At 68.1% G+C, this 44,037-nt stretch carries 44 protein-coding genes and 1 pseudogene; 18 read left to right on the top strand and 27 right to left on the bottom strand.

Features of this window, described 5'->3' with window-relative positions; translation table 11 throughout:
• Positions 1-391 precede the first annotated feature (391 nt).
• Complete coding sequence (gene metK / locus IPF36_RS15410; RefSeq protein WP_133098160.1) at positions 392-1,555, bottom strand: methionine adenosyltransferase; 1,164 nt, start codon at positions 1,553-1,555, stop codon at positions 392-394.
• A 311-nt stretch (positions 1,556-1,866) separates the two neighbouring features.
• Between metK and IPF36_RS15405 the strand changes: the two genes are divergently transcribed.
• The 4 genes from IPF36_RS15405 (at position 1,867) to IPF36_RS15390 (ending at position 5,466) form a co-directional block, all read left to right on the top strand.
• Positions 1,867-2,748 (top strand): lysophospholipid acyltransferase family protein, encoded by an 882-nt coding sequence (locus tag IPF36_RS15405; RefSeq protein ID WP_195428599.1) that lies wholly within the window; start codon positions 1,867-1,869, stop codon positions 2,746-2,748.
• Positions 2,745-3,638: a lipid A biosynthesis lauroyl acyltransferase gene (locus IPF36_RS15400; RefSeq protein ID WP_195428598.1), complete on the top strand. Its 894-nt coding sequence runs from the start codon at positions 2,745-2,747 to the stop codon at positions 3,636-3,638. The genes IPF36_RS15405 and IPF36_RS15400 overlap by 4 nt, the downstream gene beginning before the upstream one ends.
• A gap of 53 nt (positions 3,639-3,691) precedes the next feature.
• Positions 3,692-4,558 (top strand): diaminopimelate epimerase, encoded by an 867-nt coding sequence (gene dapF, locus IPF36_RS15395; protein WP_135704231.1) that lies wholly within the window; start codon positions 3,692-3,694, stop codon positions 4,556-4,558.
• A gap of 98 nt (positions 4,559-4,656) precedes the next feature.
• Complete coding sequence (locus IPF36_RS15390; protein ID WP_133098156.1) at positions 4,657-5,466, top strand: polyphosphate kinase 2 family protein; 810 nt, start codon at positions 4,657-4,659, stop codon at positions 5,464-5,466.
• Between the two features lie 48 nt (positions 5,467-5,514).
• On the opposite strand, the gene IPF36_RS15385 is transcribed toward IPF36_RS15390, so the two are convergent.
• Together IPF36_RS15385 and pyrE are read right to left on the bottom strand one after the other, a co-directional pair.
• The gene (locus IPF36_RS15385) at positions 5,515-6,840 is read right to left on the bottom strand and encodes a patatin-like phospholipase family protein (RefSeq protein ID WP_135704230.1); all 1,326 of its coding nucleotides are present in this window, start codon (positions 6,838-6,840) and stop codon (positions 5,515-5,517) included.
• 83 nt (positions 6,841-6,923) lie between these two features.
• Positions 6,924-7,631, bottom strand: a complete 708-nt coding sequence (gene pyrE / locus IPF36_RS15380; RefSeq protein ID WP_135704228.1) for an orotate phosphoribosyltransferase — start codon at positions 7,629-7,631, stop codon at positions 6,924-6,926.
• A gap of 27 nt (positions 7,632-7,658) precedes the next feature.
• On the opposite strand from pyrE, the gene IPF36_RS15375 reads away from it, so the two are divergent.
• On the top strand, positions 7,659-8,435 hold the full coding sequence (locus IPF36_RS15375; protein ID WP_195428596.1) for an exodeoxyribonuclease III: 777 nt from the start codon (positions 7,659-7,661) through the stop codon (positions 8,433-8,435).
• Positions 8,436-8,444: 9 nt separating this feature from the next.
• Here the strand turns inward: IPF36_RS15375 and IPF36_RS15370 are convergent.
• Positions 8,445-8,546: pseudogene (locus tag IPF36_RS15370) on the bottom strand (type II toxin-antitoxin system MqsA family antitoxin); the annotation flags it as partial.
• Positions 8,547-8,713: 167 nt separating this feature from the next.
• Between IPF36_RS15370 and argC the strand changes: the two are divergent.
• Positions 8,714-9,661: an N-acetyl-gamma-glutamyl-phosphate reductase gene (gene argC, locus IPF36_RS15365; protein WP_135704224.1), complete on the top strand. Its 948-nt coding sequence runs from the start codon at positions 8,714-8,716 to the stop codon at positions 9,659-9,661.
• A gap of 72 nt (positions 9,662-9,733) precedes the next feature.
• On the opposite strand, the gene IPF36_RS15360 is transcribed toward argC, so the two are convergent.
• The gene (locus tag IPF36_RS15360; RefSeq protein WP_195428594.1) at positions 9,734-11,782 is read right to left on the bottom strand and encodes a S8 family peptidase; all 2,049 of its coding nucleotides are present in this window, start codon (positions 11,780-11,782) and stop codon (positions 9,734-9,736) included.
• Between the two features lie 81 nt (positions 11,783-11,863).
• Positions 11,864-12,823: a M48 family metallopeptidase gene (locus IPF36_RS15355; RefSeq protein ID WP_133098148.1), complete on the bottom strand. Its 960-nt coding sequence runs from the start codon at positions 12,821-12,823 to the stop codon at positions 11,864-11,866.
• A gap of 154 nt (positions 12,824-12,977) precedes the next feature.
• Between IPF36_RS15355 and IPF36_RS15350 the strand changes: the two genes are divergently transcribed.
• Positions 12,978-14,237, top strand: a complete 1,260-nt coding sequence (locus IPF36_RS15350) for a muropeptide transporter (RefSeq protein WP_133098147.1) — start codon at positions 12,978-12,980, stop codon at positions 14,235-14,237.
• Between the two features lie 23 nt (positions 14,238-14,260).
• Here IPF36_RS15350 and IPF36_RS15345 read toward each other — a convergent pair whose 3' ends face one another.
• The gene (locus IPF36_RS15345; protein ID WP_195428592.1) at positions 14,261-15,109 is read right to left on the bottom strand and encodes an acyl-CoA thioesterase II; all 849 of its coding nucleotides are present in this window, start codon (positions 15,107-15,109) and stop codon (positions 14,261-14,263) included.
• 101 nt (positions 15,110-15,210) lie between these two features.
• A complete protein-coding gene (locus IPF36_RS15340; protein ID WP_195428590.1) occupies positions 15,211-16,098 on the bottom strand; it encodes a DMT family transporter in 888 nt (295 codons plus the stop codon).
• 110 nt (positions 16,099-16,208) lie between these two features.
• On the opposite strand from IPF36_RS15340, the gene IPF36_RS15335 reads away from it, so the two are divergent.
• Positions 16,209-17,123, top strand: a complete 915-nt coding sequence (locus tag IPF36_RS15335) for a LysR family transcriptional regulator (protein WP_135704218.1) — start codon at positions 16,209-16,211, stop codon at positions 17,121-17,123.
• Between the two features lie 59 nt (positions 17,124-17,182).
• Here the strand turns inward: IPF36_RS15335 and metW are convergent, their stop codons facing one another.
• The 5 genes from metW to argB form a co-directional block, all read right to left on the bottom strand.
• Positions 17,183-17,794, bottom strand: coding sequence for a methionine biosynthesis protein MetW (gene metW / locus IPF36_RS15330; RefSeq protein ID WP_063241126.1), 612 nt, complete (start codon positions 17,792-17,794; stop codon positions 17,183-17,185).
• Positions 17,791-18,972, bottom strand: coding sequence for a homoserine O-acetyltransferase (locus tag IPF36_RS15325; protein WP_133098143.1), 1,182 nt, complete (start codon positions 18,970-18,972; stop codon positions 17,791-17,793). The genes metW and IPF36_RS15325 overlap by 4 nt, the downstream gene beginning before the upstream one ends.
• Positions 18,973-19,252: 280 nt before the next feature.
• Positions 19,253-19,876 (bottom strand): nucleoid occlusion factor SlmA, encoded by a 624-nt coding sequence (gene slmA / locus IPF36_RS15320; protein ID WP_133098203.1) that lies wholly within the window; start codon positions 19,874-19,876, stop codon positions 19,253-19,255.
• Positions 19,877-19,929: 53 nt separating this feature from the next.
• Positions 19,930-20,889 carry a pyrimidine 5'-nucleotidase gene (locus IPF36_RS15315; protein ID WP_195428587.1) on the bottom strand — a complete coding sequence of 320 codons (960 nt, stop codon included), beginning with the start codon at positions 20,887-20,889 and terminating at the stop codon, positions 19,930-19,932.
• 66 nt (positions 20,890-20,955) lie between these two features.
• Positions 20,956-21,873 (bottom strand): acetylglutamate kinase, encoded by a 918-nt coding sequence (gene argB / locus IPF36_RS15310; RefSeq protein ID WP_084254770.1) that lies wholly within the window; start codon positions 21,871-21,873, stop codon positions 20,956-20,958.
• A 313-nt stretch (positions 21,874-22,186) separates the two neighbouring features.
• Here argB and IPF36_RS15305 point away from each other — a divergent pair, with 313 nt between their 5' ends.
• Positions 22,187-22,417 (top strand): cysteine-rich CWC family protein, encoded by a 231-nt coding sequence (locus IPF36_RS15305; protein WP_135704214.1) that lies wholly within the window; start codon positions 22,187-22,189, stop codon positions 22,415-22,417.
• Here IPF36_RS15305 and IPF36_RS15300 read toward each other — a convergent pair.
• Positions 22,390-22,941, bottom strand: a complete 552-nt coding sequence (locus IPF36_RS15300) for a DMT family transporter (RefSeq protein ID WP_195428585.1) — start codon at positions 22,939-22,941, stop codon at positions 22,390-22,392. The two genes, IPF36_RS15305 and IPF36_RS15300, sit on opposite strands and share 28 nt — an antisense overlap.
• 94 nt (positions 22,942-23,035) lie before the next feature.
• On the opposite strand from IPF36_RS15300, the gene IPF36_RS15295 reads away from it, so the two are divergent.
• Positions 23,036-23,971: a LysR family transcriptional regulator gene (locus IPF36_RS15295; RefSeq protein ID WP_133098139.1), complete on the top strand. Its 936-nt coding sequence runs from the start codon at positions 23,036-23,038 to the stop codon at positions 23,969-23,971.
• 190 nt (positions 23,972-24,161) lie between these two features.
• Here IPF36_RS15295 and IPF36_RS15290 read toward each other — a convergent pair whose 3' ends face one another.
• On the bottom strand, positions 24,162-24,647 hold the full coding sequence (locus IPF36_RS15290; RefSeq protein WP_133098138.1) for a copper chaperone PCu(A)C: 486 nt from the start codon (positions 24,645-24,647) through the stop codon (positions 24,162-24,164).
• Positions 24,648-24,822: 175 nt separating this feature from the next.
• Here IPF36_RS15290 and IPF36_RS15285 point away from each other — a divergent pair, with 175 nt between their 5' ends.
• Positions 24,823-26,220, top strand: coding sequence for an ATP-binding protein (locus tag IPF36_RS15285; RefSeq protein WP_135704208.1), 1,398 nt, complete (start codon positions 24,823-24,825; stop codon positions 26,218-26,220).
• A 21-nt stretch (positions 26,221-26,241) separates the two neighbouring features.
• Positions 26,242-26,853, top strand: a complete 612-nt coding sequence (locus tag IPF36_RS15280; RefSeq protein ID WP_133098136.1) for a response regulator transcription factor — start codon at positions 26,242-26,244, stop codon at positions 26,851-26,853.
• 33 nt (positions 26,854-26,886) lie between these two features.
• Here IPF36_RS15280 and IPF36_RS15275 read toward each other — a convergent pair whose 3' ends face one another.
• The 5 genes from IPF36_RS15275 to IPF36_RS15255 form a co-directional block, all read right to left on the bottom strand.
• Positions 26,887-27,216 carry a hypothetical protein gene (locus IPF36_RS15275; RefSeq protein ID WP_195428583.1) on the bottom strand — a complete coding sequence of 110 codons (330 nt, stop codon included), beginning with the start codon at positions 27,214-27,216 and terminating at the stop codon, positions 26,887-26,889.
• Positions 27,217-27,454: 238 nt separating this feature from the next.
• Positions 27,455-28,786 carry an ATP-dependent protease ATPase subunit HslU gene (hslU, locus tag IPF36_RS15270; protein WP_133098134.1) on the bottom strand — a complete coding sequence of 444 codons (1,332 nt, stop codon included), beginning with the start codon at positions 28,784-28,786 and terminating at the stop codon, positions 27,455-27,457.
• Positions 28,787-28,823: 37 nt separating this feature from the next.
• Positions 28,824-29,360 carry an ATP-dependent protease subunit HslV gene (gene hslV, locus IPF36_RS15265; protein ID WP_012351483.1) on the bottom strand — a complete coding sequence of 179 codons (537 nt, stop codon included), beginning with the start codon at positions 29,358-29,360 and terminating at the stop codon, positions 28,824-28,826.
• A 254-nt stretch (positions 29,361-29,614) separates the two neighbouring features.
• Positions 29,615-30,601, bottom strand: coding sequence for a tripartite tricarboxylate transporter substrate-binding protein (locus IPF36_RS15260; RefSeq protein ID WP_135704206.1), 987 nt, complete (start codon positions 30,599-30,601; stop codon positions 29,615-29,617).
• Between the two features lie 291 nt (positions 30,602-30,892).
• Positions 30,893-31,792: an alpha/beta fold hydrolase gene (locus IPF36_RS15255; protein ID WP_195428581.1), complete on the bottom strand. Its 900-nt coding sequence runs from the start codon at positions 31,790-31,792 to the stop codon at positions 30,893-30,895.
• A 147-nt stretch (positions 31,793-31,939) separates the two neighbouring features.
• Between IPF36_RS15255 and IPF36_RS15250 the strand changes: the two genes are divergently transcribed.
• From IPF36_RS15250 to IPF36_RS15225, 6 genes are all read left to right on the top strand, one after another.
• On the top strand, positions 31,940-32,446 hold the full coding sequence (locus IPF36_RS15250) for a Fur family transcriptional regulator (RefSeq protein ID WP_133098131.1): 507 nt from the start codon (positions 31,940-31,942) through the stop codon (positions 32,444-32,446).
• 30 nt (positions 32,447-32,476) lie between these two features.
• The gene (locus tag IPF36_RS15245) at positions 32,477-33,562 is read left to right on the top strand and encodes a GTP-binding protein (protein ID WP_195428579.1); all 1,086 of its coding nucleotides are present in this window, start codon (positions 32,477-32,479) and stop codon (positions 33,560-33,562) included.
• 605 nt (positions 33,563-34,167) lie between these two features.
• Complete coding sequence (dksA, locus tag IPF36_RS15240) at positions 34,168-34,587, top strand: RNA polymerase-binding protein DksA (RefSeq protein ID WP_008642844.1); 420 nt, start codon at positions 34,168-34,170, stop codon at positions 34,585-34,587.
• Between the two features lie 290 nt (positions 34,588-34,877).
• Positions 34,878-36,149, top strand: coding sequence for a GTP-binding protein (locus IPF36_RS15235; protein WP_195428578.1), 1,272 nt, complete (start codon positions 34,878-34,880; stop codon positions 36,147-36,149).
• Positions 36,139-36,558, top strand: a complete 420-nt coding sequence (locus tag IPF36_RS15230) for a hypothetical protein (protein WP_255519786.1) — start codon at positions 36,139-36,141, stop codon at positions 36,556-36,558. Before IPF36_RS15235 ends, IPF36_RS15230 begins: the two co-directional genes overlap by 11 nt.
• Before the next feature lie 164 nt (positions 36,559-36,722).
• Positions 36,723-38,891 carry a TonB-dependent receptor gene (locus IPF36_RS15225; RefSeq protein WP_133098127.1) on the top strand — a complete coding sequence of 723 codons (2,169 nt, stop codon included), beginning with the start codon at positions 36,723-36,725 and terminating at the stop codon, positions 38,889-38,891.
• Between the two features lie 133 nt (positions 38,892-39,024).
• Here the strand turns inward: IPF36_RS15225 and IPF36_RS15220 are convergent, their stop codons facing one another.
• The 7 genes from IPF36_RS15220 to IPF36_RS15190 all read right to left on the bottom strand — a co-directional run.
• Positions 39,025-39,948 (bottom strand): MBL fold metallo-hydrolase, encoded by a 924-nt coding sequence (locus IPF36_RS15220; protein WP_133098202.1) that lies wholly within the window; start codon positions 39,946-39,948, stop codon positions 39,025-39,027.
• A gap of 11 nt (positions 39,949-39,959) precedes the next feature.
• On the bottom strand, positions 39,960-40,223 hold the full coding sequence (locus IPF36_RS15215; protein WP_133098126.1) for a DUF1289 domain-containing protein: 264 nt from the start codon (positions 40,221-40,223) through the stop codon (positions 39,960-39,962).
• Positions 40,216-40,650 (bottom strand): thioesterase family protein, encoded by a 435-nt coding sequence (locus IPF36_RS15210; protein ID WP_133098125.1) that lies wholly within the window; start codon positions 40,648-40,650, stop codon positions 40,216-40,218. The genes IPF36_RS15215 and IPF36_RS15210 overlap by 8 nt, the downstream gene beginning before the upstream one ends.
• Complete coding sequence (locus IPF36_RS15205; protein ID WP_029047310.1) at positions 40,647-41,147, bottom strand: YbaK/EbsC family protein; 501 nt, start codon at positions 41,145-41,147, stop codon at positions 40,647-40,649. The genes IPF36_RS15210 and IPF36_RS15205 overlap by 4 nt, the downstream gene beginning before the upstream one ends.
• Positions 41,148-41,168: 21 nt before the next feature.
• On the bottom strand, positions 41,169-42,104 hold the full coding sequence (locus IPF36_RS15200; protein WP_195428574.1) for a hydroxymethylglutaryl-CoA lyase: 936 nt from the start codon (positions 42,102-42,104) through the stop codon (positions 41,169-41,171).
• Between the two features lie 56 nt (positions 42,105-42,160).
• A complete protein-coding gene (locus tag IPF36_RS15195; protein WP_195428572.1) occupies positions 42,161-43,102 on the bottom strand; it encodes a glyoxylate/hydroxypyruvate reductase A in 942 nt (313 codons plus the stop codon).
• 149 nt (positions 43,103-43,251) lie between these two features.
• The coding region (locus tag IPF36_RS15190) for a biotin/lipoyl-containing protein (protein ID WP_304524025.1) at positions 43,252-44,037 on the bottom strand (786 nt) is incomplete at its 5' end.

Here is a 44,037-nt window from a genome sequence, read left to right as displayed (position 1 = left end):
GGCGTCCCCGCGTTGACGCCGGCAGCAGGCGGCCTACGCCCGGCATGGGGATCGTCCAATAGTGGGTCGACGCAGCCACTATCCCAAACTCACCTGGCGTAGCAGGTTTGAGCCACCAGCCACATCGAACGGAAATCACCACCGCCCGACCCACCCACGCCGCCAAATTGATAGCCAGCCGCTCAGGCGACGCGTTTTTTGGTTACTTTTTGTCGCTCGGACAAAAAGTGACCCGCCCAGCAGGGCGGAACCAGGCGGTTCAACGGCCGACAGCATGTCATCAACGGCGACCCACCACCAAAAACAAAAAACCCCGCCGTCCCTTGCGGGCCAGCGGGGCTTGCCGAAGTCAGAAGTGCAGGAGTCCAGGATCCGGACTCCGAAGACCCACTTACAGTCCAGCAGCAGCGCGCAAGGCAGCCGCCTTATCCGTAGCCTCCCAAGAGAACTCCGGCTCTTCACGCCCAAAGTGGCCGTAAGCCGCAGTCTTCTCATAAATCGGACGCAGCAGATCCAGCATCTGCACAATACCCTTCGGCCGCAGGTCAAAATGCTCCTGCACCAGTTCCGCAATCTTGGCGTCCGGAATCTTGCCGGTACCTTCGGTGTACACCGTCACATTGATCGGCCGCGCCACGCCGATGGCATAGCTCACCTGTACCTGGCACTGGCGCGCCAGCCCCGAGGCCACCACGTTCTTGGCCACATAACGCGCCGCATAGGCAGCCGAGCGATCCACCTTGGACGGGTCCTTGCCCGAAAACGCACCGCCACCGTGCGGCGAAGCGCCACCATAGGTATCGACAATGATCTTGCGCCCGGTCAGGCCGCAGTCGCCCTGCGGGCCGCCGATCACGAAACGCCCGGTCGGGTTCACCAGATACGTGGTTTCTTTCAGCATCTCGGCCGGCAGCACCGGCTTGATGATCTCTTCGATCACGGCTTCTCGGATCTGCGCCTGCGTAATATCCGGCGAATGCTGCGTCGACAGCACTACGGTATCGACGCTGTGCGGCTTGCCGTCGACATAACGCACCGTCACCTGCGACTTGGCGTCCGGACGCAGCCAGGGCAGGCGGCCGTCACGGCGCAGCAGCGACTGGCGCTCGACCAGGCGGTGCGCGTAGTAAATCGGGAACGGCATCAGCTCCGGCGTCTCATCGCAGGCGTAGCCGAACATCAGGCCCTGGTCGCCGGCCCCCTGGTTCAGGTAGTCGTCCGAGGCGCGGTCCACGCCCTGGGCGATGTCCGGCGACTGCTTGTCATAGGCCACCAGCACGGCGCAGCCCTTGTAGTCGATGCCATATTCGGTGTTGTCGTAGCCGATGCGCTTGATCGTGTCGCGCGCGATCTGGATGTAGTCGACGTTGGCGGTCGTGGTGATTTCCCCTGCCAGCACCACCAGGCCGGTGTTGCAAAGCGTCTCGGCGGCCACACGCGCATACTTGTCCTGCGCCAGGATGGCGTCGAGGACGGCGTCGGAAATCTGGTCGGCGACCTTGTCGGGATGGCCTTCGGAAACCGATTCCGAAGTAAAAAGGAAGTCGTTTGCCACGAACTTATTCTCCAGGTTGGCTATTGCGTGCCACCCGGTCGGGTTCATGGCGGCGACGCTTTAGCGGTATTTAAAACAGCCCGGTTTGAGCTGCATCGCCCCGCAAGTTGTCAGTTAACTCGGCGATACACGCTATTATACGCGCCTGCCGGGCTCGTTGCAGCGCGCCAAAGGCGCCGAAGCAACACGCTGCCGCCACGGCATGCCGTTTGCCCGGATTTACGGCAAGCCGGCGTGGAACTGAATTCCGCGCCGGGGAAAAAATGCGCCGGATTTGACCTGTTTGCAGCCCAGACTGCAATCCACGCCCGATGACCTTTCTTTTCTGGCTGATCTCCCGTTTCCCACTGCGCTTGCTGCAGGCCGCAGGCGGCGCGCTCGGACTGCTGGCAGCACGGCTGCCCGGCCGCTACGGCCAGCGCCTGAATGAAAATTTCCGCCTGGCGTTTCCCGACGCCACGCAGGCGATGATCGATGAAGCCGCCCGCTCGGCCGGTCGCATGATGATCGAGATGCCCTATTTCTGGAGCCGCAAGAAGATCGGCACACGGCTGCATGGCTTCGACGACTACATGTGGCCGGAACTGGAAAAGCTGCAGGCCCGAGGCAAGGGCCTCATCATCCTGACGCCGCATCTGGGTTGCTTTGAAGTGCTGCCGCAGTCCCACGCGCTGGTGCGCCCGGTCACCGCGCTGTTCAAGCCGCCACACCAGCCCTGGCTGCGCGACTGGATCGAAAAGATGCGCACCCGGCCCAATATGCACATGGCGCCCGCCACGCCGCGCGGCGTGCGCATGCTGGTCAAGGCGCTCAAGCGCGGCCAGGCGGTGGGGATCCTGCCGGACCAGGTACCCAGCGGCGGCGAGGGTAACTGGGCGCCGTTCTTCGGCAAGCCGGCCTACACCATGGCGCTGGTGCACCGGCTGCAGCAGCTGACCGGCGCGCCGGTGGTCGCGGTCTTTGCGGAACGGCTGCCGAAAGGCGCGGGCTATCGCGCCCACCTGCATGTGCTCAATGAGGGCGGCATGCTGCCGGACGACCCGGCCGAAGCGGCCGCGGTGATCAACCAGGCCGTCGAGATCCTGGTGAGGCAGTGTCCCACCCAGTACCTGTGGGGATACAGCCGCTACAAGGGGCCCGCCGCCGCCCCCAGCCGCAGCACCGAGCCGACCACTGACCAATCGATTTCATGAGCCGCGTGTTCACCTGGCTCGGCATCGGCCTGCTCACGGTGCTGGGCAAACTTCCATATCCGTTCGTTGCCCGCTTCGGCGAAGCGCTGGGCAGCCTGCTCTACCTGATTCCCAGCGCACGCCGCCGTGTGGTGCAGGCCAACCTGCGCCTGTGCTTCCCGGACAAGACCGAGGCCGAGATCGACGAATTGTCGCGCCAGAGCTTCCGCACCGTGTTCCGCAGCTTTGCCGAGCGCGGCATCTTCTGGACCGGCAGCGAGGCGCAGATGCGCCGCTGGGTGCAGATCGACGACCAGGCCGACCTGGTGTCGCTGGACGGCACGCCGCATATCCTGGTCACGCTGCACCTGTCGGGCGTGGAGGCCGGTGCGATCCGGCTGACCATCCACCTGCGCGAGCATGTGGGGCGTTCCGGCGCATCGCTGTACACCAGGCAGAAGAATGATTTGTTCGATGGCTTCCTCAAGCACGCGCGCGGCCGCTTCGGCGCCAACATGATTTCGCGCAACGACAGCGCACGCGACATCCTGCGCTGCCTGAAGAAGGGCGAAGCGCTGCAGCTGATCGCCGACATGGACTTCGGCGAACGCGATTCGGAATTCGTGCCGTTCTTCGGCGTGCAGGCGCTGACGCTGACATCGGTGTCGCGGCTGGCGCGCCTGACCGGCGCCAAGGTTGTGCCGATCTACACCGAGATGCTGCCCGACTACCAGGGCTACGTGCTGCGCATCCTGCCTGCCTGGGACAACTACCCCGGCGAAAGCGTCACCGACGACACGCGCCGCATGAATGCCTTCTTCGAGGACTGCATCCGCCCGCGCGTGCCTGAGTATTACTGGGTGCACAAGCGCTTCAAGCACCGCCTGCCGGGCGAACCCGAGATCTATTGAGCGTCCGCCGAGGGCGGCAGCAACTTGCGCGAGCCGCGGCTACAATCCCCACCATGAAACTCCAGTTCACCAAGATGCATGGCGCCGGCAACGACTTTGTCGTGCTCGACGGCATCCACCAGCAGATCGACCTGACGCCCGCGCAATGGCGCGCGCTCGCCAGCCGGCATTTCGGCGTGGGCGCCGACCAGATGCTGGTGGTCGAAAAACCGTCGCGCGGCGATGTCGACTTCCGCTATCGCATCTTCAATGCCGACGGCAGCGAGGTCGAGCACTGCGGCAACGGCGCGCGCTGCTTCGTGCGTTTTGTCAGCGACAAGGGCATGACCGACAAGCGCTCGGTGCGCGTGGAGGTGATGAAGGGCGTGATCACGCTGACGCTGCAGGACGACGGCCAGGTCACCGTGGACATGGGCGCGCCCGAGCTGGAACCGGCCCAGGTGCCGTTCCGTGCCGAGGGGCTGCCGACCCGGGCTGAAGGCGTGGATACGGTCTACGGCCTGGAGGTCAACGGCCGCACCGCGTGGATCTCGGCGGTGTCGATGGGCAACCCGCATGCGGTGCAGGTGGTGGACGACGTCGAGGACTTCCCCGTGCTGCAGGACGGGCCGGTGATCGAGCAGCACGCCACCTTCCCCAACCGCGTCAATGCCGGCTTCATGCAGGTGCAGGACCGCAACACCATTCGCCTGCGCGTCTACGAGCGCGGCGCCGGCGAGACGCTGGCCTGCGGCACCGGCGCCTGCGCAGCGGTGGTCGCCGGCATCCGGCGCGGCCTGCTGGACTCGCCGGTCAAGGTGCATACGCATGGAGGCGACCTGACCATTGCCTGGGACGGCGGCACCGAACCGGTGCGCATGACCGGCCCGGCGACCACGGTGTTCGAAGGCACCATTGACCTGGCGGCCCTGCCGGCCTGACCATAGGGGCAGCGCGCCCCACGACACAGCCCGCATTGTTTCCGGCCCAGGCGGGGCGCCCATTCCCTGATCTTGCAGGTCATACCGATGGAGCGCCCATGCCGCTGGACGATTTCCGCATCACGACGGGCAAGCGATTCCGCCTTGCCGATTTCCCTCCCGGCAGCAAGCCGCTGTCGCGCGGCGGCAAGGCCGAGGACCTGGCCCTGATTGCCGAACTGAGCGAGGGCCTGGACGCTAAGCAGGACATCTTCTACGCCGAACACCGCCGCAAGCTGCTGGTCGTGCTGCAGGGCATGGACACCAGCGGCAAGGACGGCACCGTGCGCGGCGTGTTCCGCAGCTTCGATCCTCTGGGCATCCGCGTGGTCGGCTTCAAGGCGCCCACGCCCAATGAACTGGCGCGCGACTACCTGTGGCGCATTCACCTGCAGGTGCCCAGGGCCGGCGAGATCGTGGTGTTCAACCGCAGCCACTATGAAGACGTGCTGGTCACGCGCGTGCACGGCTGGATCGACAATGCCGAAACCGAACGGCGCTTCCGCCAGATCCGGGATTTCGAGGCAATGCTGACCGAGACCGGCACCACCATCGTCAAATGCTTCCTGCATATTTCGCGCGACGAGCAGAAGGCGCGGCTGGAGGCGCGGCTGGCAGACCCGGAAAAACACTGGAAATTCGACACCACCGACCTCGCCGAGCGCAAGCACTGGAAGGCCTACATGGATGCGTACGAGGCCGCGATCATGGCGACCAGCACGCAGGAATGCCCGTGGTACGTGGTGCCGGCCGATTCCAAGACGCACCGCAACCTGATGGTGGCGGAGATCCTGACGCGGGTGTTCGAAGACCTGAAGCCCGCCTACCCGCCGACCAAGCCGGAACTGGCGAACATCAAGGTCGAATAGCGCCCCGGTGCAGACGGCTGGCCGCCCGGCTCAGCCACCTCAGCCGCCTCAGCCACCATTCCCGCGATGCACGTCGTGCGTGACGAACGGGTGCTCGCGGCTGGGCATCGCCAGCCAGTGCGGATGGCGCAGCGTCTGGCGGATATCGTCCAGGCCGCTGGTCCAGTGCTCGTTCATGGTCAGCAGGCCGAACTGGTAGTCCTTGGCCATGTTCTCAAACGATTTGTCGCGGTAGATCAGCTGGATCACGTTACGGCGCGCGTCGCAGGCCTGTTCGGCGGCGCGGCGGTACCACTCGCTGTTGCGCTTGGATTGCGGCACCAGCGCCATCACCTCGTTGAGCATGCGGCGCATGTTCTGCTGCTCGCGCATGTAGTCCGTAATGGCGCGGGTGCGGCTGGAATAGCGGATCTCCTTCTCGCGCTCGGCAACATCGATCAGGTCATGCGGCAGCTTGCCGCGCGCGCTCCACAGGTCGACCTGGAAGATCAGCGCGTCGCGCCGCGGCTGCGCGGTCAGCACCTCGGCCAGCGGGGTGTTGGACACGAGACCGCCGTCCCAGTAGTACTCGCCGTCGATCTCCACCGCCGGGAAACCCGGCGGCAGCGCACCCGAGGCCATGAAATGCTCGGGGCAGAGCTTGTCGCGGGTGTTGTCGAAATAGGCGAAATTGCCCGTGCGCACATTGACCGCGCCCACCGAGACCCGCATCAGCTCGGGGCGATGGTTGATCAGGTCGAAGTCAGCGAAGCGCTCCAGCGTGGCCTTCAGCGGCGAGGTGTCGTAGAAACTGGCGCGGCCGGGTTCCGCATAGCGCATCATCAGCTCCACCCAGCTGCGCGGCTGGAAGAAGCCGCGCTGGCCTTCGACCATGGCGCGCGTGGCATGCAGGCCGTCGAACCAGACGCGCAGCGGCTCGGGCCAGCTCTCGGCGCCGTCGGTCAGCCAGGTGGGCGACAGGCTGGGCAGCCACGGCTGCGCGCAGATGTGTTCCCAGAACGCGCGCAGCTGTTCGATGCGGCGCTCGGGCGGATTGCCGGCAATCACCGCGGCATTGAGCGCGCCGATGGAAATACCGGCGACCCAGTTCGGGTAGATCCCGCCTTCGGCCAGGCCCTGGTACACGCCGGCCTGGTAGGCACCGAGCGCGCCACCGCCCTGCAGCACCAGTGCGCGCACGGCATAGGCTTCATGCGCGGGCCTGTCGGGCGCCTTGGCGTCCTGGCGCACCGGCTTGCGCGGACGCACCTGCGCGCCGCGCTCGGCCAGCGAATCGCCGTTGCCGTTGGTCTTGGCTGTTTCGCTTTCCGCTTCCTTCGCTGCCGCCGCTGCCGGCTGCCGCCCTGCCCGTTCCTGCCGCTCTTTCGCCGCCACGCACGCCCCCTGCCGATTGGATTTTCCGCCTGCCCTGGATCGTTGCAGCGCCCGGCGCATCCGCGCGCGGGCGCAAGGCTTCGTCAGACGCCGTAGCGCTGCCGATACGCCGACACGGCCTCGCGCGAAGCAGCCAGCGACTGGTCCTGCGACGCGTCGAGATAGGCCAGCAGGTCCTTCAGGCTGGCGATCGCGATCACGGGGATGCCGAATTCGCGCTGCACGTCCTGCACGGCCGAATGCGTGCCAACCTGGTCGGCGGTCCCGCTCTTTTCCATGCGATCCAGCGCGATCAGCACGGCGGCCGGCTCGGCGCCGGCGGCGCGGATCAGGTTGACCGATTCACGCACCGAGGTGCCGGCGGAAATGACGTCGTCGACGATGACGACCTTGCCCTGCAGTTTGGCGCCAACCAGCGTGCCGCCTTCGCCATGGTCCTTGGCTTCCTTGCGGTTGTAGGCGAAGCCGACGTCACGTCCCATGCCGGCCAGCGCCACCGCCGTCGCCGAGGCCAGCGTGATGCCCTTGTAGGCCGGCCCGAACAGCACGTCGAACTGCACGCCCGAGGCCAGCAGGGTTTTCGCATAAAATTGCGCCACCTCGCCGAGCATCGCGCCCTGGTTAAACAGGCCGGCATTGAAGAAGTAGGGCGACTTGCGGCCGGCCTTGGTGACAAATTCACCAAACGACAGGACGCCGGCGTCGAGCGCAAAGCGGATAAAGGTCTGGCTCAGGTCGGTGCCCTGCATGCCCTCGGGCAAGGCTGCCGGCGTGTTCTGCTGCGTCATCATTTCTCTCTGAATTCAAAATTTCCCCGAATGTTACGGATTATCAGCGCCAACCTCAACGGCATCCGCTCCGCGTCCAAGAAGGGCTTTTTCGACTGGATGGGCAAGCAGGACGCGGACATGGTCTGCGTGCAGGAACTGAAGGCACAGGCCGCAGACATGACCGAAGCGTTCCTGGCGCCACACGGTTACCACGGCTACTTCCACTATGCGGAGAAGAAGGGCTACAGCGGCGTGGGTCTGTACACGCGGCACAAGCCTGAGCGGGTCATCACCGGTTTCGGCAACGCCGAGTTCGACGGCGAAGGCCGCTATGTGGAAGTGCAGTACCCGCACCTTGCGGTGATCTCGGTGTACGTGCCTTCCGGTTCCAGCGGCGAGGAACGCCAGCTGGCCAAGTTCCGCTTCATGGAGGCTTTCCTGCCCCACCTGCTGCAGCTGAAGGCCAGCGGGCGCGAGATCGTGCTGTGCGGCGACGTCAACATCGCGCACAAGGAAATCGACATCAAGAACTGGAAGGGCAACCTGAAAAACTCGGGCTTCCTGCCGGAAGAACGCGCCTGGATCGGCGAGCTGTTCGACGTCCATGGCTACGTCGATGTGTTCCGCAAGCTCGATCCTCGCCCGGACCAGTACACGTGGTGGAGCAACCGCGGCCAGGCATACGCCAAGAACGTGGGGTGGCGCATCGATTACCACCTGGCAACGCCGAAGATCGCCGACACGGCGCAGCTGTGCTCGATCTACAAGGACGAGAAGTTCAGCGACCACGCGCCGTTGTCGATCGATTACGACTATCCGCTCTGAGCTATGTAGTCAGGCCGCCCGGACTTCTTCTAGAAGTTCCGGGTGGCGGTCAAGGAGTTTCAGCAGCTTGACGAGCGCCAGCGGGGGCAGCATCCGGCCGGTCTCGTAGCGCAAGCCGCGAACTGTGCCAAACCGCAAGAATCCAATCGGTACAAACCCCTGCGACCGGCCCCCATCCCCGCTACAATGCAGGTTCGCCCCTGCGCCCGGCAGGAGATACTTCGCATTCACGCGCGCATTCACGCGTATTCCCCCGCATTTCATAGAGCGAGTCCGCCATGGTTTTCAAAGTGTTCGTCGATGGTCAGGAAGGCACGACCGGTCTCCGGCTGCTTGACTATCTTTCCGGTCGTTCCGACGTGGAACTGCTGCGCATTGCCGATGACAAGCGCAAGGACCCGGCCGAGCGAGCACGCTTCCTGAACACCGCCGACGTCGCCTTCCTGTGCCTGCCCGACGTGGCCTCGCGCGAGGCGGTGTCGCTGGTGACCAACCCGAATACCTGCGTGATCGACGCCAGCACGGCGTTCCGTACCGCCGACAACTGGGCCTATGGCCTGCCGGAACTGGTGCGCGGCCAGCGCGAGAAGATCCGTGCCAGCAAGCGCATCGCCGTGCCGGGCTGCCACGCCAGCGCCTTCGTGCTGGCGGTGCGGCCGCTGGTCGATGCCGGCGTGCTGCCGCGTGACTACCCGGTGACGGCGTTCTCGCTGACCGGCTACAGCGGCGGCGGCAAGAAGATGATTGCCGACTTTGAAGCCGGCGGTAACCCGAAGCTGCACAGCCCGCGCCCGTACGCGCTGGCGCTGCAGCACAAGCACCTGCCCGAGATGCGCGTGCAGGGCGGCCTGTCGTCGGACCCGATCTTCAACCCGATCGTCGGCAACTTCCTGAAGGGCCTGGCGGTGACGGTGCCGGTGTTCGGCGAGCGCCTGGCGCGCAAGGTGAGCCCGGAGCAGATCGTCGACATCTACCGCAAGCACTATGAAGGCGAGCAGTTCGTGCGCGTGATGCCGTACAACAGCGAGGACAACCTCGACGACGGTTTCTTCGACGTGCAGGCCAACAACGACACCAACCGTGTCGACCTGTTCGTGTTCGGCACCCCCGAGCGCCTGAACCTGGTCGCGCGCCTGGACAACCTGGGCAAGGGTGCGGCCGGCGCGGCGGTGCAATGCATGAACGTGCATGTCGGTGCCGACGAGGCCACGGGGCTGCAGGCCTGATACGGCTGCTTCCTGGACACAACAAAAAAGCCGGCACTGCCGGCTTTTTTACTGGCCGGAAACCGGCGCGGCCTACACGCGCTGCAGCGCCCGCAACGCATCCACCAGCCCGGCCCCCTGGAATGCGCGCTCGCGCCCAAGATCCGTGGCCGCGTCGCACAGGATGGCCTTGACGGTCTCGGGCTGGCCCATCAGCTCATTGTTGCGCGACAGCAGCAGCGCGGCCACGCCGGACACATGCGGCGCGGCCATGCTGGTGCCATCCATCGACGCCAGCGTGCCGCCGGGCACGGTGGAGGTAATCTTCTCCCCGGGTGCCACGAGGTCGGGCTTGATGCGGCCATCGCCGGTGGGACCGTGGCTGGAGAAATAAGAGATGCCGTACCGGTAGGGATCGGTACGATGGGTCGCTCCCACCGTGATCACGGTGCGCGCATTGCCAGGATCGGTAATGGTCTGGCCGCGAAAGCCCGCGCCCATGTGCGCGGCCGCGTATTGCTCGTCATAGCCATAGTTGCCGGCCGCCGCCACCACGATCACGCCGTTGGCCACCAGCCGGTCGCATTCGACGCACACCGGCGTGCTGCCGCAGGCGTAGGTGCGCACGTCATGGCGCAGCGCCACGCTGAGGTTGACGCCGTGCACATATTGCCGGTCGCGGCTCTGGTTGAGCCAGCGCACATATTGCAGCGCGCCCAGGATGCCGAACTCATCGCCCCTGCCCTGCGCATCGAAAATGCGCAGGTCGAGCAGCTCGATACGCGGGCAGATGCCGCTGACATCGCCGCTTTCGGCAAGCTCGGGCGGCAGCGGCATGGGCTCCGGCCGCGCCAGGTAGGCCGAAGACGGCCAGCCGGCGCCGATGATGCCGGCCACGTGCGTGCCGTGGCTGCCGCCCGGCGGCACGTATTGCGCCAGGTCTTCCTGGCTGATTTCCAGCAGAGGCTCGATCACGGACCAGTCGATGATGCGGCCGTTGGCGAGGTCGTCGGCGATCGCCGCAATGCGCTCCCTGAGCTCGGCCTCGCCGGGGCCGCGCTTGCCCTTGGGCATGGGCGGCAGGCGGCCGCTGGTGATCGCCGACAGGCGGGTGAAATCCAGCGTCCTGACCACGCGCGACAGACGCGGTGCGATCAGGCCGTCGCTGACCGGCAGCGCTCCCTCCAGCCTGGCGGGATCGAAGAACGCCGGATGGCGCGCATCGATGCCGGAGTCGATCACCGCCCAGCGCACGCCCTGCCCGCCGGTATCGAACACGCGGATCGCCGCATCCGCCTTCACGGTCTTGCGCGACGAAAACACCGCGTGCTCTGCCGGCCGGTTGACCGAGATGCGCCACAGCGGCGCCACTGCGGCCACCTTCGCCGCATCCGCGGCATCGGCATCCGGCGGCGCCGCATGGTCGTCCTGCAAGCAGGACCATAGCGTTTCAAGCACCTGCCGGCTCGCCTGCCCGATGCGCCGGGTCAGGCCGCCGGGCGGGAAGCTGTCGTCGTCCAGTCCCAGCAAGGTCAGGGCAACATACTGCGCGGCGACATTGACCAGCCGTCCCAGCGCCTGGCCGGCCGGCGCCGGGATGCCACCGAAGCGCGTTCGGGAAGCGGCGTAGCCGATGTCCTTGAACCTCGCAATGGCTGTCTCGCTGGACACATGGGCCAGCACCGACTCGCCCAGCCAGCGCACGAAGGCGTCGCCGGTGAGGCTGCGCTCGAGCGCGTGGCGCGCGGCGGTTGACCAGCTGGCGCTGGCCATCGGCAGCCGTACCTCCCGGTGCCACCATGCCGTCAGCGGCAGCAGCCTGAGCATGTCGAAGAAATCGATCTGCGCGAGCAGGTGCGATTCATTTGCCGCCAGGAAGCGCTGGCCTGCCGCCGCCGGCTCGGCCAGCGCCGGCAGGCGGCGCAGCACCGCGGTGCGCAGGGCGGCAATGCCCGCGGCGTGGTGCGGGGTCAGCAACAGCCCGCGCGGCACCTCGAACGATTCTCCCGACGCATACAGCAGCCAGACTTCGGAGCTGACCGGCAGGTCGCTGGTGAAGCGGTCGGGCTCGGCCTCGCTGCCCGCGAAGATCAGCATATAGGCGGCCCGTTGCTCCGACGGGCTCATGCGGTTCAGGCTCATGCGGGTTCCCCTGCGGTTGTCGCATTGTCCTTCGATCCGGTGGCCGCCCTGGTTGCCGGCGCCAGGCGCCGCAAGCAGCGGCTAGCGCTTCAGCGGCTTGCTTCTGTCGTCGTCGCCCGCGTCGACCGGCGCATCGCCCAGTCCCGCCATATTGGCGCGGTACGGTGGCAGCCTGTCGACCGGGGTATTGATCGCTCGTGCGTAGAGTGGCAGCACCTCGGGCATGTGCTTTTCCAGGTCGGCAATGCGGCTGCGCCCGGACGGGTGCGTCGACAAAAAATCAGTGCCCGACTGCGACACTTTGCCCATCTTCTGCCACAGCGACACCGCGGCGCGCGGATCGAAGCCGGCGCGCGCGGCGATATCCATGCCGATCAGGTCGGCCTCGGTCTCGTCGGCTCGCGAGAAGCGCAGTGTCAGCAGGTGCGCCCCGGTGCCGAGCGCCATGTTGCCCAGGTTGCCGAAGCCGAACAGCTGCGAAATGACGTTGGCGCCGAGGTTGGTGATCTCGGACTTGGCGGCGCGCTCGCGCGCATGCTCCTGCAGCGCGTGCGCGATCTCGTGCCCCATCACCATCGCGACCTCGTCGTCGGTCAGCTTGAGCTGGTCAAGCAGGCCGGTGTAGACGGCGATCTTGCCACCCGGCATGCAGAACGCGTTGACCTGCTTCGAGCCGATCAGGTTGATCTCCCACGGCCAGTTGCGCGCGCGCTCGTTCCAGCGCACGGTCTGCGGCAGAAGCCGCTTGCCGATCGCGCGCAGGCGCCTGAGCTGCGGGTTGTCGTCGCCGGCCAGCGCGCGCTTGGCGATGGCTTCCTGCTTGAGCTGCTCGTACTCCTGCGCGGCCTGCTGCTCGATCGCCTCGGCGGGCACGATATTGCGCACCGCCGAGCCGCCGCGCTGGATGCTGATGCCTCCGGATTCGGTTTCCTGCGCCTGGGCGGGCATGCCGGACCAGGCCAGCAACGCCGCCGCCAGCGCGAGCGCGCGGACGAGCCGGACACGAATCGGACGCTGGACACATTGCTGGGGGCGGAGCATTTGCGGTTCCTCGGGCGCAGTGGAGGGATCGTGGCGGCGGACCGGTGCGATCCCTGGCAACGCTGCCGCAGCGCAAGTGGCGGGGCGGCGAACAGGTGATGCAATAATACACGGCGCCCGCGCAGCCGCGCGGCGCTCCACCCCCCGCGCATCCATGACTTTCCAGGCCTATCTCGATATCTTCCGCAACCGCCGCATCGGCGCCATGCTGACCCTGGGCTTTGCCTCCGGGCTGCCGCTGGCGCTTACCTCCGGCACGCTGCAGGCCTGGATGACGGTCGAGGGCCTGGATATCAAGACCATCGGCTTCTTCTCGCTGGTGGGCCAGGCCTATATCTTCAAGTTCCTGTGGGCGCCGCTGATGGACCGCTACACGCCGCCGCTGCTGGGCCGGCGCCGCGGCTGGCTGCTGCTGACGCAGCTGGGGCTGGTGGCGGGCATCGCCGCGATGGCGTTCTGCCCGCCGCGCGAGGCGCTGTGGACGCTGGCGGCGCTGGCTACGCTGGTGGCCTTCCTGTCGGCCTCGCAGGACATTGTCTTCGATGCCTACAGCACCGACGTGCTGCGTCCGGCCGAGCGCGGGGCCGGCGCGGCGGTGAAGGTGCTGGGCTACCGGCTGGCGATGCTGGTCTCGGGCGGCCTGGCGCTGTGGCTGGCCGACCGCGTGCTCGGCTGGCAGCAGACCTACCTGCTGATGGCGGCGCTGATGGCCGTGGGCATCCTGACCCTGCTGTGGGCGCCCGAGCCCGACGTGCCCGCGCGCGCGCCGCGCTCGCTGGAAGAGGCGGTGCTCGGCCCGCTGCGCGATTTCTTCGCGCGGCCCGGCGCATGGTGGCTGCTGCTGCTGATCGTGCTGTACAAGCTGGGCGACGCCTTTGCCGGCAGCCTGTCGACCACCTTCCTGATCCGCGGCGTGGGTTTCTCGGCCGGCGAGGTTGGCATCGTCAACAAGACACTGGGACTGGCCGCTACCATCATCGGCGCGCTGTTCGGCGGCACGCTGATGGTGCGGCTGGGGCTGTACCGTTCGCTGATGGTGTTCGGTGTGCTGCAGGCGGTATCGAACCTGGGCTACTGGATACTCGCCGTGACGCCGCCGCACCTGTGGACCATGGGCGCGACCATCGCGGTGGAAAACCTGTGCGGCGGCATGGGCACCGCGGCCTTCGTGGCGCTGCTGATGACGCTGTGCAACCGCTCGTTCTCGGCCACGCAGTATGCGCTGCTGTCGGCGCTGGCGTCGGTGGGCCGGGTCTATGTCGGGCCGACCTCCGGCTACATGGTCGAGGCCTGGGGCTGGGCGCCGTTCTACCTCGGCACCGTGGCGGTGGCGCTGCCCGGCGTGATGCTGCTCTGGGCAATGCGCAACACCGTGCACCGCTACGAAACCCAGGCGCGCGAAGCGATCGCCTGAGCCCCGCCCTGCTTGTTCCTTGCTTATTCCTTGTAGTAGACGATCTGGTGCGAGCTGGCCAGCAGCTGGCCAGCCGGGCTCCATAGCTGCGCGCGCTGGTCGAAGTACCCCTGCTGGAAGACCTGCGCCTGCGCGCTGGCCAGCACGTGGCGGTCGCCCAGCGCCGCCAGCGTGGGCGCATCGGCGTGGAAATACGTGGTCATCGACACCGTGCCGGCCGGCACGAAGCCCGCGCGCTTGAGGAAGATGCGCGGGTAGAAGCTGTCCGCCCATGACGCCACCGCGGCGAAGTCCGGCGTGCGCGCCGGCGCGTCGCGCAGCCAGAACTGGGTCAGGCTGTCGGGGTGCTCGGTGCCGGCCTCGGCGGTCGGCTTGGCGCCGCGCACCGGGCGCATGTCATAGGACTTGAGCCAGCGCACCGGCGCAAAGCCGCCCATCGCCGGCAGCGTGTCGGCGGCTGGCACCTCGGGCATCACCGCCTCGCCGCAGGCCCAGGTCTCGCGGCGCACCGCGAACACGGCGGTGGCAGTGGTGGCCACGGCATCGCCCTGGCGCAGCGTCAGGTTCCAGTGCTGGGTCGAGCGGTTGGTCCGCACCGGCAGCGCCTCGATCTCGAACGGGCCTTCGGCGATCGGGCCGGCAAAGTTGACCGACAGCGCGATCGGGTCGCCCAGCCGTTGCGGATGCAGCAGCGCCGCCTGCAGCAGCGTGGCGGCGGTGATGCCGCCAAACGGGCCGATCATGTTCCAGTAGGCCGGCGTGGTGCGGCCCAGGAAACGATTTTCGCCGGCGGCCTCCAGGGCGATGGCATCGTCGAACGCATGCAGCGCGATGGGGGCGGAGGCGGACAGGGCGGCAGCGGTAGCAGTCATGGCAAGGGCGCAAATAGAACGATCGTTCGATAGCTGCCTACACTAACCGTAGTCAGGAGTTCGGTCAACCGTCCCCGCATGCAAGCGCTCCAGAAGGCGCATCAGCCTTGTGCCCGGCGCCGCCACGCCAGGCTCCAGCCGAGCTGGTTGGCGATCACACCCAGCAGCACCAGCAGCATGCCCGCGACCTGTAGCGGCCCGAGCACGACGCCGAACACCATCACGTCGATGACGATCGCCACCAGCGGATAGACGAACGACAGCGTGGCGATCGACACCACGCTCAGCCGCTGGAAGGCGCCGTACAGCAGGGTGTACATGACGCCGGTATGGATCAGCCCCAGCGCCAGCAGCGCGGCCCAGGTGCCGGTCTGATAGCTGCCGGCCGCGGGATGCGCCAGCGGTGCCAGCATCACCACGCCCAGCACCATCTGCAGGCCCGCAATCTGCCCGGGCGGAATCGCCTGCAGCCGGCGCGTGGCCATGGTCGTGACCGCATACAGCAGTGCCGCCAGCAGCGCCAGGCCGATCCCGGCCAGCATCGCGGCGCCGGTGCCGCCGTGCTCCAGCCCGGTGATCAGCATCACGCCGGCAAAGGCCAGCACCAGCCACGGCAGCCTGGCGAACGGGAACGGCTCGCGCTGCATCGCCGAGGTCAGCAACAGCAGGAAGAACGGCTGGGTGTGGTAGACCACGGTCGCAATCGCAATGCCGCTGCAAGCATAGGCCGAGAATAGGGCCAGCCAGTTGAGCACCAGCGTGACGCCGCCCAGCGCCAGCCACCCCAGCTGCGCGCGGCTCATGCGCACCCAGCCGCGCTGCAGCGTCAGTGTGCCCAGCAGCGCGGCGCCGCCGAAGATGCAGCGGAAGAACACCACGTCCAGCGGCGGCTGCCCGCTGGTGACGACGAACCAGCCGATGGTGCCTGACAGCACCATGGCCGCGACCATGCGCCAGGCACCGCCTGGCATGGATTGAGGAGAAGGCATGGGGCACTCCGGGCATGCAATGGCGGCATTGTTGCAGCATGCCATCCACTCAACAATCCCGCTGAAGCTCAATTAGTATTTGAGTTGCGATCAAGGATTGGAGACTGGGCATGTCGGATACACCACTCAATGCGATGGCCGTCTTCGCCCGCGTGGTCGAATGCGGCAGCTTCTCCGCTGCGGCGCAGGATCTCGGCATGACGCCTTCGGGCGTCAGCCGGCACGTGTCGCGGCTGGAAGCGACGCTCGGCGCCAGCCTGCTGCAGCGGACCACGCGCGCCTTCGCGCTGACCGAGCTGGGCCAGTCGGTCTACGCCGCCTGCGCACGCATGACCGCCGCCGCGCGCGAGGTCACCGCGCTGGCCGGCGAGCACGGCGGCACGCCCCATGGCGTGCTGCGCGTCAGCGCGCCGGTCGCGTTCGGGCAGGCCTGGCTGGCGCCGCGCCTGCCGGCGCTGCTGCAGAAATACCCCGCGCTGGACCTGCAGCTGACCCTGGCCGACCGCATGGTCGACCTGGTCGAGGAGGGCCTCGACGTGGCGGTGCGCATCGCGCGCGAACTGGCGCCGGGCCTGGCGGCGCGGCCGCTGCGCGAAGTGCGCTACCGGCTGGTGGCCTCGCCGCGCTACCTGGCGGGGCACGGCACGCCCGCCGCGCCGGCCGAGTTGCCGGCGGCGCGCTGCCTGTACCTGGGCTACGGCAATTTCGGCGAGCGCTGGACGCTGCGCCACCAGGCCGGCGGCGAGGCCGTGGTGGTGCGCATCCCGCCGCGGCTGACGCTGAACAACAGCCTGGCGATCATGACGATGGTGGAAGGCGACGCCGGCATCGGGCTGGTGCCGGATTTCTCGCTGGGCAGCGCGCTGGACGAGGGCCGCGTCGTCGCCGTGCTGCCGGACTGGGACATCCTCGAGCCCTACATCGGCACGGCCTACGCGGTGTACACCCCGACGCGGCACGTGCCGCCCAAGGTGCGCGCCTTTGTCGACCACCTCGCCGCCACCGCGACCGGCCTGCCGGCCTGATCAGTCCTTGCCCAGCGCCCGCCGCAACTATCAGGGACAGTGCGGGAGGGCCAAGCCTGTCAGGCCGCGCAGACCCGGTACACCGCCAGGCTGCCGCGCCAGTTGACGCCCCAGTTAACGGTAATGCCCTCGTGCATCACCACGCGGTCGATGACGCGCAAGCCGACCGTGGGCGCCAGCTCCTCGAAATCGCTGATGGTCAGCACGCGCACGTTGGGCGTGTTGTACCACTGGTAAGGCAGCGATTCCGACACCGGCATGCGCCCGCGGAACACCGACAGCCGGTGCGGCCAGTAGCCGAAGTTCGGGAACGACACGATGCACTCGCGCCCCACCCGCAACGTGTCGCGCAGCACCTGTGCGGTGTTGTGGATGGTCTGCAGCGTCTGCGACAGGATCACCGTGTCGAAGCTCTTGTCCTCGAACAGTGCCAGCCCGCCTTCCAGGTTCTGCTGGATGACATGCACGCCCTTCTGCGCGCACGCCAGCACGCCTTCATCGCGGATCTCGATGCCGTACGCCTGCACGTCGAGCTCGTCCTGCAGCACGCGCAGCAGGCTGCCGTCGCCGCAGCCCAGGTCGAGCACGGTGGAGTTGGGTTCGATCCAGCGCGCGATCGCGCGGAAGTCGGGGCGCAGCGCCAGGATATTGGGATTGGCCAGGGCGTTCATGCGCCGATCTCCTCTGCGATGCGGTCGTAGTAGGCGCGCATCAGGTTGTGGTAGCGCGGGTCGTCGAGCAGGAAGGCATCGTGGCCATGCGGCGCGTCGATCTCGGCGTACGAGACCGGGCGCTTGTTGTCCAGCAGCGCCTTGACCAGCTCGCGGCTGCGGCTGGGCGCGAAGCGCCAGTCGGTGCTGAAGCTGGCCACCAGGAAGCTCGCCTGCGTCTGCGCGATGGCGCGGGTCAGGTCGCCGCCATAGGCCAGCGCCGGGTCGAAGTAGTCCAGCGCGCGCGTGATCAGCAGGTAGGTGTTGGCGTCGAAGTACTCGGCGAACTTGTCGCCCTGGTAGCGCAGGTAGCTTTCCACCTGGAACTCGACATCGAACGAGAAGCGGATGTCTTCCGCCTTCAGCTCGCGGCCAAACTTCTCCGCCATGTCCTCGTCCGACAGGTAGGTGATATGGCCGATCATGCGCGCCACGCGCAGCCCGCGCTTGGGCTTGACGCCATGCGCGTAGTAGTTGCCGCCGTGGAAGTCCGGATCCGACAGGATGGCGCTGCGCGCCACCTCGTTGAAGGCGATGTTCTGCGCCGACAGCTTGGGCGTGGACGCGACCACGATGCAGTGGCGCAGACGGTCCGGGTACATCAGGCTCCAGGCCAGCGCCTGCATGCCGCCGAGGCTGCCGCCCATGACCGCGGCGAACTGCGTGATGCCGAACGCGTCGGCCACGCGCGCCTGCGCGTTGACCCAGTCCTCCACCGTCACCACCGGGAACGTCGCGCCATAAGGCAGGCCGGTCGCGGGATTCACGCTCATCGGCCCGGTCGAGCCGAAGCACGAGCCCAGGTTGTTGACGCCGATGACGAAGAAGCGGTTGGTGTCGAGCGGCTTGCCCGGGCCCACCATGTTGTCCCACCAGCCCAGGTCGCGCGGGTTGTCGGCGTAGACGCCGGCGACATGGTGCGAGGCATTGAGCGCGTGGCACACCAGCACCGCGTTGGAGCGCGCCGCGTTGAGCGTGCCGTAGGTCTCGACCATCAGGTCGTAGCCGGCGAGGGACGTGCCGTTGCGCAGCTTCAGCGGCTCGGCGAAGTGCATGCGCTGCGGCGTAACCACGCCGACCGAATCGGTCGACAGCGGGGCGAGTGCGCTGGGCGCAGACGGCAAGGCGACATCAGTCATGGAATCCGGGCCCGCGGCGAACGGGCATAAAAAAACCCGACCGGCATTTGCGTGTGAAGCATCGCAGCCAAGTCGGGATTCACTGGATTCCTTGCGGGATTCCGCGTGCCGGCGATCATTGTCGTGGTGACATGGGGCGCCGACCCAACCTCTTTAGCCGCATTTATAGTGGCAGCCCGGACCGGGGTCCCTTGGTCCCGTAGCTGCCGCGCGCCCGCAAGCCAGTCATCAAATCGGCGCGACCGGGCAATTATAGAGCAATCGGCCCGGCGTGTCGGTTTCAGCCCAGCAGCACCCGCAGATGCGCCTCGGCATGGTCCGACGGCGACTTGCGGAAACCGCTCTTGGCATAGCGGTGCCACTGGCCCTGCACCGTCGCCATGATCAGCGCGGCGCGCGCCGGGATGTCGGCATCCGCGGGGAATTCGGCCTGCGTCACTGCCACCTTCAGGCACTGGCGCAGCGAGGCCTCGATGCGGTCCACCACCTGGTTGATGCGTTCCTGCAGCCGCTCGTGCTCGCCCACCAGCGCCTCGCCGGTCAGCACGCGCGTCATGCCCGGGTTCTTCTCGGCAAACGACAGCAGCATGCGCACGATCGCCTGCGCCTGGCGCAGGCCGTGCTCTTCCTTGTCGGCAATCTGGTTGATCAGGCCGAAGACGGTCTGCTCGATAAAGCCGATCAGGCCCTCGTACATCTGCGCCTTGCTGGCGAAGTGGCGATACAGCGCCGCCTCGGACACGCTCAGGCGCGCGGCCAGCGCGGCGGTGGTGATCTTTTCCCCGCGCGGATGCTCGAGCATGGTCGCCAGCGTCTGCAGGATCTGGATGCGGCGCTCGCCCGGCCGCGGGCGCTTGCGCGCCGGCGCGGCAGGCGCCGCGGGCGTGTCCGCGGGTGTGTCCATCTCGTCGGCTCCGCCTGCAATGACTGCCTCCGGCTGGTCCCCGTTGCTTTGCGTCATGACCCGTTTCTCCGCATTCGTCGTTGGAGTTGATGCATCGATTGTACTTTTATGTCCACATAGGCCGGCCGGTTCGGCACGCGGGCCCGCACGCGAGGCGCGTTGCCGGACTGCGCCTGCGGTGCCTGCGGAACCTGTGATTCCGCGGCCACCAGCGTGACCGAATGCTCCTGCGCGGCGTGGCCGGCGCGGCGGTCTTCTTCCGCCTCGAGCGTCGAGCGGACCGCCGCATCGCGCCGGCTGCCATCGTCTTGCGCCGAATTGGGCGCGCCAGGCACGTCATGCGGGCGCGACGGCGCCATGGTGCGCAGGTAGCCGGTCACCCAGGCGGTGCGGATGCCGGTGCCGGCATAGCGCTTGAGGTGCGACACGGTGTCCTCCACCAGCACCGCGCGATGCGGTGCCACGCGCGCCTGCACCAGCAGGCGCCGCAGCATGAGGCGGTCCGGCTTGGGCCGCAGGTGGCCATGCACCCACATCTGCTCGATCGCCACCACGCGCTCGAAGCAATGGCCGATGCCGGCGATGTCCAGCACAGCGCGCGCATAGTCCTGGGGGGCGTTGGTGACCAGGAGCTTGCGCCCCGGCAGGCGCCGCAGGTGCGCCGCCAGCCCGCGCTGCACGCGCACCATCCCGGCCAGCGCCGGGAATTCATGCGCCGCGCGCAGGAAGTCGGCGGGATCGACGCCATGGTGGCGGATCATGCCGAGCAGCGTCGCGCCGTAGCGCTGCCAGTAGTCCACCCGCACGCGGCTGGCGGTGGCCTCGTCGCAACCGAGCACGCGCGCCACGTAGGCGGTCATCAGCCGGTTGATCGCCGGGAAGATCGCGTGCGAGGCATCGTGCAGCGTGTTGTCGAGGTCGAACAGCCAGACCGTGCGCCCCGAGTTGTCCCCGGCGGGACGGCGGCGCAGGCGAGCGCGGACACGGCGCGGAGGAGGAAGACTGGTAGGCACGCCGGGCGACTCTGGAGATGATGGGATGCCGGGGCAGCCGGTTGTGGCCCGCCCCGGCGGTGCCGCTCAGTGCGAGCGGATCATGGTGCCGAACGCCTGCTCGGTCAGGATTTCCAGCAGCAGCGAATGCTCGATGCGGCCATCGACAATGTGCACCGAATGCACGCCGCTCTTGGCTGCGTCCAGCGCCGACGAGATCTTCGGCAGCATGCCGCCCGAGATGGTGCCGTCGGCGAACAGCTCCTCGATCTCGCGCGCGGTCAGGTCGGTCAGCAGGTTGCCCTTTTTGTCCATCACGCCCGGGATGTTGGTCATCATCACCAGCTTCTCGGCCTTCAGGATCTCGGCCATCTTGCCGGCGACCACGTCAGCGTTGATGTTGTAGGCCTGGCCGTCGTCGGAGAAGCCGATCGGCGAGATGACCGGGATGAAGGCGTCGTCCTGCAGCGCCTTGACCACGGCCGGGTTGATCGCCTCGATATCGCCCACGTAGCCGATATCGATGAAGGCGCCCGGGTTCTCGCGGTCGGGCATCTGCAGGCGCTTGGCGCGGATCAGGCCGCCGTCCTTGCCGGTCAGGCCCACGGCCTGGCCGCCGTACTGGTTGATCAGCATCACGATGTCCTGCTGGACTTCGCCGCCGAGCACCCACTCGACCACTTCCATGGTCTCTTCGTCGGTGACGCGCATGCCTTGCACGAAGGTGCCGACCTTGCCGACCTTCTTCAGCGCCTCATCGATCTGCGGGCCGCCGCCGTGCACCACCACCGGGTTCATGCCGACCAGCTTCAGCAGGATCACGTCGCGCGCGAAGCCGTGCTTGAGCTTTTCTTCGGTCATGGCATTGCCGCCGTACTTCACCACGATGGTCTTGCCGTGGAACTTGCGGATATACGGCAGCGCCTCGGCGAGGATCTCGGCTTTCAGTGCGGGAGCGATGGCGGCCACCGCAGTCGCGGCAGGCCCGGGGTTGTCGGCGTTCATGGGGGACATCCGTGAGATTCAACAGGTATGATGGCTAACAGCCGCGTAGCCGGCGGAAAACGCAACAGCGCGCAACAGGGATCGCCCGAAAGTGCGCCATCCGGCTATGGCAGGCGCCGATTTTACAAGAAACCGCGCGGGGCGCGAGTCCCGCGGCCCGGGCAGGTCCGGCCATCCGCCCCGCAAGCGCCGCACGGGGCACCACGGCGGCCCGCCGGCGTTCCGTTCGCGCAACAGCACAGCTTCTTTCGCGGCCTTTGCCGTTTGTCTTGCGCTTCGCCGTACCAGTTCCCGCCGTATCAGTTCCCGCACCATGACCGATCCCGCCACCGTCCTGACCGGCCAGCTTCGCCCCGTCGAGCATTGCAGCCAATGCGGCGCCGGCTTCGTCTGCGGCTACGTGGCTGGGCTGCGCGAGTGCTGGTGCGCCAGCCAGCCGCTGCTGCCGGCACGGCGCATCGTGCCCGGCCAGCACTGCCTGTGCCCCAGCTGCCTGGCGGCGCGCCAGCGCGGCGATCAGGCGCCGGAGCCCGCCGAGGGCTGAACCGCCGGCACAGGGCCGGACGACGCGCCGGCGCTGCTCCACTGCATCACCAGCATCCCCACCACGATCAGCGTGGCGCCCGCCAGCCGCGCCGGCGTCATGGCCCGCACCGCGAATCCGGCCAGGCCGAACTGGTCGACGGCCAGCGCGGCCAGCACCTGCCCCGCCACCACCGCGGCAATAAAGCCGGCCGCGCCGAGCTTCGGCGCCATCACCAGGGCGGCCGAGATATAGAACACCCCCAGCACCCCGCCAATCCACGTCCACGCCGGCGCGCGCGCCAGCACCGATGCCGCGGGCAGCGGCACGCGCAGCAGCCATAGCAGGGGCAGCAGCGCCGCCAGGCTGACCAGCAGCGACACCAGCGTCGCCCCCAGCGGATGTCCCAGCGTACGCGCCAGCGTGGCGTTGGCGCCCGCCTGGAACGGGATCACGGCGCCCGCCAGCACGGCGGTGGCAAGGGGCAACACTAGGGGCAACAGCAAGGAAATCGGGAAAGAATTCGGCAACTGGATGCCTGACATGTCACGCTCCGTAGGGCAAACTGCGATGCCTGACAGTTTGAAATATCGCAAAGCGAATTCCCAATTCTGCTTTCATACGTTTAATATTCGCCGAATGAATAGCCTACGCGGAATCGACCTCAACCTGCTGGTGGTGCTTGAAGCACTGCTCGCCGAGCGCCACATCTCACGCGCCGCGCTGCGCCTGCACCTGAGCCAGCCGGCGGTCAGCCATGCGCTGGGGCGGCTGCGGCAGCTGCTCGACGATCCCATCCTGGTACGCGGCAAGGGCGGCCTGGTGCTGAGCGCACGCGCCCATGAACTGTCCGGCCCGCTGGCCGAAGCGCTGTCGCAGGTGCGCATCCTGCTGGGGCCGAGCGGCTTCCAGCCCGCCACCGCGCGCCGCAGCTTCCGCCTCGCGATGTCCGACTACGGTGCGCTGGTGGTGCTGCCGCGGCTGCTGCGCGCCTTGCGCAAGGCCGCGCCCAATATCGACCTGGTGGTGTCGCAGGCCAGCCGCGAGGGCATGACGGCGCAGGTGGCCGATGGCGAGATAGACATGGCGCTGGGCGTGTTCAGCTACCAGCCCGAAGGCGTGCAGTCGGCCGAATTGTTCCGGGAAAGCTATGCCTGCGCGGTGGACGCGGCCACGGTGCGCGACACCGGCCGGCTCGACCAGGTGGCCTACCTGGCGCGCTCGCATGTGCTGGTGGCCACCCACAGCGAACGCATGGACGCGATCGACGCCGCGGTCGCCAGGCTGGGCGGGCGGCGCAAGATCGCCTGCGTGGTGCCGCACTGGAGCGTGGCGCCGGCGCTGATCGCCGGGACCAACCTGGTGCTGACCACGGCGCGGCGCAGCCTGTCGGCGCTGGAGGAAGACTCGCGCTACGCCATCTTCGAGCCGCCGTTTGCGCTGGAAGACTTCACCTTCAGCATGATCTGGCACGAGCGCACCGAAGCCGATCCGGCCCACGCCTGGCTGCGCGAGCGCGTGCTGGCGGCGGCGGCCAGTCAGGAATCGGAAGAGCCGATCAGCTTGCGCGGCTGACGCCGCCGCGCCGGCTTGGCGGCACCCGGCACCGGCGGCTGCGGCCGGGCGTCACGGCGCCTTGCCGGCGGTTCGGGGGATGCAGGCCGTGCGGGCGGCGTGCCCCCGCGGAACACCAGTTTCTGACGCGTGCCGTGCTGCTTGTTGGCCATGATGGCTGGCGGCCAGGGCCAGGCCTGGCTTCTGCTGATCAGTGCATGTGATCGCCGTGGCCGGCGTGGCCGCCGCCCGGCACCATGTCGCGCACTTCGGCGTTGACCTTCTGCTCGGTCACCTTGCCGCCCTGCTCGATCTTCAGCGTGATGGGCACGGTGTCGCCCTTCTTGAGCTGGCTCTTCAGGCCCATCAGCATCACATGGTAGCCGCCCGGCTTCAGCTCTACGTCCTTCATCTTGGGCAGGTCGAGCGACTTGACCTGCCGCATGCGCATCACGTTGTTTTCCATCTTCATCTCGTGGATCTCGGCCTCGCCCACCGGCGACGAGACACCCACCAGCTTCGCGTTCTCGTGCGCATGCAGCACCATGAACGCGCCCGAAGCGGCCTGCGTCGGCACCGTGCCGCGCACCCAGGCGTTGCTGACGTCGACCTGGGCCAGCGCGGCCCCGGACGCCAGCGCCGTGGCCAGTGCGGCAATCGATGCGGCCAGCGTGGCCGCGCGGAATTTGGCTTGCATCGTTGTCTCTCCTGAAAGCAGAGATTAGAACATGGCACCGCGCGCCGCGTGCAGGCATGCCAGGGCATGCGGGCCGGCCAAAGCCGGCTAGTCTGGCAGCCGCGGCGGCGCGCCGCCAATGCGGCAAGGTGTCGCACGCGCCGGCACCTTCCGGCCGCATTGATACACTCGCGCCATGACCACCGCCGCAGCCGTGTCCCCCTCATCCCCCTCATCCCGCTTGCCTGACCTGCCCTTCCTGTCGCCCTTGCCGGCCGCCAGCTCGCCGCGCCACGGCCAGGTGACGCTGCGGCGGCTGTTCTGGCTGCGCTGGGCGCTGCTGTCGGGGCAGGCGCTGACGCTGCTGGCCTGCGACCCGATCGCCGGCATCCGGCTGCCGTATGGGCCGCTGATGGTGGTGCTCGGGCTCCAGGCGCTGTTCAACCTGATCACGGCGCTGCGCCTGCGCCAGCACACGCGGCGCAACACGGCGCCCGGCGAAGCCGAACTGATGGGGCAGCTGCTGGTGGACCTGACCGCGCTGTCGGCGATCCTGTTCTACACCGGCGGCGCGACCAATCCCTTCGTGTCGTTCTACCTGCCGGGCCTCGCCATCGCCGCGGCCATCCTGCCGTGGCGGCAGGTGCTCGCGCTGGCGGTCTATGCGCTCGCCTGCTACACGGTGCTGCTGTTCGAATACGTGCCGCTGGACCTGCACAACCCCGACAACGCGGTGAACTACCACCTGGCGGGCATGTGGCTGAACTTCGTCGCCAGCGCGGTGATGATCGCGATGTTCGTCGCGCGCCTGTCGGGCGTGCTGCGCCAGCGCGAGGCGCAGCTGAACCTGGCGCGCGAGCAGCTGCTGCGCGAGGCGCGCGTGGAAGACCTCAACGGCCAGGCCGCCGCGGTGGCGCATGAGATCGGCACGCCGCTGGCGACGCTGGCGGTGATCGCCGGCGAGCTGCGCGCCGATGCCTCCGACGCGGCGCTGGGCGCCACGCCGATCCGCAGCTACCTGCCCGACCTGCAGACCGTCGAGCAGCAGCTGGCGCTGTGCCGCACCACGCTGGCGCGGCTGCGCGAGGACTCGGCCACGCTGGCGCCGCAGCGCCTGGACGCCTGGCTGCCGGCCTTTGCCGAGCGCTGGCAGCTGCGCCATCCCAACGCCAGCCTGCAGGCAAGCGCCACGCCGGGCGCCGGCGCGCAGCCGGTGGAGACCGCGCGCGTCGGCCAGATCCTGACCATCCTGCTCGACAACGCAGCGCGCGCCCAGCAGAACGCCGGCCGCTCCAGCCGGCCGCTACAGCTGGAAATCGCCATGGAGCCGGGACACGTGGCGCCGTGGCTGTCGTTCCGCGTCGCCGACCATGGCGACGGCATTCCCGAGGCACTGCGCGGCCAGCTCGGCGAAATGCCGGTGGCCAGCCAGCACGGCGGCCAGGGCATCGGCCTGTACCTGGCGCAGAGTGGCGCGCGCCAGATGGGCGGCGAGCTGGGCTGGCGCGACCGCTCCGGCGGCGGCACCGTGGCCGAGCTGCGGCTGCCCGCACTGTCTACGCTATCGGCGCCGCGTGCGCGCAGCGCATCCTGAACCCACGCGCGACTCCTGACCATGACCGACACCTTCCAACCGGTTCCCGAAGCCACCGCGCCGGCGGGCACTTCGTTCCTCGTCATCGACGACGACGAAGTCTTTGCCGGCACGCTGGCACGCGCGCTCATGCGCCGCGGCTACGCCGTGCAAGTGGCCCATGACGGCCGCACCGCGCTGGCGCTGGCGGGCCGAACCGACTTTGCCTACGTCACGCTCGACCTGCACCTTGAGCCGCCGCCCGAGGCCGGCAGCACCGCGCCGGCCGAATCCGGCCTGCAGCTGGTCGCGCCGCTGCGCCAGGCGCTGCCGGACGCGCGCATCCTGATCCTGACCGGCTATGCCAGCATCGCCACCGCGGTGGCGGCGGTCAAGCAAGGCGCGGACGAGTACCTGGCCAAGCCGGCCAATGTCGATTCGATCCTGACTGCGCTGATGGCGGGGGTGTCGGAAGACGCGGCGCAGGCCGCGCTGGAAGAGCCGGTGCCGCTGTCGGTGGCGCGGCTCGAGTGGGAACATATCCAGCGCGTGCTGGCCGAGCATGGCGGCAATATCTCCGCCACGGCGCGGGCGCTGAACATGCACCGGCGTACCTTGCAGCGCAAGCTGGGGAAGCGGCCGGTGTCGCGGTAGAAGGGTAGGGAAACCGGATTGCGGCTGCCGCGCTTACAGGCGCAGCTGCACGTGTTCCCAGTCCAGCCCTTCGCTGGACTCGGCAGTATCGCCCTGCGCGACGATGCGCATGGCATCGCCCGCATGCCGGTCCGACAGCGAGAACAGCGCGCCGGCTTCAAGCGCCAGCGTGGCGGCCGCGGCCTTGGCGGCGCCGCGCGCGCTGGCCTGTGCAGCAGGTGTGGCCGGTTTGGCCTGCGTGACTTCGGCTGTCTGCACGGCAGGCACGGCGGGACGGATGCAAAGGAATGCCGTGGCCGCGGCCAGTGCGGCCAGCAAGCCTCCGGTGGCAAGCACCACGCGGCGGGTCTTGTAGTTGACCATTGGTTTCTCCTGGCAGTGGTTTGAGTGGGATGCGGTGGCTCCCGCACCGGTCAATCGACCGTCAAGGTGCGCAAGGGTCTCATTGCCGCGCGCGGGTGCGCCAGTGTGCTTACCAATGCTTACGATGCTTACCGCGATGTGGCAGGCGGATACGTACTGACAACAAATTCCAGCCGCGACCCGACAAAAAAAGGGCGCATCGTGATGCGCCCTTCTTGTTCCGGCCCTGCGTGCCCGCTTACAGCACGTAGCGCGACAAGTCTTCGTTGCCGGCCAGGTCGCCGAGGCGCTGGTCGACATAGGCCGCGTCGATCGTCACGGTCTCGCCCGACGACTTGGTGGCGTGGAAGGACAGGTCCTCCAGCAGCCGCTCCATCACCGTGTACAGACGGCGCGCACCGATGTTCTCGACCTTCTCGTTGACCGAGAACGCGATCTCGGCAAGTCGGCGGATGCCGTCCGGCGCGAACACCAGGTTGACCTCTTCGGTGTTCAGCAGCGCCTGGTACTGCTTGGTCAGGCTGGCATCGGTCTGCGTCAGGATGGCCTCGAAGTCCTGCACCGACAGCGACTCCAGTTCCACGCGGATCGGAAAGCGGCCCTGCAGTTCGGGGATCAGGTCGCTCGGCTTGGACAGATGGAACGCGCCCGAGGCAATGAACAGGATATGGTCGGTCTTGATCATGCCGTACTTGGTGTTCACCGTGGTGCCTTCCACCAGCGGCAGCAGGTCGCGCTGCACGCCCTGGCGCGACACCTCGCCGCCGCCGATTTCGCTGCGGCTGGCGATCTTGTCGATCTCGTCCAGGAATACGATGCCGTTCTGCTCCACGTTGGCGATGGCCTTGTGCTTGAGCTCCTCGTCATTGACCAGCTTGGCGGCCTCTTCGTCGACCAGCAGCTTGAAGGCTTCCTTCACCTTCATCTTGCGGCGCGCCTTCTTGCCCTGGCCCAGGCCGGCGAACATCGAGCGGATCTGCTCGGTCATGTCCTCCATGCCCGGCGGGCCCATGATGTCCATGCTCGGCACGCCGGCGGCGAGTTCCAGCTCGATTTCCTTGTCGTCCAGCTGGCCCTCGCGCAGCTTCTTGCGGAACACCTGGCGCGTGTTGGAATCCTTCTCTTCCGGCTGCGAGAAGCCGATATCGCGCGGCGGCGGCAGCAGGACGTCGAGCAGGCGGTCCTCGGCCGCGTCCTCGGCCTTGGTGCGCACCTTCTTCATCTCGGATTCGCGCGTCTGCTTGATCGCCATCTCGGCGAGGTCGCGCACGATGGTGTCGACGTCGCGGCCGACATAGCCCACCTCGGTGAACTTGGTCGCTTCAATCTTGATGAACGGCGCGTCGGCCAGCTTGGCCAGGCGGCGCGCGATCTCGGTCTTGCCGACGCCGGTCGGGCCGATCATCAGGATGTTCTTGGGCGTGATTTCCTGGCGCAGCGGCTCGGCCACCTGCTGGCGGCGCCAGCGGTTGCGCAGCGCCACCGCCACGGCCTTCTTGGCCTTGTCCTGGCCGATGATGTGCTTGTCGAGTTCGGAAACGATTTCCGACGGGGTCATGGTGTGCGACATGGTATCCGTTCAGTAGGGCGCGCGTTGCCGCCTTCGCTTATTCCAGCGTCTCGATGACGAAGTTGGTATTGGTGTAGATGCAGAGCTCGCCGGCGATGGTCAGCGCTTTCTCGACCACGTCCTTCGGCGCCATCTCGGTGTTCTCCATCAGCGCCTTCGCGGCCGACTGCGCATACGCGCCGCCCGAGCCGATCGCGGCGATGCCGCCCTCGGGGTCGAGCACGTCGCCGTTGCCGGTGATGACCAGCGTGGTGTCGCGGTCGGCGGTGATCAGCATGGCTTCCAGCCGGCGCAGCGCGCGGTCCGAACGCCAGTCCTTGGCCAGGTCGACCGCGGCGCGGGTCAGGTTGCCCTGGTACTTTTCCAGCTTGGCTTCGAAGCGGTCGAGCAGCGAGAAAGCATCGGCCGTGCTGCCGGCAAACCCGACCAGCACCTTGCCGTTGTAGATGCGGCGCACCTTGCGTGCGGTGCCCTTCATCACGATATTGCCGAGAGTGACCTGGCCATCACCGCCAAGTGCGACCTGGTTGCCGCGGCGAACGCTGACGATGGTAGTGCCGTGATACTGTTCCATGGTGGCTTCCGTGAATATGTCACGACCGTAGTTGGCGACGCCCCCGGCCGTTTCAAGCCCTTTCGTGCGCCGGGCCACACAGGCGGCGCGCCGCGCGGGCGTCTGACCACTATAGGACGCCGGGCGCGGGCCTGCCGCTGCACCTCGTGCGCCTCCCCCCAGATGCAAAAAGGGCCATGCGTTGCCGCATGGCCCTTCCATGGCGCCCGGCGCATCACTTCAAGCGATGCGCCCTGGCAATCCGCTCAGTCGGCTCAGTCGGCATATACGCCGGCCTTCTTGATCACCGGGGTCCACTTGTTGATTTCGGCGGTCAGGTTGGTGCGCAGCGATTCCGGCGTGGCGCGCTGTGCCGGCACCGCTTCGGCGCCCAGCTCGGCCATCTTGGCGCGGAACGCCGGGTCGGCCACGGCCTTCTGCAGGGCGGCCGACAGCTTGTCGATCACCGGCTTGGGCGTGCCCTTGGGCGCGTACATGGCGTGCCAGACCTTCACTTCCACGTTAGGCATGCCCTGTTCGGCTGCCGTCGGGACGTCCTTGAACGCCTCCACGCGACGCGCCTGCATGGCTGCGTACGGCTTGACCGAGTGGGCCTTCAGGTGGCCGGCCAGGTTGGTGGTCTGGTCGCACAGCAGGTTGACCTGGCCGCCCAGGATATCCGTCAGCGCCGGCGCCGCGCCCTTGTACGGCACGGTGGTCAGCTCGGTCTGGATCGCGCTCTGGAACAGCAGGCCGCACAGGTGCGAGGCCGAGCCGATGCCGGCGTTGGCCAGCGACAGCTTGGCGGCGTTGGCCTTGATGTACGGCAGCAGTTCCTTGAAGCTGTTCGGCGGCAGCTGCTTGTTGCCGACCAGGATCATCGGCACGTCGGCGATTTCACCGACCATCTCGAAGTCCTTCAGCGGATCGAAGCCCAGGTTGCGGTACAGCGCCGGGGCCGTGGCCATGCCGATATGGTGGATCAGCACGGTGTGGCCGTCGTTCTTGGCCTGGACCACCTTCTTGGCACCGATGGTGCCACCGGCGCCGCCCAGGTTTTCGATCACGATGGTCGCGCCCAGGTGCTTGGACATGATCGCGGTCAGTTCGCGCGAGAGCTTGTCGGTCGGGCCGCCCGCCGAGAACGGCACCACGGCCGAAATGGGCTTGCCGCCCGGGAATTCCTGCGCGTACGCGCCTGCCGCCACGCCCATCGCGCTGACTGCCAGCGCGGCCGCGATCGTCTTTGCCACTCGTTTCATGCTCTCTTCTCCTGGTTCCTTCAATACCCGTCTTGCAATGCATTGCCGCCGGCTTGGCCCCTGCTCGTGCGGGGGCGCTCTGGCGCGGTCTCACTAGCCGCGCTTGGACCATGACCGGCTGGCGCCGCTGCCCCTGCGGTAAACCGCAAGGGCGGGGGATGATGTTAGCAACTCCAGACAATGCGCAGGTATAGGGGCTAACCCGCCTGCAATCCGCGGCATATGGCGGGAAATCCGGAAAACAGGCAGGGATCGGCCGCAAAGGCACGCTTTTGCGACATGTGGCGCTGCTCAACTGAAAAAACCGAGCATTTCCTCAAGTAGCGGTTCGGGGGCTTCTTCCGGGAGGTAGTGCCCGCACGGCAGCGCCTTGCCGCTGACATCGGCGGCTACCTCCTGCCACAGCCCGAGCGGCTCGAAGCAGCGCGCCACCACACCGTGCTCGCCCCACAGCACGCGCAGTGGCAGCGCCAGCCGGCGTCCGGCCTCGCGGTCGGCGCGGTCGTGCTCAAGGTCGATGGTGGCGGCGGCGCGGTAGTCCTCGCACATGGCGTGCACCCGCGCCGGGTCGCGCATGGCCGCCACGTAGGCGGCCATCGCGTCCGGGGCGAACGGGCTCGGGCCGGCGTGGCGCAGGCCGACCAGCTTCTGCAGGTAGAACTCGGGCTCGGCGTTGATCAGCGTCTCGGGGAACGGCGCGGGCTGGATCAGGAAGAACCAGTGCCAGTAGGCCGCGGCAAAGGCCATGCTGGTGCGCTCGTACATGGCCAGCGTGGGCGCGATGTCGAGCAGCATGGCACGGCTCACGGTTTCGGGGTGGTCGGCGCAGAGCCGGTGCGCCACGCGCGCGCCGCGGTCGTGGCCGCACAGCGCAAAGCGCGTGAAACCGAACTTCGCCATCAGCCCGACCTGGTCCTGCGCCATGGCGCGCTTGCTGTAGTGCTCATGCCCGGCGTTGCCCGGCGGCGCCGAACTGCTGCCGTAGCCGCGCAGGTCGGTGGCGATCACGGTGAAGTGGTCGGCCAGCGTTGGCGCCACCCGGTGCCAGATCAGGTGGCTTTGCGGATGGCCGTGCAACAGCAGCAGCGGCGGGCCGGAGCCGCCCTGCACGCCGGCGATCTCGACCTCGCCGATGCGGTGCCGGAAGGGCTCGAAATTAGGGAACAGCAGCGCGCTGGCGTCGTTCAGCATGGCTTGTCTCCGCTCCTGGGTCGCTTGTCGATCATAGGCGCAAACCCCGCCCTCGGCGCCGCCCGTGACTACCGGGGACTACCGGGCGCATCCACGGACCGTTGCAACTGAATTGCATCAACCGTGGGCCTATGGTTAAATCGGCCCATGACCCGCATTAGCCCGGACGGGCCGGCCCCTGGACCGGCGCCCGCCATCCTTGAAGCCGCCCACGAGCGCCTGCGCCAACTGGGCGCGCGCGTGACGCAGCCGCGGCTGTGCATCCTGGCCTGCCTGATCGGCAGCGACGAAGCGCTGACCCACCAGGCCGTGATCGACCACCTGCCCGAGCAGGGCGAGACCATCGACCGCGTCACCGTGTACCGCGTGCTGGACTGGCTGGTGGAGCAAGGCGTGGCGCAGAAGCGCGCCGGCAACGACCGCGTGTTCCGCTTCAGCCTGGTCGAGCACGAGGCCGCGCGCGCGCAGGAACACCGCCAGCACAGCCATTTCCACTGCACCCGCTGCGACCGCACTTTCTGCCTGGACGACGCCAGCGCCCCGGCCCAGCCGGCCGCGCCGCGCGTGCCCAGCGGCTTTGCCATCGAACATGTCGAACTGACCGTGAACGGCGTCTGCGCCGAGTGCGGCAAGCGTACGCCCGCCGCCCACTGACCGGCACTCTCATTTCCCGGAGAACAACAAATGTCCAAACTGACCCCGGTCACGATCCTGACCGGCTTCCTCGGCAGCGGCAAGACCACCCTGCTCAAGCGCATCCTGAACGAGCAGCACGGCATGAAGATCGCCGTGATCGAGAACGAGTTCGGCGAGGAAAACATCGACAACGAGATCCTGGTGCAGGACGGCCGCGAACAGATCGTGCAGATGAGCAACGGCTGCATCTGCTGCACCATCCGCGGTGACCTGGTGCAGGCGCTGTCAGAACTGCTGACGCGCCGCGACGCCGGCGAGATCGACTTCGACCGCGTGGTGATCGAGACCACCGGCGTGGCCAACCCGGGCCCGGTGGCGCAGACCTTCTTCATGGACGAGGAAATCGCCTCGCGCTACCTGCTCGACGCGGTGATCACGCTGGTCGATGCCAAGCACGCGCACCTGCAGCTGGACAAGCAGGAAGAGGCGCAGCGCCAGGTGGGCTTTGCCGATGCCATCTTCATCACCAAGTCCGACCTGGTCAGCGAGGGCGACGTGGCCGAGCTGCGCCACCGCCTGCTGCACATGAACCCGCGCGCGCCGATCCGCCCCGCCCATTTCGGCGAGACGCCGATCGACACCATCTTCGACCTGCGCGGCTTCAACCTGAACGAGAAGCTGGAGCTTGACCCAGAATTCCTGCGCGCCGACGAGCATGACCACGATCATGACCACGATCATGACCACGAGCACGGCGAGCATTTCGGCACCGACTGCGGCCATGACCACGACCACCACCATGGCCACGGGCACGACCACCACCATCACCACCACCATACCGACCGCATCGCGTCGTTCGTCTTCCGCAGCGAAAAGCCCTTCCACTACGGCAAGCTGGAGGAATTCCTGTCGGGGATCCTGGCGGTGTACGGGGAGAAACTGCTGCGCTACAAGGGCGTACTATATATGGAGGGCGTGGACCGGAAAGTCGTGTTCCAGGGCGTCCACCAGTTGATGGGCAGCGATATCGGCGCCAAGTGGGAAGACGAGACGCCGGGCACCAAGATGGTATTTATCGGCGTGGACCTGCCGCGGGACGCCATCCTCAAGGGCCTGGAGAACTGCCTGGCCTGAGTGCACGGACCGCCGCATGCGCGGTCCCTACCTTCGGACACCGTTCACGGCCACCCCCGTTCGGGGTACCGGGGAAATACCGAAGTGCTGGCTGGCTTTCCCCCGTATCTCGGAAAAATTTGTTCAAGTACAATAGGCCGGATTTGATACCGGTGGCGCACCTTTTTTCCGCCGCCGGTATGGTCCGCTGAACAGGCGGGCCGCAGGGCGGCGGTCGTCGTCAGCATGAGGCAGGCCGCCGGGCAGGTGCGGTCGCAGTGCTTCGTGCGGAGACCGCCTTTCCGCTAGGGGTACCTCGGCGCGCGCCGTCACTGACTGACGCGAGAGAGAGGTGTCCCATGACAGCCGCAACGAAGACGAAAGAAAGCCGCAGCAAGACAGGTAGTGCAGCGGCAGAGACGCTCAAGGCGCAGCCTGTGAAGGCCGCGCCCGCTCCCCGCGGCAGTACGGCGAACGCCGAAGCGGGCGCAACGAAGGGAGGCCCGCGAAGCAGCAAGACTGCAGCCAGCCAGAGTGAAACGACCGTGGCGCGCAAGCGCACGGACAGCGAATCCGAGCGGACCCAGACGCCGCCGGCCGCCTCAACAAGAGAATCAGCAGCAACCATGAGCAGCAACAAACTTCTGACTGAAGCTGAAATCCTGAAGATGAGCGACAAGGATTACATGAACGAGGCGCAGCTCGCCTTCTTCAAGAATCGCCTTGAGCAGCTGCGTGACGAAATCCTGAAGAACGCTGACCAGACCACGGAACACCTGCGCGAAACCGTCATCGTGCCGGATCCGGCCGACCGCGCCACCATCGAGGAAGAGCATGCGCTGGAACTGCGCACGCGCGACCGCGAGCGCAAGCTGCTGAAGAAGGTCGAGCAGTCGCTGCAGCGCATCGAGTCCGGCGACTACGGCTGGTGCGAGGAAACCGGCGAGCCGATCGGCGTTCCGCGCCTGCTGGCCCGGCCCACCGCGACGCTGTCGCTGGAAGCCCAGCAGCGCCGCGAACTGCGCCAGAAGCTGTTCGGGGACTGAAGCCCGGCAACTGAGCCGGCCTGCCTGGCCGGCGCAGCCGCGACACGACGGCCCGGTTTATCCGGGCCGTTTGCATTGGTGGTCAAGCGCGGGGCACCGCTGCACTTGTCGTGGCCCGGCCACGGCCTACCATGATGAGAATCGTCCCGCTGTCGCCGGCCGGGGCTTTCTGGTAAATTCGCAACTTTGTTGCAACAACCGGGTGCGCGCCTGTTTGCGGCCCCTGCTTGCAGTCCCTGCTTGCAATCCCTGCTTGCGCCGCCGGTTCGCCACCTTTCCGCTCTCCTGCCATGGCTGATCGCCTGCCTGTCACCGTGCTGTCCGGCTTTACCGGCGCCGGCAAGACCACGCTGCTGAACCACCTGCTTGCGCAAGGCGCCGGCGGGCGCGTGGCCGTGCTGGTCTGCGGCGCGCAGGATGGCCAGACGCTGGCGCCGCTACCGCCCGGCTGCGAGGCCACCGTGCTGCCGGATGCCGGCACGCTGATGGCCGAAGCCGCGCGGCTGGCCGCGCAAGGGCGCTTTGATGCGCTGCTGGTCGAGGCCGATGGCCGGGACGACCCGCTCGCCATCGCCGAGGGCTTCCTGTTCGAGGCCGAGCACGGCGCCGGCCCCGATGCCGCGCTGCAGCCCGACACGCTGGTGACAGTGGTCGACGCGGCCACCTTCCTCGCCGACCTCAACGAAGCCGATTTCCTGGCCGACCGCGGCCTGGCGCAGGGCCCGGAAGACGACCGCACCGTCGCGGAAGTGCTGGCCGCGCAGGTCGAGTTCTGCGACGTCATCGTGCTGAACAAGGCCGACCTCGCCAGTGCCGGCGAGCTGGCGCGGCTGCGCGCGGTGCTGCATGCGCTGAACCCGCGCGCCGAGATCGTCGAGGCCAGCTTCGGCAGCGTGCCGCCGCAGCGGGTGTCCGGCACCGGCCGCTTCGACTTCGCCGCCGCCGCGGATGCTCCCGGCTGGCTGGCTGCCCTGCAGGGCACGGCGCCGGAGCCGGACAGCGGCGTGTCGACGCTGGTGTACCGGCGCCGCCGCCCGTTCCATCCACAGCGCTTTGCCGACCTGATCCATACCGAATGGCTGCGCGAACAAGGCAGCGTGCTGCGCTCCAAGGGCCTGTTCTGGCTGGCCAGCCGCATGGACACCGCCGGCGACTGGAACCAGGCCGGCGGCGTATGCCGCCACGGCGGCGCCGGCGCCTGGTGGTCTGCGCTGGACCCGGCCGAGTGGCCGACCGATGACGCCGACCGTGCCGGGATCGAGGCCGACATGCAGGTCGACGGCGCGCCGGCACCGTTTGGCGACCGCCGCCAGGAGCTGGTGCTGATCGGCTTGGACCTGGACGCTGCCGCGCTGGCGGCGCGGCTCGATGCCTGCCTGCTGGACGATGCCGAGATGGCGGCAGGCACGCAGGCGTGGGCGGACTACGCAGATCCGTTCCCGGCGTGGGTCGACGAGCTGGACGAGGACCACGAACACGACCACGGCCACGGCCACGGCCACGATCATGACCATGGCGCCGATTGCGGCTGCGGCGCGCCGCACCATCCCCATGCGCACTGACTGGTTCACCCGCCTGCGCGCGCACGGCCCGGGCTTGTGGCTCGCGCTGTGGCTGGCGCTATGCCTGCTGCTGGCGCAGCATGCCGGGCTGACCCACCGCATCGTGCACGGCGGGCTGCCGGGGACCAGCGCAGCCGCGTCGGTCACGTCGGTCACGCCGGCCGAGGCCGACGCGACCAACGCCGATACCGATTCCCATCCACTGGCGCAGAAATTCAGCGGCCACTCCTGCGTGCTGTTCGACGGCGCCACGGTGGCCGACACGCTGTGCGGCAAGCTGCCGCTGCCGCGGCTCGCCTTCGGCAAGCCGGTCAAGCCTGCCAACCTCGCCTGGCGCTGGCCCGACCTGCCCGCCGCCCACCCCTTCCATTCGCGCGCGCCACCGGCGCCGGCCATCGCCCTCGCCTGATCCGGGACGCGGCCATCGCCGCGTGCCCGGCTTTCGAATTTTCCTGAGCTGAACGCCTGCCGCCCGCCTGGTGCGGCCGTCCCATACGGGGCGGCTCGCGCCACGCCACGCCATGCAGCCGTGCCCAGCCCGGGGCTGATTGCCACTGCTTCGTTACGCGCGCCATGTCCAAACAGAACTGCACGAAAAACAGCGCCCCTCGCCTGACCCCGCTCGCGGCCATTGCCGCCTCCCTGACCGCCTCGCTCGCTGCCCTGGCAGCGCCCGCGCACGCGCAGACCGCCACGCCTGCGGCCACCGCCGAAACCGCTCCTGCCACCGCCACTGCTACCGGCACGCTGCGCGAAGTCGTCGTCACCGCCAACCCGCTCGGCAGCGAACTGAACGACATGGTCGCGCCGGTCTCGACGCTGGGCGGCGACGCGCTGGCCGTGCGCCAGGCCAGCACGCTGGGCGAGACGCTCGACAAGCTGCCCGGCGTGTCATCGACGTACTTCGGCCCCAATGCCAGCCGCCCGGTGATCCGTGGCCTGGACGGCGACCGCATCAAGGTGCTGCAGAACGGCGGCAGCACCGTCGACGCTTCGACCCTGTCCTATGACCACGCGGTGGCGCTGGATCCGCTGGTGGCCGAGCGCATCGAGGTGGTGCGCGGCCCGGCCGCACTGATGTACGGCGGCAATGCCATTGGCGGCGTGGTCAACGTGATCGACAACCGCATCCCCAAGGAGCCGATCGAAGGCGTAGGCGGCGCCGTGGATGCCAGCGGCACCATCGGCGGCGACCAGGCCCGCAATGCCAGCGCGCTGATCGAGGCCGGCAACGGCCAGTTCGCGGTCCATGCCGACGCGTTCGCGCGCAAGACCAGCGACCTGCGCATCCCCGGCTACGCCCGCAGCGACCGCCTGCGCGCCGCCGAGCCCCTGCCCGAGGGTGAAAGCGAGGCCTACGGCCGCCTGCCCAACACCAGCGCCGATCAGCAGGGGGGCTCGCTGGGCGGCTCCTACACCTGGGCCGATGGCTTTGTCGGCGCCAACTACAGCGCCTACCGCAATGACTACGGCACGCCCGCCGAGGACGACGTGCGGCTGAAGATGAAGCAGGACCGCTTCGCGCTGGAAGGCGAGGCGCGCAACCTGGCCGGCACCACCGGCGGCTGGATCGAATCGGTCAAGGGCAAGTTCGGGTACACCGACTATGAGCACAAGGAGATCGAGGGCGGCGAGACCGGCACGATCTTCAAGAACCGCGGCTGGGACGCGCGCTTCGAGGCCAGGCACGCGAAGATCGGCAACATGACGGGGGTGATCGGCACGCAGTTCGGGCATACCGACTTCTCGGCGCTGGGCGAAGAAGCGTTCGTGCCGAGCACCAATACCGACAACGCCGCGCTGTTCCTGTTCGAGGAACTGCCGCTGACCGCGTCGGGCGACCTCAAGCTCAACTTCGGCGGCCGGCTCGACCACAGCAGCATCAAGGCCAGCGCCAACGGCAACGACCGCTTTGCCGACGCCAACCGCAGCTTCAACGCCACCAGCGCCTCGGCCGGCCTGCTGTACAAGGTCAACCCGGCGTGGTCGCTGACCAGCAACCTGTCCTACACGGAACGCGCGCCGACCTTCTACGAGCTGTACGCCAACGGCCCGCACGTGGCCACCGGCTCGTGGGAGCTGGGCGACCCCAACGCCAACAAGGAGCGCGCCACCTCGATCGACCTGGGCGTGCGCTTCAAGTCGGGGGCGCACAGCGCGGGCGTGTCGGGCTACTACAGCCGCTTTGCCAATTACCTGGCGCTGTCGGCCACGGGCCGCGCGCGCGACGAGGCCGGCGACGTGGTCGCCCCGGGCAGCCCGGATTCGCTGCCGGAGTTCCAGTACCTGGGGGTGCCGGCCACGCTGTACGGCTTCGAGGCCGAGGGCAAGACACGGCTGCTGCAGAAGATGCTGACCACCAGCGACACGCTGGATTTCGAGGCGCGCGCCGACTACGTGCGTGGCGAGAACCGCGACACCGGCGAGCCGCTGCCGCGGCTGGCACCGCTGCGCCTGGGCGGTGCGCTGGTGTATGGCGCGGGGCCGTGGGGCGCGCGCGTGGATGTCACGTACGCGGCCAAGCAGACGCGCGTGCCGAGCAACGACACACCGACCGATGCATATACGCTGCTAAGCCTGGCGTTGACCTACAAGTTCAAGGTGGCCGGGACGCAGACGCTGGTGTACCTGCGCGGGGATAACCTTACCAACCAGGATGCGCGCAATGCGACGTCGATCCTGCGGGATATCGCGCCGCTGGCTGGCAGGAGTGTGAAGGTGGGGTTCAGGACGTCGTTTTGAGGCCGCGTGGCGGCTTAGCGGCTGGCGCGACTTCGTTGAGACGCCGGTCCTATCCCCCGGCCCCTCTCCCGCAAGCGGGAGAGGGGCCGGGGAGAGGGCTGGCGCTTCCCATCGCGCAAGCCCTGCAACCACCTCAATCCCGATTCACCACCCACTCCCCCTCCACCGCCAACGCGCCCGCTCCCACCAGCGCCCGCACCGTCTGCGCGGAAATCCCGGCCATCTCCTGCCCCGGCATGAACCGGTCGCGAATCCGCACCATCAACGGCGCCTCCGCCATCCACCGCGCCAGCTCCGCCTGCGCCATCCGCTGCTGCTCCAGCAGCTTGAACTTCACCAGCACCTTGACCGCGTGGCTGGCATTGCGCGCGGGATCGGCGCTGAGGTGACGCAGCCGCGCGGTCGCGCGCTCGACCGCGGCATCGACGTCGGTAAACATGGGCCCGTGACCGGGAATCACCAGCCGCGCATCGAGCTCCGCGATGCGCGCCAGCACGGCCGCCTGCTCGGTGAAGCCGCTCTCGCCATCCAGCTCGGGAAAGATCACGCCGAAGCCGTTCTCCCACAACGCATCGCCGGAAATCAGGATGCGCGGCCCCGGTGCGAACAGCATCACCGCATGCGGGTCATGGCCTGGCGCGGCCACCACCTGCCAGTCGATGCCGCCCAGCGTCACCGCATCGCCATCGTGCAGCACGCTGTCGAAGCCGAAGCGGTCGCACTGCTGTCCGGTGGCACGGTAGGTGAGCGCCTCGGTATCCCACGCGGCCACGGCCGCGGCTTCGGCTGCGGGAATCGCGGTACGCGGCTGCCAGCGTGCCTGCAGCGCGGCATTGCCGCCGCAATGGTCCGAATGCAGGTGGGTGTTGAGAATGCGCACCAGCGGCCGTCCCTGCAGCGCGGAAGCGACCAGCGCCACGGTCTGGGGCGCATGCGTGACGTAGCCGGTGTCCACCAGCGCGGTCTCGTCGCCATCGACGAACAGGATGTTGTTGGCCGACAGCCAGCCGCGCTCGAACACGCGCATGGTGTCGGGCAATGCGGGCAATGCGGGCATCGATGCTTCGCTCAAGGGGGTGTCTCCTCGCCCGCCAGCCAGGCGGCGCGCCGGGGCAGTTGCGCCCAGATGCGGCGCTTGTCTTCGTCGCTGGCCGATGACCAGCCGGCGATCTCTTCGATGGTGCGCAGGCAGCCCTCGCAGTAGCCGCTGGCGGCGTCCATGCGGCAGACGTTGCGGCACGGCGAGGGCACCGGCGATTCCAGCCGGGCGGCCTGCGCGGCAAGCTCCGCGGCCAATGCCGCAAGCGTGGCTGCCGCGCGCGCTTCAGGCATGTTTGTGCTGCCGCGCCGCCTTGGCCGCCACCTTCTCGTTGAAGCGGCCCGCGTCGATCATGTGGCGCTCGTGCACGCCCTCGGAAATCTTGTCCTCGCCATCCCAGGCGCTCAGTTCGAAGCGCAGGCGGCGGCCGTCCACCTCGACCAGCTGGCCCTTGACCGTCACCGTCATGCCCGGCGGCGTCGGCGCCAGGTGCGAGAAGCTGACCAGCGTGCCGAGCGACTGCTCGCGCGGCCAGTCCAGGTGCTTGCGCAGCATCTGCAGGCAGGCGCATTCCATGATGCCGACCAGGTAGCCGGTGGCCAGCACGTCGGGCATCTCCGGGCAGCAGGGAATATCGTCGTACAGGCGTGGCACGGTGGCCTTGGGCGGCACCGTGTATTGCCAGCTGAAGGTCAGCCCCGGACGTAGCTCGGGGCTCATGCCGGCGCTCCGGCGGCCACGTCGGCAACCTCCGCGCCGGTCATCTGCTGCAGCTGCTGCGGCGTCAGGTTGAACACCGCATGCGGATGGCCGGCGGCGGCCCACAGGCTGTCGTAGCGGAACAGGTCCTGGTCGAGCAGCATCACCGGCGCGACCGCATGGCCGATCGGGCAGACGCCGCCGATGGCATAGCCGGTCTTCTCGCGCACGAAGCGCGCATCGGCCTTGCCCAGCGCACCAACGCGGGCGGCCACCTTGGCCTCGTCGACGCGGTTGCTGCCGCTGGCAATCACGAGCACCGGCGCATCGTCCTCGACGCGGCGGAAGATGATCGACTTGGCGATCTCCGCCACGCTGCAGCCCAGCCCCGCCGCGGCTTCGGCGGAGGTCTTGCCGGTGGCGGGCAGCATCACCACCGGGCGGTCGTGGCCGAGTCCGGCCAGCAGGTCCGCCACGCGCTGCGCGGATTCGGGCAGCGCTTCGTTACTTGCCGTCATGGGTTCTCCTTGTTTCTGGACTCAGGCGCAGGCCGGCGCCGCATCGCTGGCGGCGGCCCACTTGGTCAGCAGCGCCCGGCCCACGCGCGAGCTGTTGGCGCGGCCGATCGCCTGCGAGATGTAGTCGCCGGTGCGCACCACCGCTTCCAGGTCGATGCCGGTATGGATGCCCATGCCGTGCAGCATGTACAGCACGTCTTCGGTGGCCACGTTGCCGGTCGCGCCCTTGGCATACGGGCAGCCGCCCAGCCCGGCGACCGAGGCGTGGAAGATCGCGATGCCCACTTCCAGGCTGGCCAGGATATTGGACAGCGCCTGGCCGTAGGTATCGTGGAAATGCCCCGAGAGCCGGTCCAGCGCGAACTCCGCGGCGGCGGCGCGCATCACTTCCTGCACGCGCACCGGCGTGCCCACGCCGATGGTGTCGGCGATATCGATCTCGTCGCAGCCCAGCTCGCGCATGCGGCGCACCACGTCGACCACGGCGCTGACCGGGACCTCGCCCTGGTACGGGCAGCCCAGCGCGCACGAGATGCTGCCGCGCAGGCGCACGCCCTTCTCTTTTGCCGCGGCGGCGACCGGTTCGAAGCGCCGGATCGACTCGGCGATCGAGCAGTTGATGTTCTTCTGCGAGAACGCCTCGCTGGCGGCGCCGAAGATCACCACCTCGTCGGCGCCGGCGGCAACGGCGCCCTCGAAGCCCTTCATGTTCGGCGTCAGCACCGAGTACAGCGTGCCGGGCCGGCGCTGGATGCGGGCCATCACATCCGCGCCATCGGCCATCTGCGGCACCCACTTGGGCGAGACGAACGAGGCGGCCTCGATATTGACGAAGCCGGCGTCGGTCAGCTGGTTGACCAGCGCGACCTTGACGTCGGTCGGCACCATGGCCTTTTCATTCTGCAGGCCGTCGCGCGGGCCGACTTCGACGATCTTCACGTAGTTCGGGATGGTCATGGCCGTCTCCTGTCTGTTCTTCGCTGTCTGTTCTTCGTTGTGGGGTGCCGCGGCGCTCAGTACCCGCGCTGCAGGTCGACCACGCCGGCAATCGGCTGGCCCGCGCGCAGCGCGCGGATCTTGCCGGCGATCTGGGCGATGCTGTCCTCGCGCAGGGTCAGCGCCGAAATATGCGGCGTCACCGTGATGCGCGGCTCCTGCCAGAACGGATGATCCGCCGGCAGCGGCTCGATGCGGAACACGTCGAGCGTGGCGCCCGCAACCTGGCCCGACTGCACTGCGGCCAGCAGGTCTTCCTCGACCAGGTGCTGGCCACGCGCCACGTTGATCACATAGGCGCCCTGCGCCAGCCGCGCGAACAGGCCGGTGTTCAGGATGCTCTCGGTTTGCGGGGTCAGCGGCAGCACATTGACCAGCACGCGCAGGCCGTCCAGGAACGGCGCCTGGCCCGCATCGCCATAGAAGCCGCTGACGCCTTCGATCGCGCGCGCGGTGCGGCTCCAGCCGCGCACCGGGAAGCCGAAGCTGGCCAGCGTGCGGGCGATATGGGTGCCGAGCGTGCCCACGCCCATCACGCCGATGGTGAAGTCGGCGCGGCGATGCGGCTTGAGGAATTTCCAGTTGCCGGCGCGTTCCTGCGCCTCGTAGGCGTCGAGCTTGCGGAAATAGCGCAGCACGGCGGCGGTGACGTACTCGGCCATCTGCGCGGCCATGCCGGCATCGTCCAGCCGCACGATCGGCACGCCTGCGGGCAGCGCATCGGGTGCCTCGTCGCGCAGCCGCAGGATGCCGTCGACGCCGGCGCCGAGGTTGAAGACCGCCTTCAGGTCGGTGCGGCCGCGCAGCATTTCCACCGGCGGGCGCCAGACCACGGCGTAGTCGGCTGGCTCGCCGCGGCTGCCCTCCCAGGTCACGCATTCGGCTTCGGGCAGGGCTTCGGCAAAGCCTTCGACCCACGGCTCATAGCGGCCGTCGGGGACGTACAACTGCAACTTCATCTTGTCTCCAGGGGATATTGCGGGGCGCGCATCGACTGTCATTCCCGCGCAGGCGGGAACGACGGGTGAGCAGATACCCAGAAGGCTATTTTGGCAGAGGAATGCGATCCGGGTCAGGCTTCGGGCCGGACCCGGACCGTACGCGCCCCTTACTTGCCCTCGAACGCCAGCAGCTGCGCCCCTTCGGCCACCTGCTCGCCGACACGATAGAGCACTTCGCAGACCACGCCGTCGGCCGGCGCGCTGATGGTGTGCTCCATCTTCATTGCTTCCATCACCAGCAGCGGCGTGCCGCGCGTGACCGTGCTGCCGGCCTCGACCATCACCGCGATGACCTTGCCCGGCATCGGCGCGGTCAGCTTGCCGCCCTCGCCTTCGGCCTCGCCGGCGTGGGCCAGCGGGTCGAGCCACGCCAGCGCGACATGCCGCCCGCCATAGAACACATGGAAGGTCTCGCGGTCGCAGTGCACCTGCCCATGCGCACGGCGGGTGCCGAGGTTGACGCGCAGGTCGTCGGCCTGGCAGGTGCTGGCGAAGGGCGCGGCCTGGTCGGCATAGATCAGCGTGCTGCCGCGCGCATTGGTGTTCAGCGTCACGTCGAGCACATGGTCGCCGTAGCCGAAGCGCAGCTGGCGCGAAACGCCGCCATTGAGCCGCCATGCCCCGCCGTGGGTCCACGGCGAGTGCGGATCGGCGGCGTCGATGCGCAGTTCGCGCGCCTCGCGGTCCAGCAGCGCGGCGACCGCCAGCGCGATGATCTCCATGCCGACCGGGGCCGGCGGCGGGAACAGGGTCTTCTCGTTGCGATCGATCAGCCCCGTGTCCAGATCAGCAGTGCGGAACGCTTCGGACTTGACCAGCCGCTGCAGGAACGCCACGTTGGTCGACAGTCCGACCACGTGATACGCCGCCAGCGCCTGCCGCATCCGCGCCAG

Source organism: Cupriavidus sp. IK-TO18 (assembly GCF_015549295.1).
In the GTDB taxonomy this organism is placed as follows: domain Bacteria; phylum Pseudomonadota; class Gammaproteobacteria; order Burkholderiales; family Burkholderiaceae; genus Cupriavidus; species Cupriavidus oxalaticus_A.
This window is presented reverse-complemented; position numbering and strand designations above follow the sequence as displayed.

Bases quoted from the DNA above. Each gene is read 5' to 3' on its own strand.
- IPF36_RS15355 (WP_133098148.1), bottom strand. From the start codon at position 12,823: ATGCTCCGCCCCCAGCAATGTGTCCAGCGTCCGATTCGTGTCCGGCTC.
- argB (WP_084254770.1), bottom strand. From the start codon at position 21,873: ATGAACGCCGACAACCCCGGGCCTGCCGCGACTGCGGTGGCCGCCATC.
- IPF36_RS15290 (WP_133098138.1), bottom strand. From the start codon at position 24,647: ATGCAAGCCAAATTCCGCGCGGCCACGCTGGCCGCATCGATTGCCGCA.
- IPF36_RS15200 (WP_195428574.1), bottom strand. From the start codon at position 42,104: ATGACCATCCCGAACTACGTGAAGATCGTCGAAGTCGGCCCGCGCGAC.
- metW (WP_063241126.1), bottom strand. From the start codon at position 17,794: ATGAACGCCCTGGCCAATCCCAATATCCTGGCGCTGCGCCCCGACTTC.
- IPF36_RS15405 (WP_195428599.1), top strand. From the start codon at position 1,867: ATGACCTTTCTTTTCTGGCTGATCTCCCGTTTCCCACTGCGCTTGCTG.
- IPF36_RS15350 (WP_133098147.1), top strand. From the start codon at position 12,978: ATGACTTTCCAGGCCTATCTCGATATCTTCCGCAACCGCCGCATCGGC.
- IPF36_RS15225 (WP_133098127.1), top strand. From the start codon at position 36,723: ATGTCCAAACAGAACTGCACGAAAAACAGCGCCCCTCGCCTGACCCCG.
- IPF36_RS15275 (WP_195428583.1), bottom strand. From the start codon at position 27,216: ATGGTCAACTACAAGACCCGCCGCGTGGTGCTTGCCACCGGAGGCTTG.
- IPF36_RS15305 (WP_135704214.1), top strand. From the start codon at position 22,187: ATGACCGATCCCGCCACCGTCCTGACCGGCCAGCTTCGCCCCGTCGAG.
- IPF36_RS15255 (WP_195428581.1), bottom strand. From the start codon at position 31,792: ATGCTGAACGACGCCAGCGCGCTGCTGTTCCCTAATTTCGAGCCCTTC.
- IPF36_RS15300 (WP_195428585.1), bottom strand. From the start codon at position 22,941: ATGTCAGGCATCCAGTTGCCGAATTCTTTCCCGATTTCCTTGCTGTTG.
- IPF36_RS15260 (WP_135704206.1), bottom strand. From the start codon at position 30,601: ATGAAACGAGTGGCAAAGACGATCGCGGCCGCGCTGGCAGTCAGCGCG.
- pyrE (WP_135704228.1), bottom strand. From the start codon at position 7,631: ATGATGACGCAGCAGAACACGCCGGCAGCCTTGCCCGAGGGCATGCAG.
- IPF36_RS15345 (WP_195428592.1), bottom strand. From the start codon at position 15,109: ATGACTGCTACCGCTGCCGCCCTGTCCGCCTCCGCCCCCATCGCGCTG.
- IPF36_RS15295 (WP_133098139.1), top strand. From the start codon at position 23,036: ATGAATAGCCTACGCGGAATCGACCTCAACCTGCTGGTGGTGCTTGAA.
- IPF36_RS15235 (WP_195428578.1), top strand. From the start codon at position 34,878: ATGGCTGATCGCCTGCCTGTCACCGTGCTGTCCGGCTTTACCGGCGCC.
- IPF36_RS15230 (WP_255519786.1), top strand. From the start codon at position 36,139: ATGCGCACTGACTGGTTCACCCGCCTGCGCGCGCACGGCCCGGGCTTG.
- hslV (WP_012351483.1), bottom strand. From the start codon at position 29,360: ATGGAACAGTATCACGGCACTACCATCGTCAGCGTTCGCCGCGGCAAC.
- argC (WP_135704224.1), top strand. From the start codon at position 8,714: ATGGTTTTCAAAGTGTTCGTCGATGGTCAGGAAGGCACGACCGGTCTC.
- dapF (WP_135704231.1), top strand. From the start codon at position 3,692: ATGAAACTCCAGTTCACCAAGATGCATGGCGCCGGCAACGACTTTGTC.
- IPF36_RS15360 (WP_195428594.1), bottom strand. From the start codon at position 11,782: ATGAGCCTGAACCGCATGAGCCCGTCGGAGCAACGGGCCGCCTATATG.
- hslU (WP_133098134.1), bottom strand. From the start codon at position 28,786: ATGTCGCACACCATGACCCCGTCGGAAATCGTTTCCGAACTCGACAAG.
- IPF36_RS15340 (WP_195428590.1), bottom strand. From the start codon at position 16,098: ATGCCTTCTCCTCAATCCATGCCAGGCGGTGCCTGGCGCATGGTCGCG.
- IPF36_RS15390 (WP_133098156.1), top strand. From the start codon at position 4,657: ATGCCGCTGGACGATTTCCGCATCACGACGGGCAAGCGATTCCGCCTT.
- IPF36_RS15400 (WP_195428598.1), top strand. From the start codon at position 2,745: ATGAGCCGCGTGTTCACCTGGCTCGGCATCGGCCTGCTCACGGTGCTG.
- IPF36_RS15325 (WP_133098143.1), bottom strand. From the start codon at position 18,972: ATGACTGATGTCGCCTTGCCGTCTGCGCCCAGCGCACTCGCCCCGCTG.
- IPF36_RS15280 (WP_133098136.1), top strand. From the start codon at position 26,242: ATGACCGACACCTTCCAACCGGTTCCCGAAGCCACCGCGCCGGCGGGC.
- IPF36_RS15285 (WP_135704208.1), top strand. From the start codon at position 24,823: ATGACCACCGCCGCAGCCGTGTCCCCCTCATCCCCCTCATCCCGCTTG.
- dksA (WP_008642844.1), top strand. From the start codon at position 34,168: ATGAGCAGCAACAAACTTCTGACTGAAGCTGAAATCCTGAAGATGAGC.
- IPF36_RS15195 (WP_195428572.1), bottom strand. From the start codon at position 43,102: ATGAAGTTGCAGTTGTACGTCCCCGACGGCCGCTATGAGCCGTGGGTC.
- IPF36_RS15210 (WP_133098125.1), bottom strand. From the start codon at position 40,650: ATGAGCCCCGAGCTACGTCCGGGGCTGACCTTCAGCTGGCAATACACG.
- slmA (WP_133098203.1), bottom strand. From the start codon at position 19,876: ATGGACACACCCGCGGACACGCCCGCGGCGCCTGCCGCGCCGGCGCGC.
- IPF36_RS15335 (WP_135704218.1), top strand. From the start codon at position 16,209: ATGTCGGATACACCACTCAATGCGATGGCCGTCTTCGCCCGCGTGGTC.
- IPF36_RS15215 (WP_133098126.1), bottom strand. From the start codon at position 40,223: ATGCCTGAAGCGCGCGCGGCAGCCACGCTTGCGGCATTGGCCGCGGAG.
- IPF36_RS15250 (WP_133098131.1), top strand. From the start codon at position 31,940: ATGACCCGCATTAGCCCGGACGGGCCGGCCCCTGGACCGGCGCCCGCC.
- IPF36_RS15205 (WP_029047310.1), bottom strand. From the start codon at position 41,147: ATGACGGCAAGTAACGAAGCGCTGCCCGAATCCGCGCAGCGCGTGGCG.
- IPF36_RS15375 (WP_195428596.1), top strand. From the start codon at position 7,659: ATGTTACGGATTATCAGCGCCAACCTCAACGGCATCCGCTCCGCGTCC.
- IPF36_RS15220 (WP_133098202.1), bottom strand. From the start codon at position 39,948: ATGCCCGCATTGCCCGCATTGCCCGACACCATGCGCGTGTTCGAGCGC.
- IPF36_RS15245 (WP_195428579.1), top strand. From the start codon at position 32,477: ATGTCCAAACTGACCCCGGTCACGATCCTGACCGGCTTCCTCGGCAGC.